The following is a 54,994-nucleotide window of genomic DNA, read 5'->3' as shown; positions in this document are numbered from 1 at the left end:
ACGCACACAGCGACAGAAGGACACGCACCACCAAGATCAACCTGACCAAGCACTACTAGCAGGGCAGCATGGAGATCTACGGCTCGGCTGTTTCAGCCTTGGCCGTCAATGCCGAGCGATGCCCGGTGATCGGCTGCGCTGAGCTGTGAAGGCGTCGGAGGCCCGGCGCGATACCGCACGCCGGGCCTCCGAAACATTCGCCGGCCTCCACGGGTCAGCTCAAGCAGTTGGCGACCTTGTCGGGTAGCTTTCCCCGGACCAGATACGTGTCGACGGCACGGTCGGTGCACGTGGACGGATTCTCCGAGGCGTACGCCCCGTGCCCCCGGCCCTTGCGTACGAGCAGCGAGCTGTTGTCCAACTGCCGGTGCACCGCCTGCGCGTTCGTGAGCGGAGTTCGCGGATCGTCGGTGTACGAGACCAGCAGCACCGGTGCGGCCCCGGATCCCTTGATCGGCCCGACCACACCGGTGGGGGCGAGCGGCCATGTCGAGCAGTCGATCATCTGCCAGGCGAAGGAGCGACCGAAGAGCGGCGATTGTCTGGCGAACGCGTCGGCGGTGTGGAGCATCTCCTTCGGGGACTTCGGCGCTGACGGGGAGTCCAGGCACAGCACCGCCGGCATGCTCAAGGACGTGTTCTTCTCGGCCTTCTCCTGCTGGGGTGTCGGCTTCTCGCCGCCAGTACCGGATTCAAAATGCTGGAAGGCGCTCACGTCCCCGTCCAGGGCGGCCACCAGCGCGTTGGTCAGTCGCTTCCAGCTCTCTTCATCATTCAGGGCCGTTCTCAGAAACCTGGACAAGGTGGCGTCGGTGAATTCCTCACCGTCGGCCGCTCGCAGCGGCTTCCGCTCCAGCTTCTTGGCGAACTGGGTGAGCCTCCGCACGACCTCCCCGGCCGTGTCTCCCAGCCGGTCATCGCCGCCCGCGACGAGGTTTCGGGCGTATCGACCCAACGCGTTTTCGGAAGTCTTGACGTCGATCAGGGTGACCTGCTGCATATCGGCGGCGGGATTGACCACGCCGTCCAGCACCATCCGGCCCACCTTCTCGGGAAACAGCTTCATGTACTGCTGGCCGAGGAAGGTGCCGTAGGAAACGCCGGTGTAGTTCAACTTGGCGTCGCCGAGGACCGTACGCAGCACGTCCAGGTCGCGCGCCACGCTCACGCTGTCCATGTGCGCGAAAACGGCACCGCTCGCCCGTTGGCAAGCTCGGGCCCGCTGGGTCGCGTCGGCGAACGCCTTCTCGGCCTCCGCTTCGGTACGCGGCGGATTCTCGGGCTCCTCCGGCGCACCGTCGGGGCAGCTGATCTGCCCGGAACCGGCTATGCCTCGCGGATCGAAGCCGACCAGATCGTAGCGGGCCCGAGCCTCTTCACCGGCATGCCAGTTTCCATCGGCCACGAAGCCCGCACCGCCCTCGCCGGGGCCACCGGGGTTGAAGATCAACGACCCCAGCCGACGGCTGGGGTCTTTGGCCCGCACCCGCGACACCCGCAGTTTGATGGTCTTCCCGCCCGGGTCTGCGTAGTCGACCGGCACCTTCACCCAGCCGCACTCCGCACCGGGCACGGCCTTCGGGGTGACGTCCACTCCACAGGACGTCCACCGGACCTTCTGCTGCGCGAAGTGCGCGGGCAGCGCCGGGACGGAAGTGTTCCTGCCCTTGGCGTCGTCAGGCTGGGACGCTGCGGCGCCACCGACACCGCACGCCGTCACCACAAAGGTGGTGACGGCCAGCACACCGGCCGTCAAGGATTTGGACTGATGGGGAATGGGCATCGCCGTTCTCGCTCTCTCGCTGACTTCCGGGGAGCATGCTCACAGTCACGGCAAATGCGCTGTTTCCTCCGTCACAGTCCGATATGTGAACTACACAGCGTCGAGAGATGAATACGCAGTGCCATCATCTGGGAGGCGACACAGCCGGCGAAGAGCCAGACCGCTCCGCGCCGTGACCGACTGTGGTCACGGACCGGCGTGAGGGGGACGAGCAACGACACGATCAGGGTGACCAGTGCTCGGCGAGGCAGTCGCAGGACGCGAGCAGCGGGTATCGAAGTCGTCTGACCTTGCCGCCTGCTCGACGCACCCCTCGTCTCCGGCGATCTGGATCTCGGACCACGCAGCCTTCGCACCCGGCTACGAGACCTCCGCGGGGTGGGGTGCCGAAGACCTGAGCGCGGGGACGAGGTCTCTGCCGTCCGTCGGCGTAACGGATGCGCGATCCGAGATCCATTACGCCGGCGCCGGGGTGCGCAGATCGGCCTGGAACCTCGCCTGCGCCGCCACCTCCGCCCCGCCGGCCGCGCTCGGCGCCGCCGGCGCTCCCTGGTGGGCCCTGGTGATCGCATCACTGCCCGGCACCGCCGTCCTCATCCTGCAGGCCCTCCTGCCGCAGAACTCCAGGGACCGGCTGGAGTGGTGGCGCGACCGCCGCCGCCACCGCGAGCACCTCGCCCAGTCCCGCGCCCGCCGCCCGCCGCCCGCCGGCAGCAGTGCCCGCTCAAGGGGCCGACGAGCAGGCCGGCCGCGGTACTGGGCACGGACCCAGCAGCACGAGTCGGGCAGGGCCTGGTCAGTCGAGCCGGACGATGTCCAGGACGGACAGGTGCCGGAGGGGCCGGTTGATGAAGTAGATGACGCTGAGCTGTCCGATGGAGGCGGCTCGGACGTCGTCGCCCTCAGGATCGCCAGAGTTCCCTTGCGGCCAGCTTCATGGGGTGCGGGAAGCGATGTCGAGAACGTCCCGGACCGTCCCTGCTTGTGCAGGATGCCTGGGGACCAGGGCGGAGAGAGCTGGTGGAGTCGGAGCACCGGCTTCGTGCACGGCAAGGAGCTGCGCTTCGAGAGCAGTTCGGGCGGCACCACAATCGCCGGCACTTCTCGAATGTGGTCTATCCCGGGAGGCGGCGCAGACTCCGGGGAGCAGCCGTCGGAGGCCCCGTGTCTGCGGCGAGCTGAGGAAAGAGCGCTGGCCGCTGAGGCCGCCGGACCGAGGTGACTCCCGGAGTCGCGTCGAAGTGACGATGCGACTCGCGTACACCACCATTGTGCTCGAACGGAGGCTCTGCTCCCCACGGACGCGGGGAGCAGACGTACCTGTTGAGCCGTGGCATCCGTCCACGGTACGTGCCCGCAGCCGCCCCGACCTACGCCACGCCCTGGCGCGATACGCCGCCGAGCAGTACACCGGTCTGCGCCGACGGTATCTGGGCGGCGGGTCAGGACGCGTAGCCGCGTAGGAGCACGAGTGTGTCCTGGGAGCTGGGGTTCTCCTGTGCGGTGACAAGGACCAGAGACTGTTCGGGGCAACGGGCGGGTACGAGGATCTGCTGGGTGACAGTGAGTTCGCCGACCAGTGGATGACGCAGTCGGTACGCATCCGCTTCGCACGGCCGCACCCGGTGGTCGCTCCACAGTGCCGCGAACTCGGTTGATGCCATGGGCAGTTCCCCGACCAGCGACGCCAGGAGTGCGTCCTCGGGGTGGCGTCCGGGGATCTGCCGCAGGCTGCCCACGAAAGCCGCCGATCGTCCGCCGGGGCACCGAGAACGGCTCCGGACTCGGTGCCCAACTCCGGGTCGTGGAACGCGCGTTCGCCCGCCTGCACTGGTTCCGTCGTCTGCGCATCCGCTGGGAGATACGTGGCGACATCCACGACGCCTTCCTCACCCTCGGATGCGCACTGATCTGTTGGAGAAGGTCTGAACTCATTCCGACAGGAGTTCTAAGCGCGGCCAACTAACAGCGCCGGGACGCCTCAGGGTTGCCGGTGTCGGCGGCCCGGAGAACTCCCGTCATCACAGGTCACACGGTACGTCTTCGTCGTCAAGGCACCTGGAGGCGGTGACCGTTCGGTGGATCCAGCTTCAAAGCTTGGGCACAAGTTGCACACATTCCCCTCTTCAGGAGGGCCCTGATGCTCTACATTGAGCCTGCTTCGGATGACACGAGGCGACAAATAGTGATCTATAGGTCCGTCGCTACGGGCTGCGAGCAGTCGCGTCCCCGGCGCCAGACGTGGGGGTGATCAATTCCTGGAGCCCGAGAGGGGGCCTTGGGTGTGGGGAGCACCCGAGGTTTCGACAGGCTCCCGCGCACCTCGAAAGACCGGCAGTAGACGGGCTCCCGCGCACCTCGAAAGACCGGCAGTACATGCGAGTCCGCTGCCGCCTGGGTGGGGTGTTCAAGCAGCGCTGCAATGGCCGGGACGTCATTCGCGGGGGGCGGGGGCTTCCCGGGGGAGGAACAGCGCGGCGCGGGGGGCGGGGGCCTCCCGAGGGGACGAACAGTGCGGGGGGCACGGGCCTCCCGGGGGGAGGAACCGTGTGGAGCGAACACGTCGAGCCCACTGACGACCTGGGGGGGTCTGTGCAGCAGGGGGAATGGGTCAGCCCGTTGCTGTCGGCGCGCGGGCGTCCGGTGAACGGGGCAATCAGCCAGCCCGCGATCGACTGGGAGCAGCGGTACCGCCGTACCGTGATCACCAGCGATACCGTGGCCACCGCCTTCGTGGTGGCGGCGATCGGCAACTTCTTCGGGGCCCGGGACGCGGCCAACTGGCACGAGAAGTGGGGAATTCTCGCATTCTGCACCGAGCTGCTGGTGCTGGGGGCGCTTGCGGTGAGCCGTTCGTGGGCTCCGGCCGTCCTCGGCCAGGGCGCCGAGGAATTCCGTCGGCTCGGACGCTCGCTGTTCACGGGGACCGTCGTACTGGCACTCGGCGGGATCGCCCTCGCCTCGCACAACATCAAGCTCTGGATCTTCGTCGCGATCCCCGCGATCGCGCTCGTCACCATGACCGCGCGGTATCTGCTGCGCCTCTGGCTGCACAAACAGCGGAAGGAAGGACGGTGCCTGCGACCGGTGCTCGCTGCCGGGAGCCTGGCCACCGTGCACGACCTGATCACCCGAACCCGCAAGTTCCCGCACCTCGGCTGGCGGGTGGATGCGGTGTGCACGACGGACGGTCTCGGGCTCGACGGCGACCAACTGGACGGAGTGCCGGTCGTCGGCCGACTGGCGGACGTCGCGGGCCACGTCCGCCGCGACGGCTACCGTGTCGTCGCGGTCACACCGGACCCGTACTGGTCACCGGACCGGCTCCAGCGGCTGGCCTGGAACCTCGAAGGCAGCGACGCCGAGATGGTCGTGGCCCCCGTGCTGATGGAGGTGGCCGGCCCAAGGCTGCACGTCGACGCGGTGCTCGGGATACCGCTGCTGCGGGTCAGCATGCCGACCTTCACCGGGGGCCGCCGGGCGGTCAAAGAGGTCGTCGATCGGATGGGCGCGGCGATCCTGCTGATGCTGTTCGCGCCACTGATGGTGTGCGTCGGGCTGCTCGTGCTGATGGACAGCCGGGGCGGGGCGTTCTACTGCCAGCGCAGGGTCGGCAAGGACGGCCGCGAGTTCACCATTCTCAAGTTCCGCACCATGGTCGCCGGGGCTGACGGGGCACGTGCCGAGCTGGCCGACCGCAACGAGGGCGCAGGGCTGCTGTTCAAGGTCCGCCGGGATCCGCGGGTGACCCGGGTGGGTACGGTGCTGCGCCGGTACTCGATCGACGAACTCCCGCAGCTTTTCAACGTGCTCACCGGGTCGATGTCGCTCGTCGGTCCGCGGCCTCCGCTACCGGAGGAGTCCGCCGCGTACGGCCCGGACATCCGGCGGCGGCTGCTGGTCAAGCCCGGACTCACCGGCCTGTGGCAGATAAGCGGACGCAGCGATCTGCCGTGGGAGGAGGCCGTCCGCCTTGACCTGCGGTACGTGGAGGACTGGTCGCTCGCCCTGGACACAGTGATCTTGTGGAAGACGCTGCGTGCGGTGCTCCAGGGGCAGGGGGCCTACTGATGATGCGCGGGAGTCGGCGTCCGGCCGGCGCACGGACCGCAGGCCGAAGGGGCCTGCCTGGGGGGAGGAACGGGTCATGAGGGTCAGCGTTTTCGGGCTCGGCTACGTGGGCTGCGTGTCGGCCGCGTGCTTGGCCAGCATGGGTCACGAGGTCATCGGGGTGGACGTGAACCCGGTGAAGGTCGACCTGGTCAACGACGGCAGGGCCCCGGTGGTCGAGGAGCGGATCGGCGAGCTCATCACCGAGGTCGTGCGGACCGGAGCGTTGCGCGCCACCGGCGACGTCTGCGAGGCGATCATGGGCAGCGAGGTGTCGCTGGTCTGCGTGGGCACGCCGTCGGAGCCCAACGGCAGCCTGTGCACCACGTACTTGGAGCGGGTCACCGAGCAGATCGGCGCCGCGCTGGCCGAGCGGGGTGGGCGGCACACCGTCGTGTTCCGCAGCACCATGCTCCCGGGCACCTGCCTGAACCTGCTGGTACCGATCCTGGAGAAGTACGTCGGCGGCACGGCCGGGGTGGACATCGGGGTCGCGGTCAACCCGGAGTTCCTGCGCGAGGGCACGAGCGTGCGGGACTTCTTCGACCCGCCCAAGACCGTCATCGGCGAGCTCGACCCGGTAAGCGGCGATGCGGTGTTGGCGCTGTACGACGGCTTGCCCGGCGAGGTGTTCCGGGTGCCGGTCCCGACGGCCGAGGCGATCAAATACGCGGACAACGCGTTCCACGGCCTCAAGATCGGCTTCGCGAACGAGCTGGGCGCGGTGTGCCAGGCGCTCGGGGTGGACTCGCACCAGGTGATGGACGTGTTCCTGGCCGACCGCAAGCTGAACATCAGCCCCGCCTACCTGCGGCCCGGCTTCGCCTTCGGTGGCTCCTGCCTGCCCAAGGACCTGCGCAGCCTGGTCCACGCGGCGCAGCGGGCCGACGTCTCGGTGCCCATCCTCTCCCACGTGCTGCCCTCCAACTCCGACCATCTGCAGCGCGCGGTGGAGCTGGTCGAGCGCACCGGCAAGCGCCGGGCGGGCCTGTTCGGGCTGTCCTTCAAACCCGGCACCGACGACCTCCGCGAGAGCCCGCTGGTCGAGCTCGCGGAGAGGCTCTTCGGCAAGGGTTACGACCTGCGGATCTACGACGCCAACGTGAGCCTCTCCCGGCTGCTCGGCGCGAACCGCGAGTACATCGAGAACCGGCTGCCGCACCTCGCGCAGCTGCTCGCGGATTCCGTCGACGAGGTGCTCGAGCACGCCGAGGTGTGCCTGGTCGGGACCAGGGATCCGGCCGTGCTGTCGGCGCTGCCCCATGGCGACGGCCCGGTGATCGTCGACCTCATCCGCCTTCCCGACGCCGAAGTGCGCCGGGCCGAACCGGGGTACATAGGCCTTGCTTGGTGACACATCGTTCGGTGACACGGTCAGCGGCGACCGGCCGGACCGGCGCGCGCTGATCCTGGTGGAGAACCTGTCGGTGCCGTTCGACCGGCGGGTGTGGCAGGAGTGCACGACGCTGCGCGACGACGGCTGGCAGGTGCACGTGGTCTGTCCCCGGGGGAGCAAGCGGGACACGGAGCCGGAGGCGGAGATCGACGGGGTGCGGATCCACCGCTACCCGTTGCGCGCGGCCACCGGAGGGCCGGCCGGCTACCTGCGGGAGTACGGATCGGCGTTGTGGCATACGGTCCGGCTGGCCCGGAAGGTCGGCCCGGTCGACGTGGTCCACGCCTGCAACCCGCCCGACATGCTGTTCCTGCCGGCGCTGTGGCTGAAGCGGCGCGGTGCGCGGTTCGTCTTCGACCAGCACGACCTGGTACCCGAGCTGTACCTCTCCCGGTTCGGCCGCGGCGAAGATCTGCTCTACCGCGCCGTGTGCGCGCTGGAACGGCGGACCTACCGGGCCGCGGACGTCGTGCTGGCCACGAACGAGAGCTACCGGGACGTCGCGCTGCGCCGTGGCGGCAAGCGGCCGGCGGACGTCTTCGTGGTGCGCAGCGCGCCTGCCGTCGACCGGTTCCAACCGGTGCCGCCCGAGCAGGAGTTGAAGCGCGGCAAGCCTCATCTGCTCTGCTATCTCGGCGTCATGGGCCCGCAGGACGGCGTCGACTACGCCTTGCGGGCCCTCGCGAAGCTGCGCGACGAGCTCGGGCGGACCGACTGGCATGCGGTGTTCGTCGGCGCCGGCGACGCCTTCGACGCGATGGTGGAACTGTCCCGGCGGCTCGGGCTCTCGGAGCAGGTGCAGTTCACCGGGCGCATTCCGGACGCCGACCTGGTGCGCTACCTGTCCACCGCGGACGTGTGCCTCTCCCCCGACCCGCGCAATCCGCTCAACGACGTGTCGACCATGAACAAGGTCCTGGAGTACATGGCGATGGGCCGGCCCATCGTCTCGTTCGACCTCCGGGAGGCGCGAGTCTCCGCCGGTGACGCCGCCGTCTACGCGCCCGCCAACGACGAGGCCGAGTTCGCCGAGCTCATCGCGCTGCTGCTGGACGATCCGGAGAAGCGGGCCCGGATGGGCAAGATCGGCCAGGAGCGGATCAGCGGGCCGCTCTCCTGGCGGAACTCGCAGGCGCAGTTGCTCGCCGCCTACGCCGCTGCCTGCCGTGACCACACTCCGGTGTCGGCGGGCGACCCGTACCGGGCAGGCGGGAGGTCCCGCCGTTGAGCGAGGACACGATACGCCTGGTCACGATCGGGCGGATACTCCGCCGGCGCTGGCGGCTTCTCGCCGTGCTCACCGTGGTGGGCGCGCTCGTCGGCTACGGCACCTCGGTGCTGTTTCCGCCGCGTTACACGGCGTCGGCATCGGTACTGCTGCCAGGGCAGTGGGAAGAGCGTGAGCTGCTGACCCAGGTGGACATCGCGACCAGTTCGTCAGTGGTCGACCGCGCGGCCGCCACGCTCGGCTGGAGGGGCGTCAGCGGCGGCGAGCTGCGGGATCGAGTGAGCGCCACGGCCGCCGACGGGAACATCATCACGATCTCGGGTACGGCCGAAACCCCGGAGCGCGCGCAGCAGCTCTCCGACCGGGTGGCCCAGCAATTCGTCAGATTCGCCGCGCAGATCGCAGGCGGCAGCACCGACGCCGGAGCGGCTACGGACCCCGAGGCGCTGCGGCAGAAGGTGGCGGAGACCAACCGCCGCATCACCGACCTGGCCAATGCTGCCGATCCGGGCCGGACCGTGGAGGGCGTGCAGGCCCGCACCACGCTCGAAAAGCTGCGCACCTCGCTGGAGGAGGCCATGCGGAAGCTGGACCAGGCCGACCCGGCGACCAACAAGGCCACCATGGTCGTCATGGGGCCGGCGGCCCGGCCGGCCGGCGAAGCACCGCCGACGAGAATGCAGTTCATCGTCGCCGGGGCCCTGCTGTTCTTCCTGCTCGCGGTCATCGGCCATCTCACCGCCGCCCGGACGAGTCGCCGACTGCGCACCGAACCGGAGATCGCCGCGGCGCTGCGCTCGGCGCTGCTGGGTACCGTCGACGTACCTGGCGAACGGCTCGCGCACCGGCCGGAGGGCCGTGGCCCGCGGGCCCGGATCCGCCGGCTGCTGGGCCTCGACATCCGGTGGGACACACCCACCCCGCAGACGTCCGGCGACGAGGCCGGCAGGCGGATCCGCTACCGGCGGGTGTGCGCCCGCCTCCGCGACCAACTGCCGGACCCCCGGCGGCTGCTGGTTGTCGTCCCGGACGGCGACGAGATCGCCCTCCGGGCCGCCGGGCAGCTCGTCGCCGAGGCCGAGAGCGATCCTTCCCCGAGCTCTTCGAGCACGGGATACCCCATGCTGCGGGTGGTGGGGGTCTCGGTGTCCCAGCCGATGGTGCCGGACCGCGACAACGAGTCCGGTGCCCTGGTCGTGCTCAGCGCCGGCAGTTGGACCGCAGGGGAGCTCGCCGGCATCGCCGAGGCGTGTGCGGACGCCGAGCACGAGGTCGTTGGCATCGTCCTCGCCGACACGGTCCGGGCCCGTCCGACGCGGTCCGCCGACCGTCCTCGGGATGCCGCCACGCCGGCGCTCGCGGTTGGCGCCGACGCGACGGGAGGTGCACGGTGACGACGCGTACGACGCCGGAGTCGTCGGCCGCCACTCCGCTGCTCGACCTTCAGGCGCTGGTGGTGGCGGTGCGGAGGCGGCGCCGCCTCTGGTGCTCCGTGGCGCTGCTGGGGCTGCTCGTCGGCGCGGCGGCGGCGGTCCTGCTGCCTCCGCCGCCGACCGCGGTGACCAAGGTGCTGGTCGCGCATAAGGAGGACCAGCCGAACGACCCCGGAACGCTGATCCGCACCGACGTCGCGCTGCTGCAAACCACACAGATCGCCGGTAAGGCCCTGCGGTCCCTCAAGTCCCCGGAAAAACCAGAGGACTTCATGCAGGACTACGGGGGTACCGGCTTGACCAACAACCTGCTCCAGATCAACGTGACCGGTGACAGCGACGCGGAGGCGGTGGCCCGCGCCAAGGCGCTGGCCGATGCGTTCGTCGCGGACCATGTGAGGCGGATACAGGAAGCCGCGAACGCCGAGTCCAAGACCCTGCTCGACCAGCGTGACCGAACGCGGGACGAACTCGCCCAGGTCAACAAGGCGATCGGAGACGGATCGCCGAAGAGCGGGCCGAAGGCGTCGGCGAACATGGAGTCGCTCTTCGCCCGCCGGGCCGAACTCACCTCGCGGATCACCGATTTCGGCCAGCGCGCCGCGGAGGCGAGCATCGGCACGCCCCACCTCATCGCGGGCACACAGATCGTGGACGCCCCGCACACGGTGCGGCACTCCCTGCCCAGGACCGCTGCCACCAACGCCGCGATCGGGCTCGTCCTCGGGCTCGTCCTCGGACTCGCGGTGGCCGCGGTCGGCACGGTGGTGGCGGACCGCCCCGTGCTGCGCCGGGAGATCGCGGCGAACCTCGGCGCCTCGGTCATCGCGGAGCTGCCCCGCCGGTCGGCCTGGCTGTGGCAGCGCCGACGGATCCGGGCGGCACGCGAACGGCTCACCGCGTCCCTGGCCCGCACCGTGCGCAGCTCCGCGGAACCGGTGTCGCTGCTGGAACTGGGCTGTGCGCGCAGCGCGAGCGTGATCGCCCTGGACCTCGCCGGGGCACTGGCGGCGGAGGGGCCGGTGGTCATCGTCGATGGTCTGCCCGGCCTGCCGCTCGCCCACCGCCGGCCGAAGCCGGGAGACCCGACCGTGGTCAGCGGCGAGCGTGGTGCGGCCGTGTCGCAACAGGAGCGCCGGCTCGGCGTCGGCTCGGTGGCGCCCGGCGCGGCGTGGACCGACCTCTCGTACCTGGGCACGCAGACCGTGCTCGTCGTGCGTGCCGGGCACGGCAGCGCCGCATGGCTGCACACCGTGGCGCGGCAGCTCGCGGACCAGCACATACCGGTGATCGGTGTGGTGCTGATCGACCCCGATCCGCGTGACCGGACCGACGGCACGCTGTGGGACGGGTTGCACACCGCGCTGCGCGGCCAGGACGAGCGGCTGGCCCGACAGAACCGGACGGGCCGCCGGCGGACGGAGCGGCTGCCGATGTGGGCGGCACGGGTCCCGGACAGCAACCAGGAGGCGCGGTAGGACATGTGTGGCATCGCAGGCACTTACCGATGGCCGGACGGGAAGGTCGTGACCGACCGGCTCACCGACACCCTCGCCCACCGAGGTCCGGACGGGGCGGGCCGGTACAGCCACCCCGCCGGTGACGGCGAAGTGCACCTCGGGCACCGCCGGCTGGCCATCATCGACCTGTCCGAGACCGGCGCCCAGCCGATGGTCTCGGGCGGCCTCGTCCTGACGTACAACGGCGAGCTGTACAACGCGCCCGACCTGCGTGCCGAGCTGGCAGCCGCCGGGGTGCGCTTCCGCGGTACCTCCGACACCGAGGTGCTGCTGGAGGCCTGGCGGCGCTGGGGCACGGACTGCCTGCCCCGGCTGCGCGGCATGTTCGCGTTCGGGATCTTCGACGAGCGAACCGGTGAACTGGTGCTCGCCCGGGACCAGTTGGGCATCAAGCCGCTGTTCCTGCTCCGGCGCGGCGAGGGTCTGGTGTTCGCCTCCGAGCTCAAGGCACTCGCCGCCGTGACCGGCGGGTCGCTGGAGGTGGACCAGGCGGCGCTGGTGGCCTCGCTGCTGTACTACTGGGTGCCGGACTCACGGTGCGCGTTCCGCGAGGCGGAGAAGCTGCCGCCGGGGAGCTGGCTGAGGTGCCGGCCCGACGGCCGGGTGGAGCGCGGCCGGTACTGGCACCTCCGGGACGTCGCCGCCGAGGCCCGGGAGCGGGCCCGGGGCGGCGAGCAGCCGGATGTCGCTGCCATCGTCGAGGAGTCGACTCGGCGCCACCTGCTCTCCGACGTACCCGTGGCGACCTTCCTCTCCGGCGGGCTGGACTCCAGCTACCTGACCGCGCTGGCGGCCCGCGACCGACCCGGGATCTCCGCTTACACGATCGGGTTCCGCGCCGAGGACGCCAAATTCGAGGCGATGCCGGACGACCTGCGCTATGCCCGGCAGGTGGCCGAGCGGTTCGGCGTCGATCTGCACGAGATCGAGATCGCTCCGAACGTGCTCGACCTGCTGCCGCAGATGACGTACCACCTGGACGAGCCGATCGGCGACCCCGCCGCGATCAACACGTTCCTGATCTGCTCGGCCGCCCGGGAGGCCGGGGTCAAGGTGATGCTCTCGGGGATGGGCGCCGACGAGCTGTTCGCCGGCTACCGCAAGCACCTGGCCAACCTGATCGCACTGCGCTACCAGCGCGTCCCGCGGCCCCTGCGGCGCGGCCTGTCCCGGGCCGTGGACCGGCTGCCGGTCGCCACGGCCCGCCGCGGGTACCGGTCGGTGCGCTTCGCGAAGCGGTTCCTCTCCTTCGCCGATCTGCCGGAGGAGACCGCGTTCCGGCGCAGCTACACCATGTACGACCAGGACGAGCTGCTCGCCCTGCTCGATCCGGACCTGGCCGGGACGGTCGAGGACGTGCTGACCGAGCACGCGGACATCTATCAGGACAACGACCTCGACGACTTCGTCAACCGGATGTGCCTGGGCGACGCCCGGATGTTCCTGCCGGGCCTGAACCTCACGTACACGGACCGGTCGAGCATGGCCGCGTCGACCGAGGTGCGGGTGCCGTACGTGGACGTCGAGGTGGTCAAGGCGGCGTTCGCCGTGCCCGGCGATCGCAAGATCGTCGGACGGCAGGGCAAGGCCGTCCTCAAGGAGGCGGCCACCTCGATCCTGCCCCGGGAGATCGTCTACCGGCCCAAGGGCCTGTTCAGCGCCCCGCTGCGCGCCTGGATGAGCCGGGATCTGGCACCGCTGGTGCGCGAGGTGGTGCACGACGGCGTGCTGGTCAATTCCGGGTTCCTGCGCCGCGACGCGCTGGCGCGGCTCGTCGCCGAGGACGCCGCCGGGCAGCGGGACTTCTCCAAGCATCTGTGGCATGTGCTGACCCTCGAGTACTGGTATCGCGGCGCGACCTCCGGGTCCGGCCGGAGCGCTCGCTCGACGGCGTAGAAGACGGCTGAGAAACAAGGGGACTTCGGGTGAAACAGGTTGTGCAGAACTACAAGAGCGGCGAGCTGACGGTGCTCGACGTGCCGGTGCCGGGGTGCAAGCCGGGCGGTGTGCTGGTCCGCAGCGCCTACTCGTTGATCTCCACCGGGACCGAGCTCATGAAGGTGTCCGAGGCCGGCATGTCGATGCTGGGCAAGGCCCGCTCCCGGCCGGACCAGGTGGCCAAGGTCGTGCAGAGCGTGGCCACCAACGGGGTGCCCGCCACCTACCGCAAGGTGATGGGCAAGCTGGACTCCTATACGCCGCTGGGCTACTCGCTGTGCGGGGTGGTCGAGCAGGTCGGTGCCGGGATCGACGAGGTGAAGGTCGGCGACCTCGTGGCCTGCGCCGGCAACGAGCACGCGTTGCATGCCGAGCTGAACTGGGTGCCGAAGAACCTCTACGCCCGGGTGCCGGACGGCCTCGCGCCGCGGCACGCGGCCTTCGGCACCGTCGGGTCGATCGCGTTGCAGGGTGTCCGCCGCGGCGAGCCACAGCTGGGCGATGTGGCGCTGGTCATCGGCCTCGGGCTGATCGGGCAGCTGGTGGTGCAGCTGCTGGGCGCCTCGGGAGTCCGCGTCGTCGGGGTCGACCCCGACCCGGTGCGCTGCGAGCTCGCGGAGCGCCTGGGCGCCGCGGCCTGCGGCGATCCCGCGTCCACGGCGGTGGAAGCTGCCGTCGCCGAACTCACCGGCGGTCACGGCGTGGACCACGTGTACCTGGCCGCCGGCGGCGGCAGCAACCAACCCGTCGAGCTGGCCGCCCGGCTCTGCCGGGACCGCGGCCGGGTCGTCGACATCGGCAAGTGCCGCCTGGACCTGCCGTGGAACGCGTACTACGAGAAGGAGCTCGACGTCCGGTTCTCCCGCAGTTACGGCCCCGGGCGCTACGACCCGGAGTACGAGCTCGAAGGGCGGGACTACCCGATCGGCTACGTGCGCTGGACCGAGCGCCGCAACCTGGCGTGCTTCCTCGATCTCGTCGCCCGCGGCAGCGTCGACGTGGAGCCCCTGGTCTCCCACATCGCCGACTTCGATGACGCCGTCGAGACGTACCAGCGCCTGAAGGACGGCGACCTGAAGGCCGTGGCCGTGCTGTTCCGGTACCCCGAACACGCGGGGGAAGCGGAGGCCCCGGCGGTGGCCGTGCCCGCGGTGAACAGGCGCAGCGGCACGGCGCCCACCCCGGCGCGGTCCGCCGAGGCGCCGGTGCGGCTGGCGTTCGTCGGCGCGGGCAACTACGCGACGTCGATGCTGCTGCCGCACCTGGCACAGCGCGACGGCGTCGCGTTGTCGACGGTCGTCACCACGACGGCGCTGTCCGCGGCCAATGCGCAGCGGAAGTTCGGCTTCGCCGAGGCGACCACCGATCTCGACGCCGTGCTCGGCGACCCGTTGATCGACGCGGTGTTCGTGGTCACCCGGCACAGCTCGCACGCCGAACTGACCCGGAGGGCGCTGCTGGCCGGCAAGGCGGTGTTCGTGGAGAAGCCGTTGGCGCTCGACGAGGACGAGCTGGCCGGCGTGCTCGCGGCGGTGGAGGAGTCCGGCAACGACCGGTTGCAGGTGGGCTTCAACCGCCGGTTCGCGCCGCTGCTGAATGAGGCCAGGAAGCGGTTCGGCGCCCGTTCCGGTCCGGCGAGCCTGCGCTACCTGGTCAACGCGGGCCGGCTGGAGCATGGCAGCTGGTACCTCCAACAGGGCACCGAGGGCTCGCGGTTCGCCGGCGAGGGCGGGCACTTCATCGACACGGCGAGCTGGCTGCTCAAGGCCGACCCGGTCTCGGTCTATGCGATCACCACGCCCGGCAACGAGGACCTACAGGTCGTGCTGCGCTACCCGGACGGATCCACCGCCACCGTCAGCTACGTCACCACCGGTTCGCCCGGCTTCCCCAAGGAGACGCTGGACCTGGTCGCGGACGGCAAGGTGCTGCGGCTCGACGACTTCGTCCGTGCCGCGGTGTACGACGGCCGCCGCAAGCGGTGGGTCAGTTCGCGGCTGCCCAAGGCCCGGGACAAGGGCCAGTCCGCCGAACTGGCCGCGTTCGTCAAGGCCGTGCGGACCGGCGGGCCGATGCCGGTGCCGCTGGAGTCGCTGGTCGCCACCACGGCGGCCACCCTCGCCGTGCAGGCCGGGCTGGCCGGCGGCGCGCCGGTGACGTTGGCGAGGGCGCGATGACTGTGAGCTCGGGGAGTGCGGGCTGGTACCTGCGGCGGCTGTCCCGGATGGGACCGCGGGAGGTCGGCGGCCGGGTGGGCGACGCGGTGCGCAGGCGGCTGTGGCGGTCGGCGCGGCCCCACTGCCCGAGCGTGACCGGCGCCCGGTTCACCGCGGTACTGCCCGCCGGGACGATCACCGCCATACCTCCGGACGCCGCGAAACGTCTCATCGCCGAGGCGGACCGGCTGATGTACGGGCACGCCGAGTACTTCGGGGTGGTCCGCGACGACCTGGCCGACCCGGACTGGTGGTGCGACCCGAAGACCGGGCGCCGGGCGCCGTGGGGCTACGCCTTCGACGTGCCGTACCGGAACGAGGAAGCGGTCGGGGACATCAAGCAGATCTGGGAGCTGTCCCGGCATCAGTACCTCACCGTGCTCGCCGCCGCCTACGCGATCACCGGGAACGAGCGGTACGCCGAGCGCGTGGCCGAGCACCTGCGGTCGTGGTGGGCGGCCAACGCGCCGCTGCGCGGCGTGCACTGGATCAGCGGCATCGAGCTGGGCATCCGGCTGCTGTCCTGGGTGTGGATCCGCCGGCTGCTCGACGGCTGGCCGGGCGCGGCCGGGCTGTTCGAGGGCAACCCGGTGGCGCTGAACCAGATCTGGCACCACCAACGCTGGCTGGCCGCCTTCCCCAGCCGGGGGTCTTCGGCGAACAACCACGTCATCGCCGAGGCCGCCGGGCAGTTCGCCGCGGCCTGCGCGTTCGGGTGGTTCCCCTCCTCGGCGCGTTGGCGGGCCGGCGCTCTGCGGTCGCTGGAGCGGCACCTGCGCAGCAACACCTTCGACTCCGGCCTCAACCGCGAGCTGGCGACGGAGTATCACGGACTCGTGCTGGAGCTCGGCCTGGCCGCGGTGGCCGAGGCGGATGCCGCAGGCAGGCCGGTCCCCGCGTCGATCCGGTTGGTGCTGCTGCGGATGACCGATGCGCTTGCGGCCGTCGTGGACAGCCGGTTACGGCCGCCGCGCCAGGGGGACGCGGACGACGGGCACGGTCTGGTCGTGGACGGCGCGGGCACCGACCGCTGGGCCTCGCTGCTGGCGACCGGGGACGCCGTGTTCGGTCGGCTCGCCTGGTGGCCGGCGGTGACCGGCACCGATGTGCGCACCCCGCTGCTGGCCGCGCTCATCCGGCCGTACTCGGACAAGGGATCCGCACCGGCCGTGACCCGCCCGGCGAGCCGACCGGCCCATTTCGCCGACGCGGGCATGACCATCCTGCGCGGTCCGGCAGAGATCTGGTGCCGCTGCGACGGTGGTCCGCACGGCTTCCTGTCCATCGCCGCGCATGCCCACGCGGACGCGCTGTCCGTGGAGGTCCGGCACGACGGGGTCGACGTGCTCGCCGACCCGGGGACGTTCTGCTACCACGGGCAGCCCGAGTGGCGGCAGTACTTTCGCTCGACCCTCGGCCACAACACCCTGCGGCTGGACGGCAGTGACCAGTCCGTCTCCGGCGGCCCGTTCCTGTGGACCCGGCATGCCAAGAGCCGCGTCCTGGCCGCGGACACCTCCGGCGCCTTCGACGGGGGGACGGCCCGCTGGTGCGCCGAGCACGACGGATACCAGCGCTCCGTGCACCGCCGGCGGGTGGAGCTGACGGCCGCGAGCCAGGAGCTGAGGGTGGTCGACGAGGTGCGCGGCCCGCACCGGGCCGAGGTGCACCTGGCGTTCCACCTCGGCCCCGCGATCGCCGCGGACCTGGCGGGCAACCGGGCAGTGCTCACCTGGGTCCGGGACGGCGAGGAGCGCTCCGCGGTGCTCGACCTGCCCGGGCAGCTGAACTGGCGGGCGCATCGCGGCGAGACCGACCCGCCGCTGGGCTGGTACTCCGCCGGCTTCGGGCGCAAGGAACCCGCGACCACGTTGGTCGGCACCGGCTTCGCCGACGGCGCGGAGGGGTTCACCACCGTGCTCAGGTTCCGCGGCTAGGGGGGCGCGTGGGGATCAAGAGGCGGCACTGGGCGTTGGCGGCGGCACCGCTGGCGCTGGCCCTACTGGCGGCGACCGGCTGTGAGAGCACGCTGGGCACCCGGGCAACGCCGACCGCTGCGCCGTTCACGTCCGGGGCGCTGTCCCCGTCCGTGGCTCGGGTGTGCGCCAAACCCTCGGCCGGGCCGACGAAGGCACCGGCGGGCGCCGTGACGGTCGACCCCGCGGTGGTCGGTGACCTGGCGGCGCAGACCAAGAGCAACCCCCCGAACACCACGTTCTGGCTTCGCCCGGGCATGCACAGGCTCGACCCGGACCGCTACGCCCAGGTCATCCCCAAGGAGGGGGACCGCTACCTCGGTGCGCCGGGCGCGGTGCTCGACGGCCGGAAGAAGAACCAGTACGCGTTCGGCGGTACCGCCGGCAACGTCACCATCCGCTACCTGACCGTGCAGGGTTTCGTCGCGCCGCAGAACGAGGGCGTGGTCAACCATGACTCGGCCGACGGGTGGGTGATCGAGCACGCGACGATCCAGGACAACTCCGGGGCCGGGCTGATGGCCGGTGCCCATCAGCGGGTCCGCGCCAACTGCCTGCGCGACAACGGACAGTACGGAATGAACGCGTACAAGAACGGCGGCCGGATCAGCGACCTGGTGGTCGAGGGCAACGAGATCGCGGGCAACAACACCGGCGACTGGGAACGGCGGCGGCCGGGCTGCGGCTGCACCGGAGGCGTGAAGTTCTGGGCCGTCGACGGCGCCGACGTGCGCGGCAACTGGGTGCACGACAACCGCGGATCCGGGTTGTGGGCGGACACCGACAACAACGACTTCCGCATCGAGGACAACGTGCTCGATGCCAACGACGGTGCCGCGCTGATCTACGAGGCCAGCTACAACGCGGTCATCCGGAGAAACACGATCCGGCGGAACAACTGGGTCGAGGGCCGCAGGTACGCGGACCGCGACGACAGCTTCCCGGTCGCGACCATCTACCTGTCCGAGTCCGGCGGCGAACCACGGATCCGAGCCCGCACGGACAAGATCGAGATCTACCGGAACGTGCTGGAGAACAACTGGAACGGGATCACCCTGTGGGAGAACGCCGACCGGTTCTGCAACAGCCCGGCCAACACCTCGTCCGATGACTGCACGTTGCTGGTGCGGCGCCCCGACCGCTGCGCGCGGCCGGCGATCGCCACCGCACCGCTCTACACCGACTGCCGGTGGAAGACCCAGCGGGTGGACATCCACGGCAACCGCTTCGTGCTGGACAAGTCCGTCGTCGACTGCACGGTGAAGTGCGACCGAATGGCGCTGCTGGCCAACTACGGCACCTATCCGGACTGGTCGCCCTACAAGGGCGACCAGGTGGCTGAGGCGATCACCCGCAGGCAGCACAACCGCTGGCACGACAACGTCTACCTCGGACCATGGAAGTTCGTCGCCCACGACCCGAGCCGGATACTCGACTCCGGGCAGTGGCAGGGGACGCCGTACCAGCAGGACGCGGGCAGCACCCTTGACCCACAGGCCGGTGGTTGAGATGGGCGGGCACCTGACGCGCGGTGGGCTGCCGGGCGGACCGGATACGGCGGGAACGCAGCCCGGCGCCGCACCGCGTCCTGCCGGCGCTCCGAGGATCGTCGGGATCGTCTGGGGGTTGCTGGTCCTCAACACGCTCGGCTCCGCCGGGGCGCAGACCATCATCCCGCTGCCCCGCTCCCTCATCCAGTTGGTCACCATGGGCGCGCTGGTCGCCGCGTTCGCGCTGGCGCTCGCTCTCAATCCCCGGCTGCGCATCCGACCCAGCGCCTTCTTGTCCCTGCTCACCCTGCTGCTGGTGTCGAGCGTGATCTCCAGTGCGCACCTGGAGTCCGGGTTCGGCGCGCTGTTCCGCTGCGCCCGGCTGGCTCTCTTCGTCGGCACGCTGTGGCTGCTCAGCCGGTGGTGGGACGGCGGCCTGACGTTCGTCCGGCACCACATCCGGATGTACTTCGCCGTGCTCGGGTCGGTGGCCGCCGGCCTGGTCGTCTCACCGGGTGCGGCCATGCCCGACCTCTACGGCGGGCGCCTTGTCGGCGCGCTGTGGCCGCTCACCCCGCCGCAGATCGGACAGTACGCCGCGGTGATCATCGGGCTCACCGTGCTGCTCGTACTGGGCCGCCGGACCGACCGGGCCGGCGCGGCGGTCGTCATCGTGCCCTCCCTCGTCCTGCTCGCGTTGACCCATACCCGGACGGCCACGCTCGGCCTGTTCATCGGGCTGGGGTTGGCGATCGGCTCGCTCATCCTGACCAGCGCCGCCGCCCGCCGGTTCTTCACCTGGGCGGTGCTGTGCGCCGCGGTGGCCGGGGTGGCGCTCGGCTCCGTGCTACAGGCGTGGTTCCTGCGCGGACAGAGCCAGGAGAACTTCTCCAGCCTCACCGGCCGGGCCAAGGTCTGGGACGCCCTGCTGGCGGCGCCCCGGACGACCACGGAGCAGGTGTTCGGCGTGGGCCTGGGCGACAAGTCGTTCGGCGGGCTGCCGATCGACAACAGCTGGCTGGCCGTCTACAACGAGCAGGGTCTGATCGGCGTCGCCCTCGTGGCGGCGATCATCATCGTGCTGGGCGGTGTCGCGTTGCTGCGGCCACCGTCGCTGGAGAGGGCCTGCGCGATCTTCCTCATCGGCTACTGCGCGATCGCGTCGTACACCGAGGCCGGGCTTGGCGACGCCTCGCCGTATCTGCTGCATCTGGCGGTCGCCGCCTCGCTGCTGGCGGCACCTGCCGCGGCCACGCCCGTCCCGACGCCCGAAGTTCCTCGACGCATCCCGCGCTGGGCCCCGAGTTCGGAGGTGACCTGACCATGCACGTCCTCGTGGTGCACAACCGCTACGCCTCGGCGCAGCCGAGCGGGGAGAACAAGGTCGTCGACCAGGAGGTGGCGCTGCTGCGCGCGGCCGGTCACCGGGTAGAGGTGTTCGAGCGGCGCAGCGACGACATCGCCGCCCGGTCCCTGCCTGGCAAGGCCGCGGTGCCGCTGCTGGTGCCGTGGAACCCGGCGGTCCGCGCGGAGCTGGCCGCCCGGCTGCGCACCGAGCGGCCGGACGTGGTGCACGTCCACAACGTCTTCCCGCTCCTGTCGCCCGCGGTGCTGGCCGCCTGCGCCGACGCCGGGGTGCCCGCCGTCGCCACGCTGCACAACTACACCCAGGTCTGCCCGCCCGGCACGCTGCAACGGGACGGCCGGCCGTGCACCGAGTGCGTCGGGGCGACGCCGCTGCCCGCCGTCCGGCACGGCTGCTACCGGGGCTCGCGCCTTGCGACGGTGCCGCTCGCGGTCAGCCTGTCGGTCAACCGGCGACGGTGGTGGTCCGGCGTGGAGCGGTTCTTCTGCATCTCCGCGGCGCAGCGCGACGTCCTGGTGCGGGCCGGCATGCCGGCCGAACGGCTGGCGGTGAAGCACAACTTCGTGCCCGACCCGGACGCCCGCCGATCGGGCGCCGGCGGGCATCTGCTCTATCTCGGCCGGCTCGCGGAGGCCAAGGGCGTGCGGCTGCTCATGGCCGCGTGGGACGAGATCGCAGCGAGCGGCGGTGTGGGCGTGCCGCTCGTGGTCGCCGGCACGGGGCCGCTGGAGCGAGAGGTGACCGCCTGGGCGGCGGGCCGGGACGACGTGCGGTATGTCGGCCTGTACGACACGGCTCAGTGCCGGCAGGCCGTCGCGCGGTCGGTCGCCGTGGTGGCTCCCTCGACGTGGCTGGAGGCGTTCGGCCTGGTGGTCGTCGAGGCGATGGCGGCGGGGGTCCCGGTCGTCGCCGCCGGTCACGGCGCCTTCGTCGAACTCGTCGAGGACGGGGTGACCGGGCTGCTGCACCGGCCGGGCGAGTCCGCCTCGCTGGTGTCCTGTATACGCCGGATCGCGGCCGAGCCGGCCCGCAACCGGGAGATGGGCCAGGCGGCCCGGCGCCGTTACGAGCAGGGTTTCAGCCCGGCCGTCGGCCTTGAGCGCCTGGTGGATGAGTACCGCACCGCAATCGCGGGTCGGTCAGCACTCGCTCGCGGCGGGGACACCCGCGCGAGCAGGGGGGATGGGGACAGTAGATGACACGATGCCGACTCTGCGGCTCGGAAGCGATGGCGAGCGTCGTCGATCTTGGGGCGACGCCACCATGTGAGAGCTTTCTCGCCGCGGACCAACTGGACCAGCCGGAGCCGGCGTTCCCGCTGCACCTGCGGGTCTGCACCGACTGCTGGCTGGCGCAGATCCCTCCGTTGATCACGCCGGAGGAGACGTTCACGCAGTACGCGTACTTCTCCTCCTACTCGACCTCCTGGGTGGAGCACGCGCGCACGTTCGTCGCCGACGCCGTGCACCGGGTGGGTCTCGGCCCCGACGGCTTCGTGGTCGAGGTCGCGAGCAACGACGGGTACCTGCTGAGGCACGTGGTGGACCGCGGGATCCGCTGCCTCGGCATCGAGCCGTCGGTGAACGTCGGCGCGGCGGCGCGGGACGCGGGTGTGCCCACGCTCACCGAGTTCCTGGCCCCGGACACCGGCTCGGCCGTCCGCGCCGAGCACGGCCCGGCGGACCTCGTCGTGGCCAACAACGTGTACGCACACATCCCCGACGTGGTCGGGTTCACCCAGGGGCTGCGCGCCCTGGTCGCCGATGACGGCTGGGTCTCCATCGAGGTGCAGCACCTGCTGACCCTGATCGAGGAGAACCAGTACGACACGATCTACCACGAGCACTTCCAGTACTACACGGTCGCGTCCGCGACCCGGGCGCTGGCGAGCGGCGGACTCGCGCTCGTGGACGTCGAGTTGCTGCCCACGCACGGCGGCTCCATCCGCCTGTGGGCCCGGCCGGTCGAGGTGGCCGGCGAGCCGACGCAGCGGGTGGCCGACGTGCTCGCCCGGGAGAAGGCCGCCGGGCTGCAAGAACTGTCGGGGTACACCGAGTTCTCCGCCCGGGTGGCCAAGGTGCGCCGGGACCTCCTGCGGTTCCTCATCGAGGCGGCCGAGCGCGGCGAGACGGTCGTCGGCTACGGCGCCCCGGGCAAGGGCAACACCCTGCTCAACCACTGCGGCATCCGCCCCGACCTGCTCCCGTACACGGTCGACCGCAACCCCTACAAGCACGGCAGGTTCACCCCGGGCACCCGCATCCCGATCCTGCCGCCCGAGCGGATAGCCGCCGACAAACCGGACTACGTCCTCGTCCTCCCGTGGAACCTGCGGGCCGAGCTGGTCGAGCAACTGTCCTTCGTGCACGAGTGGGGCGGCCGGCTGGTCTTCCCCATCCCGGAACTGAGCACTGTCGAGGTCACGTCATGAAGGTCGTTCTGTTCTGCGGCGGTTACGGGCTGCGTATGCGCAGCGGAGCCTCCGACGACATGCCCAAGCCGATGGCGATGGTCGGCCCGCGGCCACTGATCTGGCACGTCATGCGCTACTACGCGTACTTCGGGCACACGGAGTTCATCCTGTGTCTCGGGTACGGGGCCCACCACATCAAGAACTTCTTCCTCAACTACGAGGAGACGACGTCCAACGACTTCGTGCTGCGGGGCGGGCGGACCGAGCTGCTGTCCACCGACATCGCCGACTGGACGATCACGTTTGCGCAGACCGGTGTGGAGTCACCGATCGGGGAGCGGCTGCGCCGGGTGCGGCACCACCTGGACGGCGACGAGATGTTCCTCGCCAACTACGCCGATGTGCTCACCGATGCTCCCCTGCCGGAGATGATCGACTCCTTCGCCCGGCGCGACGCCGGTGCGTCGATGCTGGTGGTGCCGCCGCAGTCCTCGTTCCACTGCGTCGACCTGGGCGAGGAGGGTCTGGTGGGGGGCATCACCGCGGTGAGCGAACTGCCGCTGTGGGAGAACGGCGGCTACTTCGTGCTCCGCCAGGAGGTCTTCGACCACATACCGGAGAACGGGGACCTGGTCGCCGACGGATGCGCCCAACTGGCCAAGCGCGGACGGTTGGTGGCGCACCAGCACCGCGGCTTCTGGAAGCCGACCGACACCGTGAAGGAGCGGGCCGCGCTCGACGCCGCCTACGCCCGCGGCGACCGCCCGTGGGCCGTGTGGGAACAGGGCGGCGCGGGGGCGAACACCGGAGTGAGGACCGCATGATCCAGCTCAGCGCCGGGCGCCTGGACCGGATCGTCGCGGTGGGCGCGCACTGCGACGACATCGCCATCGGCGCCGGCGGCACGCTGCTGACGATGTGCCTCGCGCGGCCGGGCATCCGCATCGACGCGCTGGTGCTCTCCGGCGGTGGGAGCGAACGGGAGCAGGAGGAGCAGGCCGCGCTCGCCGCCTTCTGCCCGGGCGCCGAACTGCACCTGATCGTGCACAAGTTGCCGGACGGCCGACTGCCCATGCACTGGGACGAGGCCAAGGCCGCGGTCGAGGAGCTGCGCACGGCGACCGAGCCGGACCTCGTCCTTGCCCCGCGCACCGATGACGCGCACCAGGACCACCGCGGCCTGGCGCAGCTGGTACCCACCGCGTTCCGCGACCACCTCGTGCTCGGCTACGAGATCGTCAAGTGGGACGGCGACCTCGGCCGTCCGGCGGCGTACCAGCCGCTGTCGCCCGAGATCGCCGAACGGAAGGTGCGGCTGCTGCAGGAGCACTACCCCTCGCAGCGGCACCGGCCCTGGTACGACCGGGAGGCCTTCCTCGGTCTTGCACGCATCCGCGGAATCGAATGCCACGCGCGCTACGCCGAGGCGTTCGCCGTCACCAAACTCACTCTCGACCTGGGGGATTGAACCTTGCGCGTACTGCTCACCGGGCACCAGGGCTACCTGGGCACCGTCATGGCCCCGGTTCTCACGGCCGCCGGACACGAGGTCGTCGGCCTCGACGCCGGGCTGTTCGCCGACTGCGTCCTCGGCCCGACACCTGCGGACCCGTCCGGGCATCAGGTGGACCTGCGCGACGTCGCGGCCGAACACGTGGCCGGGGTGGACGCCGTGATCCACCTGGCCGCGCTGTCCAACGACCCGTTGGGATCGCTGGCGCCGGAGCTCACCTACGACATCAACCACCGCGCGTCCGTACGCCTCGCCCAACTGGCCCGCGACGCCGGAGTACGACGCTTCCTGTATGCGTCGACCTGCTCGGTCTACGGCGCCGCCGGCGGCGACGACCTGGTGTCCGAGGACGCCCCGCTCCGCCCGGTGACGCCGTACGCGGAGTCCAAGGTGCGGGTGGAGGACGACCTGCACGCGCTGGCCGACGGCGACTTCACCCCGGTGTACATGCGCAACGCCACCGCCTTCGGCTACTCCCCCCGGCTGCGCGCCGACATCGTGCTGAACAACCTGGTGGGCCACGCGCTCCTGTCCGGCGAGGTGTTGGTGCTCTCCGACGGCACCCCCTGGCGCCCCCTGGTGCACGCCGCCGATATCGCCCGGGCCTTCGCGGCGGCGCTGACCGCGCCGCGGGAAGCGGTGCACGACCGGGCGTTCAACATCGGCAGCGAGACCAACAACGTCACGGTCGCCGAGATCGCCGAGCAGGTCGCCGAGGCGGTGTCGGGCGCGAAGGTCAGGATCACCGGGGAGAACGGCGCCGATCCGCGCTCGTACCGGGTGGACTTCTCCCGGTTCCGTACCGCGATCCCCGGCTTCGACTGCGAGTGGACGGTGAAGCGGGGCGCTCTCGAACTTGCCGACGCCTACCGAAAGTTCGGCCTGAGCCGGGAGGACTTCGAGCGACGCTTCACCCGCCTCGCCGTGCTGCGCGCGGCGACCGACGCCGGCGCCGTCGACGACACCCTGCGGTGGCGCCGATGACCGAGGACGGCGAAGAGATGCACGCGCTGGTGGAGCGGCTGTACCCGCTGTGCCGGAGCATCACCGGCGACGGTGTGCGCGCCACCCTGGACATCGTCGGCGAGTACATCCCGCTCCAGGTGCACGAGGTGCCGACCGGGACCCAGGTGCTCGACTGGACGGTGCCGCAGGAGTGGAACATCCGGGACGCGTACATCGCCGACACCACGGGCAGGCGGGTCGTCGACTTCGCCAAGTCCAGCCTGCACGTGCTCGGTTACAGCGTGCCGGTGTCGGCGACCATGCCGCTGGCCGAGCTGCGCGAACACCTGCACACCCTGCCGGACCACCCGAGCTGGGTGCCGTACCGCACCAGCTACTACAAGCCGGAATGGGGGTTCTGCCTGGCCCAGGAGACCTTGGACGCACTGCCGGACGGCGAGTACGAGGTCCGCATCGACTCCACACTCGCAGACGGCCACCTCACCTATGCCGAGCACGTCGTCCCCGGGCAGGTCCCCGACGAGGTGATCGTCTCCTGCCACGTCTGCCACCCCTCGCTGGCCAACGACAACCTGGCCGGCATCGCGGTGGCGACGTTCCTGGCCCGCGCGCTCGCGCGGGAAACGCCCTACTACACCTATCGGTTCATCTACGCGCCCGGCACCATCGGGGCGATCACCTGGCTGGCCCGCAACGCGGAGCGGATCGACCGGGTCAAGCACGGACTGGTGCTGGCCTGCGCCGGTGACCGGGGCCAACTCACCTACAAGCGGAGCAGACGCGGCGACGCGGAGATCGACCGGGTGCTGCGGCACGTGCTGGCCACCTCCGAACGCCCGCACCATGTCGCCGAGTTCACTCCGTACGGCTACGACGAGCGGCAGTTCTGCTCGCCCGGGTTCGATCTCGGCGTGGGCTCGCTCAGCCGAACCCCGTACGCCCGCTACCCCGAGTACCACACCTCGGCGGACAACCCGGACTTCGTCTCCCCGGAGGCGATGGCGGACACGCTCGCCGTCTGCCGCGAGGCATTCACCGTCCTCGACCGCAACCGGCGGTACCTCAATCTCAGCCCCTACGGCGAACCGCAGCTGGGCCGGCGCGGGTTGTACGACTCGCTCGGGGGCCGCAGCGACGCGAAGCAGGCCGAGATGGCCATGCTCTGGGTGCTCAACCTCTCCGACGGCGAGCACAGTCTGCTGGACGTCGCCGAGCGGTCCGGGCTGCCGTTCGACACCGTCGCCGCCACGGCCGGCGCCCTGCACGGCGCCGGGCTGATCAAGGCATGACGCCGATGACCACCGAGAGGGAGAAGACGACGGCATCGGCGGGCTCGGCCAGTAACGCCCGGCGGACCGCCAAGCGGGCCGTCGTCGGCCGGCTGTCCTGGGGACTGGCCGACCAGGCGGCCTCCAGCGTGTCCAACTTCGCGGTGGGGATCTACGTGGCCCGCTCGCTCGGGCTGACCGCGTTCGGCGTGTTCAGCCTGGCCTGGGTGACCTACGGAGTGGTGCTCAGCGTCTCCCGCGGGCTGGCCACCGACCCGCTCGTGGTGCGCTTCAGCGGCGTGCCGGACGCATCCTGGCGCGGGGCGGTGGCCCGGTCGTCGGGCACCGCGCTCGGCGTCGGCGCCGCCATCGGCGCGGCGTGTCTGGTGGCCGGTCCTGCTCTCGGCGGCCGGGTGGGGCCCGCGTTCGCCTGCCTCGGCGTCATGCTGCCGGGGCTGCTGGTACAGGACGCCTGGCGGTACGCGTTCTTCGCCGCCGGCACCGGGCGGAAGGCGTTCGTCAACGACCTGGTGTGGGGCGTCGCGCTCGTCCCGGCCATGGTGCTGGCGGCCCGCGTGGGCAGCGTGGCCGCTTTCGTACTCGCCTGGGGCGGGTCCGCCGCGGTGGCCGCGGTGTACGGCTGCTTCCAGTCCGGGATCCGGCCCCGGACGACCGGAGCGCGCGAGTGGCTTCGCGAGCACCGCGACCTCGGCTACCGGTACCTGGCCGAGAACGTCGGCGTCAGCGGCGCGAGCCAGCTGCGGGCGTACGGGCTCGGCGCGATCGTCGGGGTCAGCGCGGTGGGTGTGGTCCGGGGCGCCGAGCTCCTGCTCGGCCCGTTCATGGCGGTGCTGATGGGTCTTTCGCTGGTCACCGTCGCGGAAGCGGCACGGGTGCTGCGGCGGGCCCCGCACCGCCTCGGCCCGTTCTGCCTCGTGCTGGGCGGCGGGCAGGCCGTCGCCGCGCTGCTCTGGGGCGGGGCGCTGCTGCTGATGCCGGACCGGGTCGGCGAGCTCGCGCTCGGCGACGTCTGGCACTCCGCCTCGCAGCTCATCGTGCCGGTCACGCTCGGCGTCGCGGGCGCCGGCCTCGGCACCGGCGCGGCGGCCGGGCTGCGCGCGCTCGCCGCGGCGCGGCGCAGCCTGCGCTGCCAGCTGTTCGCCTCCGCCTGCTACGTGATCGGCGGGCTCGGCGGGGCGGCCGTGGCCGGCACGGTCGGCTCGGCCCGGGGCGTCGCCGCCGCGACCTTCTGCGGCTCGGCCGTGTGGTGGCTGCAACTGCGGTCCGCCCTGCGCGAGCACCACCACAACCCCCTCCCCGAAGTGAGGACACCATGACCGCCCATCCCCGGTTGAGCATCGGCCTGCCCGTCTACAACGGCGAGGAGTACCTCGCCGAGTCGCTCGACGCCCTGCTCGGCCAGACCTACGAGGACTTCGAGCTGGTCATCTCCGACAACGCCTCGACCGACGGGACACAGGACATCTGCCGCAAGTACGCCGCACAGGACTCGCGCATCCGGTACCTCCGGCTGCCCCGGAACATCGGCGCCGCGCCGAACCACAACCATGTATTCACCGAGTGCCGCGGCGAGCTGTTCAAGTGGGCCTCGCACGACGACCTGTACGCCCGGGACCTGCTGCGGCGCTGCGTTCAGGCGCTGGACGAGCGGCCGGACGTGATCCTCGCGCACTCCGGCCAGGCGGTCATCGACGGCGACGGCCAGGTGAAGGTCCCGTACGAGTACGGGCTCGCCACCGACTCACCGCATGCGCCGGAGCGCTTCCGCAGCTTCCTGTTCGAGCCCGGTGGCGACGACTTCTACGGGGTGATGCGGGCCGACGTGCTGCGCCGGGTGAAGCCGCACGACAGCTACCACCACGCCGACCGCACCTTCGTCGCCGAGATCGTCCTGCACGGGCCCTTCCACCAGGTACCGGAGCTGCTGTACTTCCGCCGCGACCACCCCACCCGCGCCGAGCGGGCGAACCCTTCCAAGCGCTCCCGGTGCGTCAACCTGGACCCGCGCCGGGCGAGCCCGCTGCACCCGACGCCCCGGCTGCTCGCCGAGTACGTCTGGGGCTTCGTCTCGGCGGTCCGGCGGGCGCCGTTGTCCCCGGCCGACCGGCGCGCGTGCTTCCGCCACCTGGCCGCATGGATGACCAGCCGGGTCCGGCCGGGCGCCGGCGAGCGGGTCGAGGACCGCGCCCCGGTCGCCCCGGGCCGGCTCACCGTCTCCGTCGACGCCCTCGTCGCCGGCCGAGAGGGGAGGCAGGCATGACGTCCGCGGACGAAACTCCGGTGCGCGTCGGGGTGTTCGGCCTGCTCGGCTCCGGCAACCTCGGCAACGACGGGTCGCTCGACGCCGTGCTCGGGTACCTCAGCGCCGAGCACCCGGCGGCAGTCGTGGACGCGCTGTGCGGCGGGCCCGAGGTCGTCGCGACCCGGTACCGGATCCCCGCGACGCGGCTGCACTGGTACCGCGGGGAGTACCGCACCGCGTCGCGGGCGGGCGCGATCGCGGCGAAGGGGCTGGGCAAACTCGTCGACGCCGTCCGCACCGCTGCCTGGGTGCGGCGGCACGACGTGGTGATCGTGCCGGGCATGGGCGTCCTGGAGGCGACGCTGCCGCTGCGGCCGTGGGGCTTCCCGTACTCGCTGTTCCTGCTCTGCGCGACCGGCCGGTTGTTCGGCACCCGGGTCGCCCTGGTCGGCGTCGGCGCCGCCCCGATCGGCAACCGGCCGACCCGAGCCCTGGTGCGCTGGTCGGCGCGGCTGGCCACCTACCGTTCGTACCGGGACGCCCCATCCCGCGACGCGATACGGGAGATGGGCGTGGACACCGCGCGCGACGAGGTCTACCCGGACCTCGCCTTCGCCCTGCCGACGCCGCGGGCGAGCGGACCCGACAGGCCTTCCGTCCCGCCGGGCCCGGTCTGCGTCGGTGTCATGGACTTCCACGGCGGCAACGACGACCGCGCCCGGGCCGAGGAGATCCACCGGCGCTACCTCGACGGGACAACTCGCTTCGTCCGCGCGCTGGTCGAGGACGGCAGGCCGGTCCGGCTGCTCACCGGCGACGAGTGCGATGCGCCGGTGGTCGCCGCGCTCCTCGACGCGGTGGACTCGCCGCTGGTCACCGCCGCCGAGGCGGGCTCGCTGGCCGACCTGATGAAGGAGATGGCGGCTGCCGACACCGTGGTGGCGACCCGGTACCACAACCTGATCTGCGCGCTGAAGGTCGGCACGCCGACGCTCGCACTCAGCTACGCGGCGAAGAGCGACGCGCTCATGGCGCAGATGGGTCTTGGCGCGTACTGCCACCCGGCCCGCGAGGTCGACGCCGGCCGGCTGCTCCAGCAGTTCCGGGCGCTGGAGCAGCGATCGGCGGAGCTGCGGCGGACCCTCACCGAACGGAACCTGGTCGCCGCCCGGCAACTCAAGCACCAGTTCGCCGACTTGACCGCGGCCCTGTTCCCGGCGACCGACCACGTTCACGCCCACGCCCACGCCTTGCGGGAGGCTCCATGAATGCGACCGGAATGAAAGCCACCGAAGTCCCGGCGATAGCCGGCGCGTACCTGTTCGAACCGACGCCGTACGCCGACGAACGCGGCTTCTTCTGCCGCACCTTCGACGCGGACGTGGTCCGCTCGGTCGGCCTCGACCCGGACGCCTTCATCCAGGACAGCGTGTCCCGCTCTGTCCGGGGCGTGCTGCGCGGCCTGCACCTGCGCTCCGGCGCCGGCGAGGCCAAGCTGGTGCGGTGCTCGTACGGGAGGATCTTCGACGTCGTCGTGGACCTGCGGACGGACTCGCCGACCTACCGCAACCGGGCCTCCTTCGAGCTGTCCGGCGAGACGCAGGTGACCCTGTACATCCCGGCGGGGTGCGCGCACGGCTTCCAGGCGCTGACCGAAACCGCCGACACCTCGTACCGGATCGACCGCCCGCACGATCCGGCCGAGGACGTGACGATCGCCTTCGACGACCCGGAGCTCGCCATTCCCTGGCCGCTGCCGGTCACATCGATGTCCCAGCGGGACCGGGAGGCGCCGAGCCTCGCCAAGGTCCTTCAGCACAGAGAGAGTTGAGGTCGGCGTGGCCACCGAAGACACCGAAGAGCTCAGCCTGCCCCGGTCGCGGCAGGCGAACGAGCGGCTGCACGCCCTGGTCCCCGGGGGCGCGCACACCTACGCCAAGGGCGACGACCAGTACCCCGAGAACCTCGCCCCGGTCATCAGCCACGGCCGCGGTGCCCATGTATGGGACATCGACGGCAACCGCTACATCGAGTACGGCTCCGGCCTGCGGTCGGTCAGCCTCGGCCACGCCCACCCGCGCGTGATCGAGGCGGTGCGGCGGGAACTCGACCGCGGCAGCAACTTCGTCCGGCCGTCCATCGTGGAGGTCGAGGCCGCGGAACGCTTCCTGGCCACCGTGCCCACCGCCGAGATGGTGAAGTTCACGAAGAACGGCTCCGACGCCACCACCGCCGCGGTGCGCCTCGCCCGCGCCGTCACCGGGCGCCCGCGGGTGGCCGTCTGCGGCGACCATCCGTTCTTCTCCGTCGACGACTGGTTCATCGGCACCACTCCGATGTCCGCCGGCATTCCGGCGTCGACCACCGAGCTCACCGTGGCGTTCCCTTACGGGGACCTGGCCGCCACACAGGAGCTGCTCACCCGGTACCAGGACGAGATCGCCTGCCTGATCCTCGAACCTGCCGGCCACACCGAACCGGCGCCCGGGTACCTCGCCGCCCTGCGCGAGCTGGCCGACCGGCACGGCTGCGTACTGATCTTCGACGAGATGATCACCGGTTTCCGCTGGTCCGAGGCGGGCGCCCAGGGCCTGTACGGCGTCGTCCCCGACCTCTCCACGTTCGGCAAGGCGCTGGGCAACGGGTTCGCCGTCTCCGCGCTGGCCGGGCGCCGCGACCTGATGGAGCGGGGCGGGCTGCGTCACTCCCGCGACCGGGTGTTCCTGCTGTCCACCACGCACGGTGCGGAAACGCACTCCCTGGCAGCCGCGATGGCCGTGCAGACCATCTACACCGAGGAGGGGATCACCGCGCGGCTGCACGCCCTCGGCGAGCGGTTGGCCGCCGGTGTGCGCGACGCCGCGGCGAGCATGGGCGTCGGCGACCACTTCGTCGTCCGGGGTCGGGCCAGCAACCTGGTCTTCGCCACCCTCGACGAGAACCGGCAGCCGTCGCAGCAGTACCGCACCCTGTTCCTGCGCCGGCTCCTCGCGGGCGGGGTGCTGGCCCCGTCGTTCGTGGTGAGCAGCGCGCTCGGCGACGCCGACATCGACCGCACCGTCGATGTGGTGGCCCAGGCATGTGCGGTGTACCGGAAGGCACTGGACGCCGCTGACCCCACCCCCTGGCTGGCCGGGCGGCCGGTGAAGCCCGTATTCCGCCGCTTGGCGTGACGTGACGTGACGTCAGCGACGCTCCTACCGACCGGCGTCGGCCATCCGGTCGGCCAGCCAGTCGGCTGTCCGGTCGACCAGCCACGCGGTCGCCGGCATCACCGCCAGCGCGGTGCACCAGCCGCCGAGGACGTCGGTCGGGTAGTGCGCGCCCAGGGCGACCTGCGCCCATCCCATGGCGGCTCCGGCAACCAGCGCCGCGGCGAGCACGAGCAGTGTGCCGGCCGCCCTGCCGAGGCCGAGCCGGCCGGTCGCGAGCAGCGCCACCACGAGGCAGAGCGCGGTGAAGAAGGCGGTGTGGCCGCTCGGGTAGGACAGATTGTCGCCGTGGATGGTGCGTCCCACCAGGGACTTGAGCAGCGTCACCGCCCCCACGGTCATGCCGGCCCCGGCCACCACGAACACCGCTGCGCGAGGACGCCGAAGCAGCAGGCAGCCCGTCACGGTGGCCACGACCAACGTCGCCGCTCCTACGGGCTCCCCCAAGAAATCCATCGCCAGGGCGACATACCGCCATGACGGCCCCACACCGTCCACCGCCGCCCAGATCCACGCATCCACCATGCCGGGCTTGCCGTCGTCGGCATACAGGACCCCGAGCACGACGACCACCAGCGCGGCGAGGGCCGCAACCAGCCCGAGCCACGCGCGCAGCGAGGGGGACAGCACCGCGGGCGCCGGCCGGCCGGTCACACGCCCACCGCGTCCGGTCGCCCTGCGGTGCTGACCTTCTTGTCTGCCGTGCGCAGCGTCGGGCGTTGCGGGATCGCGTCGCCGCCCCGCTGGCGCCGCGGAACCGCGACAACAAGCCGACCGCGTCGGCGGAGCCGGTGACCGCGCCCCACGACGGCGGGGCGTTGTCTTCGGACGGCTCCGGTGCCCGCGAGTCCGGGCTCACCACGGCCTAGGTGTCCCGTCAGTACCCCGGCTCCCGCGGGCAGCTCGGAAACGGCATCGCCACGGCCACCACCGCCCGGGCCCGCGCCAAGGGCATCGCGATTCGGGCGCCGGTCGCCGACTGCTTCTACGGCCCCAACGAAAGCCCGCACTTCATTGCCGAACCCGACCGCGCCGCAACGCCTTACGTGGCGACGGTCGAGCCCCGCAAGAACTGCCCGCTGCCGCCCGCCGACATGGCCGGGGTCGTCAGCCTGTACGGGCTGCGCGGCCGGACCGAGCGAGATGACGAACCCGTCAAGCACGAACTGGGCTGGGCCAACTACCAGGTCCGCTCCGGCCAGGCGATCCAACGCGAGCCCCCCGTCGTGTCCGACCCACCCTCCAGCGACCATGACCGCCCCGCGGACACCCGCTCCCGGCCTGTACGACGCCGCGGGAGCCGTCAGCTGTGCAGCCCCGAACTCGCAAGCCTGGCCGTCGTCTTGGCCAAGGCATCGGGATCAGCCGCTGGTTGTCAGCCTAACCAACAATCCGGCTCGCCGCCCCCCTGCGACCTCCTGCCCCGCCCGGAAGCGTTGGGGATCGGCACCGGGTGGGGCGCCGGGTCAACGGAGAGGCTCGCCTTGAACGTCAGCGGGGTACTTCCACCGACGCTGAAGTCAATACCGCTGTACTTCAACCAGTTCCCGGAATCCGGATTGCCCACCACGGTGCCCGTTCTTCCGCTGATCCTCGTGGTACCGGTCTGGCGAGTGGACGTTGCAGCCTCGATTCCCTCTCTTACAGAATTCCAGCCCGCAGTCCAGCTCTGAGGGTACTCGTACGCTCCCAGGTCGGGCGCCGATCCCACATATCCATCAGTGATCGGCGGATCAACCTTTCCCGCGTTGATCGCTGCTGCCGTCGGCAGCAACTGATAGTTCCCGTTTGCGGAGACCACAAACGTGGCGGACGAGTTCACGGACAAGTTGTTCAAGTCGGTGTTGTGAGAGGTCGAGGAGCCGTGAAGATAACCGTTCGGGAGCTCTGTATTGCTCACGACTTGGTCCCCGGTTCCGCCGTTGACGCCTGCACCATGGCCGCCAGATATGTTCCAGATGGCATTATGAGGCGAGCTTCCCTCTTGTACTGAACTTGATCGGGTGTTCTCTGGGTCGTTGCCTGGCAGCGGGCTGTCAGCGCGGGTGGCGCCGATGCGTGAGCTACGCGCGGGGCGGCGGGCCGACCGACGCCGAGAGAGTCGCGCGGGAGCGGTGACGACTCCAGGCTGTGGAACGTTTCGAGGGCGGGCAGAAGAAGGGGGAAACGCTGCTGCCTTGCGGGTCGGCGTGCGGTCGGTGGGACGGGGATGAGCTGCCCGAACGAGGTGGCCTCGGCAGAGGGCTGGTCCAGCAGGGGCGACGGGACGGGTACGCCCATTCGTCCGCCGCCGCCGTTGCCCCTTCGGGCCTGTGAGGCCGGCCATGGACAGCATTGACCCTCGTCGCGGAAGATCTTGCCCACGGCCGATCGAAGTGCCGTATGCAGTAAGCCTGTTCATCCATGGACCGGAGGCCAGACCATGACCGCTGCCACCCGCGATCTGTTCGAGCGCTACCACGCGTGCTGGGAGTCCCTCGACCCTGACCGGATCGCCGGACTCCACACAGCCGACTCCGTGTTCCATCTGCACTCGGGCCAGGACCCCGTGCGGGGGCCGGCTGCCATCCGTGAGGCGGCGGCCGGACTGTTCAAGCTCGTCCCCGACCTGGCGTTCGACCTCGTCTCGCTCCGCGTCGGGGAGGACTTCTGGGTCGTCCAGTGGAAGCTGAGCGGGACGTCCGCGGCCGGGGTCGCGGTCGACATCGACCTCGCGGACTTCGTCCTGGTCGAGAACGGGGCGGTGAAGGAGAAGCACTCCTATGTCGACGGAGTGGCCATGCAGGCCGCGTTGGCGCCCGCCGGGGCGGCCTCGTAAGACCGACATGGCCGTTGCTGGAGTCAACACCACACGTAGGCGAGCTCCAGCTCCCGGTCCGTGACCGGCGCCGCGGGAGCGAGGTCACCCGGTTCACGGATCTCGTCTTGCCGGAGCAGAGTGTGGACGACCAGCACCCCGTTGCGTGGCCCCAGCAGGGCCGATCGCTCGCGGCTCCTCCGCTGAACCAGGCAGTGTCCGACGGATCGTACGGACGGCCTGATGGTCCTGGCGCGAATCGCGCGGCTGCCAGGAAAGCTCCAGGTGAGCTCGTGACGAGCGTAGCCCTGGTCAGCGAGCGATCTCGTCCAGCAGCGATGCCAGTTCGATCGGACGGGAGAACATCGGCCAGTGCCCGGTTGGCAGGTGGCGCAGGTCCATTCCGGCCATCGGCTCGAAGACTGCGTTGCCGCTGGCGGCCAGCATGCGCACCTGTTCGGGAGTGAACGTTGACGCGATCACCGAGCAGTGCACGTCCGGCAGCACCGTGGGCCGGTTCAGGGGGCGAGTGGCGGTCGCGAACGGCTGAGGTGTGGCCAACTTGACTATGCGCGCGAGTTGTTCGCTGGTGAGATCTGCCAGGTTGTCCGGATCCGCTGCCGGGTCGAACGGCGGTACCGGCAGCTGCCAGCCGTCCCCCTTTTCCGCGACCTGCTTGCGCCACTCCTCCTGCGTCTGGGGCTTGTTGAAGTCGATCAGAGCCATGCCGCCGGGCAACGGTCCGGCGTCCACATACACGATGCGTGCGATCCGCTCCGGGATCCGGTCTGCGGCGCCGGTGACCGGCAGGTTTGCTCCGCTGTGCCCTACCAACACCACATCCCGCAGACCGTTGTCTTCGATGAGGCGGACGATGTCATCTCTATGTGTGTAGACATCCACATCGGGCGTGGCCTCGGCTGCCCGGTCGGCCAGGCCGGTCAGCGTGAGCGGGTGGACCTCGTGTCCCGCCGCCCTCAGCTCCGGTGTCACTTCTTCCCATGCCCACGCCCCGAGCCAGAACCCGGGAACCAGAACGATCTCCGCCATGGCCACTCTCATTTCGTGCGTGCCCTGCTGTGTTGGACGCCAGGCTAGGCGCGATGGCGGACACCGGCTGTCCTAGATTCCGGGGGGCGACGGCCTCTTTCTGAGTGGTTCGAAACGCCGCCACGGGAGACTTCGTCGACGATGTGCGGTGAGGTGGCGGCTCGGTCCGCACTCAAGAGTTGCAAGGACCCCTTGCAACTACCCTTTGCAACTCATAGCCTTCCGGCATGGCCGAACAACCGCCTGCCCAAGAGATCACCGATGTCGAGGCGCTGCGCGCCTTCGCGCACCCGATGCGGCAGAAGATCGAGCAATGCCTGCGCCGGGGACCGGCCAACTCTGCTGCGCTCGCACGCGAGTTGGGCGAGAGCACGGGGCTGGTCAGCTACCACCTGCGGCAGCTGGCCAAGCACGGCTTCGTCGAGGAGGTCCCGGAGCTGGCGAAGGGGCGGGAGCGGTGGTGGCGGGCGGTGCGGGGGGACCGGCGGTTCCCGCCGTACAGTCGACAGACGCCGGAGATGCGTGAGGCACTGACCGAGATGCATCGGCTCAACCTCGCCGAACTGATCGACTCCGCCCGGCGGTTCGAGGAGGCGCGCGACTCGCTGGGGCCCTGGGCCGACGCGGCGCTCTTCTCGCGCGCCACGCTCCGGGTCGACCCCGACCAACTCCGCGCGTTCTTCGAGGAGTACATCGCGCTCCTCTACCGGTACTCGGCCCCGGAACGAGGGAATGCGCCCGAGGCGCGGACCGTGCTCGTCCGGCTGCTCGGAATTCCCGAGACCGACTGACCGCGCGGCCCGACCGACAACGAAGGGGGATGCACGCCGTGCTGCTCTCGGCTCCGTCCGCATCACTGATACGCGCCGTACTGGCCGTCTTGTCCGGGGTGTTGGCCGGCACCCTCCTCCTGCTGGCCGCGCCAATGGCGTACGCCCGCGGGGACGGGCCGGTCCGCCAGGAGGTCACCTTCCGGGGCGGCGGTGGGCTCGTCCTGCACGGCGCCGTCCTCAGCAAGGACGGAGCACCCGGCGCGGAACCTGGCATCGTACTCGTCGGCGGCTCGGGCTCCGGGCCCCGGGACGAGTACCGGCAGGAGGCCGAGGCGTTCGCCCGGGCCGGGATCACCACGCTCGTCTACGACAAGCGGACCGTCGGCTACTCCCGGCTCCATCGAGACTTCGGCCTACTGGCCGACGACGCGCTTGCCGGAGTGCGGTTGTTGCAGTCCAGGAACGGGGTGAACCCACGCCAGGTCGGGCTGTGGGGGTTCAGCGAGGGGGGCTGGGTGGCGCCGCTGGCCGCGTCGCGCTCGACCGACGTCGCATTCGTCGTCACCATCGGCGGGTCCGGCTACGACACGCTGCGCAGCCAGGCATGGAACCTCATCACGCACCTGCACCACCAGGGGGTGGGCGGACCGTTCCGCCGCACCGTGGCCGGCCCGGCCGCCCAACTCATGGGCTCGACCGGTCTGTTCCCCGCGGCCGGCTACGACCCCTTGCCGGTGCTGGAGCGGCTCCACCGAACGCCGGTGCTGGCGCTGTGGGGCGAGCACGACATGCAGGTACCGCCCCGGGAGAGCGCGCGGATCTTCCGCGAGGCCCTGGCCCGGGCGGGCAACCGGCACGCCGTCATCGGCTTCGTCGCCGGCGGTGCGCACAACGGGCACCGCACGTCGGACGGGTTCGACCGGATCGGCGGCCCGCTCTTCCACGGTAAGAGGCTTGGGGAGTTGGCCCCGCGCTATGCGCAGACCATGACCTCATGGGTGCAGGCCGTGGCCGCCGGCCGCCCGCCGGCGTCGAGCGCCGCCCTCGCACCCGAGCAGGCACTCGCCACCACACCCGTTCCGGGCCACGCCTGGTACGTCTGGCTGGCCCCGGCGCTGCTGCTCCTCGGCTTCGCCGCCTATCCGGTGAGTGCCCTCCTGCGCCGGGGCCCAGTCCTGCGCCCGGTGCGGTGGTTGGCCGGACTCGGCCTGCTGGCCGTCGTGGCGACGGTGGCCTGTCCGCTCGCCGTCTTCGTGGCGGGGAACGGTGCGGCGGCACCCGTGGTGTGGGGCCGTCCGGCTTTGTGGCTGGTGGTGCAGGGGCTCGCCGTCGCCGTGGTGGTGTCCGCCTGTGTCTCGGCCGCCGCACTCCGGCGCCGACGGCCGGCGCCGAGCTGGGCGGTCTGGCTGCGTCTGGCCCCGGTCGGACTGGCCGCGGTCGGGTTCGTACCGTGGGCGGTGTGGTGGGGTGTCGCTGCGTGACGGCCCTCGTCCCCGCTACGACTCCAGCAGCCTCCTGAACGCCCATCGATCACGACTGGAGACAGACCCTGGCAGGGACTGTCCAGGAGGGCAGGCGCGATGCCGGTGGGCAGTGATGCTGGACCTGCCGAAGTATTTTCCCAACTCAGGTCACCAAGCGGGTGTTCCGCGCGGCCCACACATCAGCCACCTTCTTTCCCACAAGGAAAGAAGGTGGTACTTTCCCCACGGGAGAACACCCGGACGGCCACTCGGCCAGGGACGCTCATGACCTCCTACGATGCGCAGGCCGCACTCGACGCACGTACACCAACGCCGGGAACGGTCCCGTGCCGAGAACGTGCGCCACGCCTCCTCCGGCGCCTACGGTCTCATCGCGGCACTTGTCGTGTTCGCCGTGGGATCGTCCAACGATCTGCCGAGCCCCTGGAGCCTTGTCGCCAGGCTGGTGGGCGGCGGCCTGATCGTGGGCGGGCTGGTCGTGCAGTGCCGCCAGGCACGCGTGCACAAGAAGACCTCCGTCGCGGGGGCGCTGTTCAGCCTGTCGGTGGCGGCAGTTGTCATCGCGGTCCTCGTCGCGTCACTGATCGTCGCCTGCCTGGTCCACCTGCCGATTCCTTCCGTGCCCGCCGCAGCTGTCGCCGCCGTGGCGACATGGGTGGCCACGTACGCGACCCGCCCCGTCGTCGAGCGGGTCGCCAGGAGGGACGACCAGGGCTGCTGGACCGGACGTCGATGAATTCCTGTACGTGCAGGCCCGGTTGCCGGTCGTCGCGCTGCCGGCTCCGGCCGACTGGGTGGAGTTCGGCTTCGTGCGCGATGCCGTCGGCACTAACGACTCGACCCTGTCCAAACAGGTCGCGACGCTGGCAGACGCCGGCTATGTGGAAGTACGCAAAACACGGAACCACACCGGACGCCACACCCACCTTCAGCTCACCGCACAGGGGCGGCAGGCACTTCAGCGGCACGCCTCGGCCCTGGAGAGGATCGTGGCAGCAGCGGGCCTGCACACGACTGGACACCGCCATGCCCGTTGAGGAGTCGGCTTGTTACGTCTTGAAGCAGTGAGTAAGCGCTACGGCAGGGGGAACTGGATCCTCACAGACGTCGATGTGGAGGCTCCTGAGGGCGAGGTCGTGGCGTTCACCGGCGGGAACGGTTCGGGAAGTCGACACTGCTGCGGATAGCGGTCGGCCTGTCCAAGCCGACTCGCGGCGCGGTAACCGATCGGCCGCCGGTCGTCGGATACGTCCCCGACCGCTTCTCTCCCGACGAACGCATGTCGGCACTGGCGTACCTGACGCACATGGGGCGCGTCCGCGGGCTGACGACCTCGGCCGCCGTGTCACGGGCCCATCGACTGCTGGACCGGCTGACCCTGGTGGGTGGCAAGAGCGCGCCGCCTCGCAGCCTGTCGAAGGGCAACGCCCAGAAGGTCGCACTCGCCCAAGCCCTCTTGGTGGAGCCGGGGTTGCTCGTGCTGGACGAGCCGTGGTCGGGGTTGGACGCCGATGCCCACGGAGTCCTGGCCGAGATCATGACCGAGGTGGCGGACGCCGGAGGCACGGTGATCTTCACCGACCACCGGGAGTCGGTCACCCGGGCCCGCGCCTCCCGGACCTACACCGTCGCAAAGGGGAGGATCGCGCTGTCCGAGCCGGAGACGGTGGCGACCGCGCACCGGCCCTCCGTGGACGTCACCTTCACGGTGCCTGACAGCGGTGCCGCGCCCCGTGACCTCGCCTGGGAGGGGCTGCCCGGCGTCCTGGCGGTAGGCCGCGCGGCGACGGCCGTCACGGTGCAAGTGGAGCGCGAAGCGACCGACGCCCTGCTGTTCACCGCCCTGCGGCACGGTTGGTCCGTCATGCAGGTGTTGGGCAGATCGGTGCAGGACCACCACCTGTCCAAGGCCACCATGAAGGGAAGCATCCGGTGATCGCGCTCATTCGCTACACGTTCGCCACCGCGCTGCACACCCAGCGGTACCTCGCACCGGTGCTTGTGTTCACGGCGCTGATGGGCGTGCTGACCGTCAACGGCAGTGGCCCCTTGCCCCCCGCCTACGCCTCGTCCGCCGGCGCCCTGTTCGTCGGCTCGACGTGGCTGACCATCGCGCTGATGAGCTTGGACGATGCGCCGCAGCGGGCCATCGTCGTCGTCAGTTCAGGCCGTTCCCTCAAGGTGCTGCTCGCGGCAATCGGCACGGCACTCACGAGCTGTCTGGTCCTCATGGTCTTCGGCCTGTTCTTCCCGCTGTGGGTGGGGGACTACGAAGTCGTCACCGCAGTTGACCTCCTCCTGGGCCTGGAAGCTCAGCTCACCTGCGCACTGGTGGGCATCGCCATCGGAGTACTCTGCTCGCGGCTGGTCTTCAGGCGACAGGGGTACGCGCTGGTGGCCGCCCTCGCACTGGTGATGGTCACGCTCTTCGTCAAGGGCATGCCGCCGGTCAACCGGCTCTTCAACCTGATGGCGACGACACCCGACTCGGCGAAGCTGCTGGCTCCCACCGGCGGCATGCTCGCGATCGCCGCCGTGATCCTGGCCGGGTTCACGGCTGTCACGCAGTACATCGTCTCCCACAAGGAATGAAGCTCTCGGCGGGCTGCCCGGGGCAGCCGGAACCGGTACCACAGAGACCTGACCAGTCATGTGCAAAGCCAGAGGCGGAGGGCTGCGACGAGCACGGTGCCGTGAAAGACGTACGCCCTCCTCGCGAAGCGCGTGGCCAGCGCCCGGCTGATCTTCAACTGGTTGATCAGCCGCTCGACTTCGTTCCGGCGGGCATAGCGTGCCGGGTCGAAGCCGGTGGGCCCGCCGCCGCTGCCACGGCGTTGGCGGTGTGCCTGCTTCTCACGGCGTTCCGGGCTGGTGCGCTTGACCTGCCGACGTCGCAGGCAACGGCGGTTGCGGCGTGATGAGTACGCTTTGTCGCGACGCACATGGTCCGGCCGGGCGCGCGGTGGCCACGGTTCAGACGGACCCACCTCGATGTGCTCACAGCTGCTCGATTCCGTCGCGGTCGGCAGGATGTCGACGAGAGCAGCCAACGTCGCTCTCAGCGGGTCGCTGAAGGGCCCTGCGCCGCCAGTCCGGGCCTTCTCTCGTAGTGGTTGAGCACCGAGCGGATCGTTGTGTGGACGTGCTCGGTGTGGGTGAGCCGCTGGATCCAGAGAGGGCGCGAGTGGCCGTCTGGCAGCGGGGAGCACGGGTGGTGAGGGGATGGAGTTGTCGCTATCCGTTTACGGACTCCGCTCGGCGGCCTCAGCCATGGCCTGTCACGACGCCGTGACCGTCGCAGCTCTTCGCCTCCGGCCTCGTGTGTGACCAGGCAGCCAAAACCCGGTTTCCCCACCCGGCACGGCACTCCCCCACTGCCCTCGGCCAGGACGGCAACCGCCGCCTCGGCTGCCTGCGCGCAGGCGGAGGGAGACGATGCGTCGTGCTTGCCGACCGCGGCTACGACCACGACAAGTACCGCCGTCTGGTCCGGGGCCTCGGTGTGAAGCCGCTGATCGCCCGCCGTGGCACGGGGCACGGCTCCGGCCTGGGCACCCAACGCCGGGTCGCGGAACGTGCGTTCGCCCATGTGAGCTGGTTCCGCCGCCTGCGGATCCGCTGGGAGATACGCGACGACATTCACGAAGCGTTCCTCACCCTCGGATGCGCACTCATCGGCTGGCGATGCCTGAACTCGTCGCAGGAGGAGTTCTCACAGTTCGGCGTCGCCCCACTCGTGGACGACCACCTCATCGCCAACAGACAGCTTCCCCGGCCGCACCACGGAGAACTTCGCGCCGAACACCACGCCGCCACTCGCCGCTCGCCGATAGCTTGCGAGCGTACGCAGCGGTTCCCGCCCCTGCCGTACCCCGGCCTCCTGATCGACCAGGGTGACCGCGCAGCGCACCGCGAGCTTGGCATAGCCCAGTTCGGCTCCGCCGATGCCGATGCGGCGTGCGCGGTCCTCGGTGTGCGGTACGGCCGCCCAGTCTCCGCCGTCACTGCCATGGTCTTGGCCGGAGCCGCTGTCGACGACGATGTTCGGTCGGAAGCGATTCATGGGCAGGGGCGGGGTGCCTCGCTCGGCGATCCGCCGGTTGAGGAGGGTGAGGGACGAGCGGGACAGCAGGTGTATGGCGCTGCTGTCGGCGTAGCCGGAGGGACCGGGGGTCAAGCCGTCAGCGATCCTGTCGTGCTCCGGCGGCACGCGGACCAGGCGGCTGGGGGTGCCGAGGAACTCCGAGAGCCAGGCGGCGACTTCGTCACCCTGGTCGATTCCCTGAAAGGTGGCGCCGAACAGGTCGACGTCGCGTCGTGGCGAGGACGTCGTGACATCGAGGCACACCTTGCCGTAACCGCTCGTGGTGTCGGCCGAGTCGAGCGTGAGCCAGCTGCCATCGGCACTGACGGTGGGCCGGACCAGGGCGAGGCGGGGGTGGCGGCGCTGGGTGCGGTAGACACCGTCCTCACTGATGACCATGAAGCTGCGGTCGTGCTTGAGGCCCGCTGGCGTGAGAAGCGCATCACCCATGGACGTGCCCGCGCACCCCTTGATGGGATAACAGATCAGGTCTACGACATCGGCCATCTGCCGCCTCCTTCAGCCGACGACCAGACTAGAACATCCGTCCTGGTGGCGTGATGTCATCAACCTCGAAGCGACCCAACTACCTTGAAGGTCACTTCGTCAGGAGTTCTCAGGAAGGGGCCGAAAGGTCATGTGACTGGGCGGCGTCTGTGTCGTTCCGATCCATGTGGGGCGAGGTGATCTCTCGGACGCGGAGTCGGCTCCGCTGGAGCCGCACCTGCCGAGGAACATCGGGCGGGGATACTCGCCTGGCGCCTGGGTCTCCTCCCCCTGAGCATGTGTCAGCCCGGCTCCCGGCTACGAGGCGATCTTCGCGTCTGGGCGGGGAGTCGCACGATCACGGCATCGACTGTCGCACAGCCCGGATCTTGGACGAAGTGCGCAGCGGGTACGGCATGCCGTTGGCCTGAACCTTGATTCGCCAGACACGCCCTGGTCGCAGACACCCTCGGCTGCCCAGACAAGCCCATCACCCGACTCCTCGACGAAACCGGCGGGGCATGGAGCCGCTAGGCCCGTGGCGATCCCACACGGTCATCAGGTTGGACTCCACGAGGAACAGGCGAGGGTCGGTTAGGTGAACCCGCCGGTATCGACGGGGCGGCGCTGCTGCGGGGGATTGGGTGTGTTGCCGGTGCGGTGCCACGGCTTGTCGTAACGGCAGCCGCAGGCGCGGCACTCGGCACGGAATAGCGCGGTGGCGGGGCCTGCCTGCTCACTCGGCTCGGCCGGGTACTCCGCGTTGTGGATCTTCGCGACCAGCTGCGGAGTGGTGCAGGCGCACGAGCGGGTGCCGGCGGCCCCGTCAGCCGACGATTCGATGAAGTCAGTGCGGTATCCGTCGATGGGCCGATGCTTCTTCTTGATGTTCGCCGCATTCTCGAAGCGGCGCTGGTCGGTCTTGCTGGGGAAGATCAGCAGCAGCCCGGCCAACAGCAGGAACGCCTCCCCGCGTACCCGCCCGGGGACCGGGTCGAAGACCGCGACCGGGACGCCGTGCTCGTCGACGAGGGGGACGCCACCGGCGTAGCGGGGGTCGCCGGTGCTGAGGCCCACGGTCGCGGTGATGCCGTGTTCGTCGGCGAGCTTCGCAAGGGACTGCGCGACGCCATAGCGAAAGACGCGGGCCACCCGCCAGAGTCTGCTGGGCGGCTGGGTGTGGGCGGCCTGCTCGGCGGCGGTCGCCTCGGCCAGAGCCTTGGCCCGAGTGACGGCGTTCCTGGCGCGAATCCTCTCCCGCTTCTTCTCCCTCTCCTGTTCCCTCGCGGCCAGCCAGGCTTCCCTGCTACGCCGTCGCCGCTCCTCTTCCTCCAGGCGAGCGGTCTCGGCCCTGATGTAGTGCGGCGCCGTCCATGCCGTGGCCAGGGCACGCTGCGGGTACCGCAGTGGGGTCCGCGGGGTGTGCGGGACGATGCGGTGGGCGAATGCCCAGGCGAGGAAGTCGGTGAGGGAAGCCGGGACCGGCTCCCAGCCGCGGTCTTCGAACTTCACCAGGCCCTCGGCGACGGACAGGTACCCAGCACCGTCGGGCCGCTCCAGGCGTATGGAGGGGACAGAGCCCAGCCAGGGCGGGCGGGGCCGGTCGCTGAACCAGATCGAGGTGACGCCGTCGGCCTGCATCTTCTCGGTGCGGGCGGTGATGTCGGCGTCGGTGATCGGCGCGAGCTGAGCTTCCAGAGCCACCTTCCAGGCCCCGGTGGGGTCGCTGGCCAGCACGTCCGCCCGCCATGTGCCGTCGGGTCCGCGGGCTTCGAGTTCGGCGTAGGCGCCCGCGTCGCGGGCGGCGTTGGCCAGTTCGAGCTTCAGCAGGTGGTGGGCGATGGACTCCAGGCCCAGTGCGCAGGTAGGGGCGCCCGGGGCATGGGCGAAGAAGCGTAAGCCGTTGCGGGAGGTCTTGGCGTGCATTCCGTGACCGCATTCGTCGCAGGCCAGCGGCGCCGGTGGCCGTGTCTTCCACACCTGCGCCCAGCTACGTCCGCAGCCGAGATCGGGCAGGTGCGCGAAGACAGTTCCCCACTGTGCGTGCATGGCCCGGAACGCCATTGGCTCTCCTGTTTCCTCGCTGAGGAGACCAGTGTGGCAAGGGGCACTGACATTGCATCAGACCAGGAATCAGCCTGAAGCGATCAAGGGCGGCGGGGGAAGCAGCAGGCCGTGTTGAATCGGGCGATCCTCGACTCCGCGACCGGTGAACTGCGCGGGCAGCCCCCGTCCGAATCAGGCCCCGCTACCCCGCAATTCGCTCCTCCGCCAAAGCCGTCATCCTCCACGACGGCCACGTCCTCCTCATACGTGCCGTCTGGGACGAACGACAGTGCTACTTCCCGCCAGGCCGACATGGTCCGCGCCGATGCGTACTTCGACCGCATCCGCTACGGCGACACCTACGCCAAACTCCGGTGACTACCGCGTCCGCCAGGCCATGGGGCGCTGCGGCGTCGGCGTCGGCGGTCCGCACGCCGAGCTCTCGTTCCCGGGGCCGCAGGGCCTACAGCATCGCCGTCTGGGGTTGCGTGGGCACCACGATGACTGTCGTGGTGCCGGCGGTCAGAGCCGACCTGAACTCCCGCTCCAGGTCCTGAGTGGTTTCCACGTCGACCGCGCGGCATCCGAAGCCGCGGGGACACGGAGGCGATGTCGATCCCGGGCAGGTCGAGTCCCGGAACACCCGGAGTCTCCTCCAACACGGCGAACGACTTCAGGATGGAGTACTCGTGGTTGCGCATGACCACGTAGACGATCGGGAGGTTGTGCTGGGCCGCGGTCCAGATGGCCTGCACCGAGTACTGGAAGGAGCCGTCGCCGATCAGGCCGACCACCGGCCGCTCAACTCCCCGGTCCCGGTCGCCGAGTGCGACTCCGACCGCTGCCGGGGTGCCCCAGCCGATCCCTCCGCTGGCCGTGGCGAAGAACGATCCGGTCCGGACCGTGGGAAGCCACTCGGCCTGCTGCGCCATGGATCCTGTGCGACACGGTCGTCAGCGTCGCGACATGCGATCCGTTCGGTGGTGACACGTCTGGCGGCTGTCACCCCCAGTGCCGCGCTGTGCACTTGGCAGTACCGATCCGCCGACGGCCTGCACCATCCCTCGTCCGATCAGCCGCAGCGCCCCGCCCTGCTCAGGGAACGGATCGATGGACCGGGCAGGTTCCGGCGGTGGTCACCAGCCGTTCCTTCTCATTGCTTCCTATGGAGACCTGGGGGAAATTCAGGGTGCCGAGTGCAATGCGGGTGTGGGTGTGTGTCTGGGTGTGGGTGTGGGTGTGGCTGTGAAGGCTGTCCACGGCGCGCGTTCGACGACCAGGCGGCGCAGCGTGCGTGTTTGGCGCGGGCTGTTCCAGCCGAGCACGCCGACCACGATCCCGTGGTGGCCGTAGGCGGCGGTGAAGTGGCCGTCCGACGGGGCTCCGTCGACGATCAGCGGGTCCGCACCGGGCGGAAAGATGCCGTACGCCTGGATCTTGACGTCGTATTGGTCGGTCCAGAAGTAGGGCACGGGAGCGAACGGGGTGGCGTCGCCGAGCAGATTGCCGGCCGCGGCCATGGCCTGCTCGGTGGCGTTCATCCGGTGCTCCAGTCGCATCCGGGTGCCGAAGTGCGGGTTGTGCCAGGACGCGACGTCGCCGGCGGCGTAGATGCCGGGGGCGGCCTCGCACCGCGCGTCACACACCACCCCGTTCCCCAGGTTCAATCCCGAGTCCGTCAGCCAGTCGGTGGCGGGCGTGGAGCCGAGGGCCAGGACGACGACGTCGGCCGGCAGTGTCGTGCCGTCGCCGAGGTCCACCCCGGTCACCCGCCCGCCCGCGCGCCGGAGTTGCCGCACCGGCACCCCGCAGCGCAGGCGCGCCCCATGGTCGCGGTGCAGTGCGGCGACGAGCGCGCGATGCGGTCGCCGAACGGGCGGCGCACCGGGACGGGTTCCGGCTCGACCAGGTTCACCTCCAGGCCCATGGTGCGGGCCGCCGCGGCGACCTCGGTGCCGAGGAATCCGGCGCCGACCACGACCACTCGCGGCCCGGCGAGCAGCGCGGCGCGCAGGGCCAGCGCGTCGTCGAGCGTGCGCAGGACGTGGACCCCGTCCAGATCGCTGTCGGGAAGGCGCCGCGGGACCACACCGGTGGCGATGATCAGAGCGTCGAAGTCCATGCCTTCGCCGCCGCTCAGCCGCACCCGACGGCCCGCCACGTCAAGTGCGACGGCGCGCCGTCCGAGCCACAGACCGGCCTCCAGCCGCGCCAGGTCCTGCGGGGAGCGCAGCGCGGCCCGCTCGGGGCCCCACGCGCCGGTCAGGATCTGCTTGGACAGCGGTGGCCGGTCGTACGGCGGACGGGACTCATCGCCGATCAGGGCGAGTTCACCGTCCCAGCCGCGGCGGCGGAGGGTCTCGGCCGCGGTCAGGCCCGCGGCCGAGGCTCCCACGATGACGATCCGCTTCCCTCCTTTCGCCTTCACTCCTTGTCCTCCTGCTTCTCCTCTTTCGCCTGTTCTTCCAGCCAGATCGCCTGAGCCGGGCACAGGACGACGGCCTGCCGGACGTCCTCCACCAGGTGCTCGGGCGGGTTCTCGGCGAGCAGGACGACGATGCCGTCCTCCTCTCGCTGGTCGAACACGTCCGGCGCGCTCAGCACGCACTGGCCGGCGGCGACACATTTGCTCTGATCGACGATCACCTTCATCACAATCCTCCTCTTCCCTACGGCACTTGGGCCGCGTCACCAGGTGACGGGCAGCTCGTAGACGCCGTAGACGTTCCCGTCGTGCTTGAACGGGATCTCGTCGAGGTCCACCGCCAACCGGAGGGTGGGGATGCGGCGGTAGAGGGTGCTGTAGACGACCTGCAGCTCCACCCGGGCCAGTGGTTGGCCCAGGCACTGGTGGACACCGAAACCGAAGGCCACGTGGTGGCGAGGGTTGCGGTCGACGTCCAGTTGGTCAGGGGCGGGGAAGGCGTCGGGATCGCGGTTGGCGACATCGTTGGCGAGCACGACGCCCTCGCCGGCGCGGATGGTCACGCCGCCGACCTCGATGTCCTCCAGGGCCACCCGGCGCCGGCCGCTGTGCACGATGCTCAGGTAGCGCAGGAGTTCCTCGACCGCCGAGGCGACCACCTTCGGGTCGTCGCTCTCGCGCAGCCGGGTCAGTTGGGCCGGGTGTTGCAGCAGGGCCAGGGTGCCCAGCGCGATCATGTTCGCGGTCGTCTCGTGCCCGGCGATCAGCAGCAGCATTCCCATGTCGGCTGCCTCGCTCCGGGAGAGCTCACGGGCGCTGATCCGCTCCGTCAGTGTGGAGAGCAGGTCGTCGGCCGGGTGGGCCAGCTTGTCGCCGATCAGCCGGTCCAGGTAGTCCAGCAGCTGTTGTGTGGCCACCCGCGCCTGATCCGCGCTGGTGGTGCGCTTGATCAGGACCCTGCTGTTGGCCTGGAAGAAGTCGTGGTCGGCATAGGGGACGCCGAGCAGCTCGCAGATCACCAGCGACGGCACCGGCAACGCGAATGCCTGGACCAGGTCGACCGGCTTGGGCCCGGCGAGCATGGCGTCGATCAGGCCGTCGACGATCTTCTGAATGGCCGGCCGCAGCGCGTCCACCCGCTTGATGGAAAAGGCTGCGGTGACCATCCGGCGAAGCCGGGCGTGCTCCGGATCGTCCATGTTGATGAAGGTCCACGACTGTCGCCGGCGCTCCTTCATGGCCGGGCTCATGTGGGGGTAGTGCGGATGGGTGCTCTCCGCGCTGATTCGCGGATCGGCCAGCAGCGCCCGCACGTCCTCGTAGCGAGTGACCAGCCACGGGGTGCCGCCGTCCCACAGCCGCACCCGGCTGATCGGAGTCTGGCCCTGCACGGTTTGCAGGGCCGGCGGCGGGTCGAAGGGGCAGCCGGCCGCACGGGGCATGGGGTAGTCCGGTGCCTCGGCCGGTGGCGCATCGGTGCCAGGTGCCCAGAACGTGCTCATGGTTCTCCACCCTTTCCGGAAGTCCGTTACGGGGCGGGTGCCAGGACCGGGGCCCGGCGCGCGGGGGGCGCGACGGAACGGCGGAGCGGGGCCCGCCGGTTGGAGGAGACACCGAAGAACGCGGCCAGGAGGATCAGGAAGCCGAACCGCCACTGGTGGGGTGGGGCCCCGCTGCCCGCAGCATGCGCCGGACGATGGGCAGTGCCGTGCGCATGGCCTTGCCCAGAGCCCGTACGTCCCGCTCGGGCAACGCGGCCAGCATGTCGGCCACCCGGGCACTCTGCGCGCGCCGGCGCTCGGCCATCAGCTCTCGCCCGGCATCCGTGATGGCCACGAGGCGGACCCGCCCGTCCTCGGGATGGCTCACTCGTGACGCCAGCCCCTGGGCTTCCAGCCGATGGACCAACACGGTCATCGACGGTTGGGCCATGCCCTCCGCCGCTGCCAGCACGGTCAGCCGGATCGGACCTTCCTGCTCCAGCCGGCTGAGCGCCGCGACGGTGGTCAGGCTCATGCTCTGCCGGTCCGACAGGAGATGCCTGACCATCCCGGTGGCCAGCTCGTTCAGCACCGCCGCCACTTCCTGGAGACCCTCTTCAGACGTCTCATCCATACCCCATTTATATCACTCCTCTATATAGAAAATCTATATAGAGGAGTGATATAAATGGGGTAGACCGTCAGAGGCTCTGGTCACAACCGAGGCGCCACGGCGGCGCCGGAAGAAGGTGATGGCCGTGACCTGCACCTACGCCCCAGATATCCCCCTGCGGCAGATCACTGCCCGCCGTCCGCGGGCATCAGTGGGCACATGGCCCCTGGCTCACCGCCCGGAAGCCGCCGGAGAAGCCCGCAAGATCACCAAAGAGGTCCTCACTCGGTGGAGCGTCGCCGAGGAGGTGGCCGATTCGGTGCTGCTGACCGTGTCCGAACTCGTCACCAATGCCGTGGAGCATGCCCGGCCCCCGCTGAACTTCGGACTGAGCCGCGACCCGGGCACCCGGCGGATGCACATCGAGGTGTCCGACGGAGGCCCCGCCACCACGCACGGCGACTGGGCAGCCAGCTGCACCCCCGACGAGCACGGCCGCGGGCTGGAGATCATCGATCAGCTCACCGCCGCGCACGGAGACCGCGAGGAGCCCGGACACGCGATCCACTGGGCCGACGTCACCACCGTGCCCTGACTCGACCGTGCGGCAGCAGGCTGCGCAGTCCCGCAAGGAATCCGTCGAAGGCCAAGCGTCCGCCCGCGAACGCGATCGACACGGTGGACGAACCGAGGCTGTCGACGACGACATGGCCGCCTACGCCCGCACCCTGCGGGCCAACGGCGTGCCCGTTCCGCGGATCGCCCAAAGGTTCGTCATCACCTCGGGCAAGCGCCGGGGCAAGTGCCCCTCAGCCGCCACGATCCACCGCATCCTCGCCGAGGGTGAGACGGTCGAGACCACGGCCCGACTCGGTCCGGGGCTTACGAGCCCTGCTCCGCGAGTGTGACCTTCCGGCCGGCGCACGCCGCCTCTCGGATCCGCTCCAGCATGCGGTGCCGCCGGACGGCGTGCCGGAAATCGGGAACGCCGTCGGTGTCCGGCGCCAGGCTCCCGGTGATCTGGTCGCGTAGAAGCGCGTACTCGTGGGCGACGTTGCAGGCGGGTTCGGCGGATCGCTCGGTCCATTGTGTCAGCGACCGCTGGTAGCGGGCGGGAACCGGAAGTTCGGTCAGGGCGCCGTCCTCGCCCCGGGCGCCGTACAGCCGAAGCCGCCCCTGGAACCACAGAGCCTGGTCGGCCTTGACGACGAGATCGCCCTCCGTGCCGTTGATCTCCCAATGAAACGCGGTGGCGCGGGACGTCCCACCGCGGAGGTGCATCGCGGCCACGGCCTCCGACTCCAGCACACCAGTGACGGCGATCTGGTCCTCTGCGGTCTTGGCCGTGACCGCTCCGCTCGTGACGTGGGTGACCTCCGAGCGCAGGTTCTCGATGTGGGCCGACACCTCGCGGAACTCCCCGAGCACCATGGTCAGCGCGTCGACCGAGTGCCCGAAGGGGATCGACAGGAGCGTGGCGCCGCTCGTGACGTCCAGCACGTACGCATAGTTGTCGTCGTAGGTGGCGCCGCCGATCCAGCCCGAGCCGAGCATGCTGGTCGACAGCACCCGCCCCGCGTAGCCGTCGGCGACCAGGTCCCGCAGATACCGAAGTGGTGGAGCCGACCGGGCCTGTAGGCCGACAGCCGTCAGCAATCCCCTGCGGTGCGCGAGGTCGGCCAGTTCCTCGGCCTGCGCGAGGTCGGCACCGAGCGGCCATTCACTGAACACCATCTTTCCCGCTTCCAGCGCGGGTCTGATGAGTTCCAGGTGGTGCGGAACCTTCACCGTCACCACCACGAGATCGACTTCCTCACTGCGGGCCAGCTCCTGTGCGCTGCCGAAGGTCAGCGGCACCGCGTACTTCTCGCCGGCGGCACGCGCCGACTCGGCGCTGCTGGCGCTCAGCGCCCGCAACTCGTATCCGTCGAGCCCGGCCAGCGCCGGCACATGGGCGGTGGCCGCCCACCCGCCACTCGCGCTCAGTCCTACGACACCGACGCGGATCGGCTGCTGATGAGGGGAAGTGGACGTCATGTGCACCCCAGCGTTCGCGGTCGCCTGTTCTCTCACCTCAAAACGGCCCATGGCCATGGAGGACACGGTCTGAGCATCACGTTCAGTGCCTCGCCCACAGCGGTCCACCCACCCGCTGTGGTTGCGGTGTGATGGAGCACGCGACCCGTGAACTCCAGGTACCGGTCACGCATGCGAGCGGACTGGCCGGGCTCCAGCCCTGATCGCCTCCACGGCGACGTCCTGTACGTCGGGGATGCGTGACCTGCCCGGCTGATGCCCCCCTCAACGCGCGCGAGCCGGCCCGTACCGCTCGGTGGCCTGCACTGTCGCCGCGTCCGGATCACCGCACGTCTCGGGACTGGCCGGACAGAACTCCGTTCCATATTTGGGGATCCGGCCATCGCGGCAGGGCGGTGGTGCAGTCGCGGGCCGCCGCACCCCCCGGGCCGGCCGAAGCCGACCGAAGATCTCAACGGACAGGTCGGGCGGAGCCAGACCAGGCGGGGCGCGTCGTAGCCGGGGTCCAGGATGACGAAGAGCTGTCAGTCCCAAGGGCGGCCGGTGTAGCAGTCCGGATGGTGCTGGGTGTGGTAGGTCCTCGGGTCGGCCACCTTCGTTCCCTGGCCTGACCCGTACCAGGGCGTGAACTCCTCCACGCACGGTGCTTCCCGCGGCACGTACCGGGTGTCTTGCAACGGAGCCGCCGCGGATCGACAGGCCGACACCGGCCACGACCACGGCAACGAATGCCAGTCGTGTTGGCGACCCCCCTTCGTCCAGACGCTGAGCTGGTGCCCGACGACGGAGACTGCGGCCCCGACTGCCCCGGCCCAGCCCGCTCCGTGACCACTGGGGAGACCCGTGCCCGTCCTTTTCACCCCGGGAAGCGGTGGCGCCGCCGCCTACCGGTCGTCCAAGGCCGCCCTCAACGCCCTCACCGTCCTCTACGCCCAGACGCTGGCCGAGGACGGCTTCAAGGTCAACGCGCTCGCCCCCGGTTTGCGGGCCACCGATCTCAACCCCCGGGCCGCCGCTGCCGGCGGCGACCCGGCCGAGGCCGCCCAGGGTGCCCTCCGCCTGGCTCTGCTGCCGGACGACGGCCCCACCGGCGGCTTCTTCTCCTGGGACGGAACGCCCGTGCCCTGGTGAACGCGATGGCATCCGGAAGCGCTCTGCGGGGCGCTTTCACCGCGCGCGGCGTAGCCACCGTCGACCGGATCGATGCGCTCAAGGAAAGCCGCTCGCCTCCGGCGACTCGTCAACTCCTGGCAGAGGCAGCCGACTACGGGCCGCTGCATCTCGCGTACCACAAGTTGTCCTGGCCCTTCGGGTGTCCCCGCCACCGCGATCGTGTCCGCCCAGACTCCCTTCCCCGCGCCCGTCGACGCCCAGGAGACGCAGCACCCCGAGGGCCGGTTGCACCACCAGGTGACCCGACTCCCGGAGCGCCGGCGCATCTGCGGGACGGTCCCGCCGGCCACGCGCGGGGGCGGGGCCACCGACAACGCTACGAGCGCGGCTGCGGACGGTAGTCCCGGATCGCTTGGTGCCGTGCTTGTTCCGGCTCAAGCAACCCTCGCGAGCGTGGGGCGGTCTTGCCGGATGCCGAGGTCGGGGCAGAGCCCGTGCCGGCCGCCGGCATACGGGCAGAAGACGATGTGCCGAGTGCCTGAGTGAGGGTGGAGATGACGAATCCGAACACCGTGGTGACGTGGGTTGACGCACGCGAGAGGCTGCCTCGGAGCGGTACACCGGTGGCAGCGGCGATCACGGGCCGGTATCCGGCTGACAGCGCCACCGAGTCCGAGGCCGATACGGCGTTGGGGGAGGAATTTTGGCTGGTGAGGCCGATGGTCTTCACGACTCTGCACTGGAGCGAGGACGGAGCGGAGCACCGGGACTGCTTCGTCGACTCCGACGGGGTTGTCCGTTTGCCGTACGGCCTTACCAGTGAGGAGACCGTGACTCACTGGGCTGAGCTGCCCACCCTGCCAGGCGGGATGACGCACGGCATTCTTGGGGAAGACGTGCAGTCAGCTCTCCAGAACGCGTGGGGCACTCGCCCCCCCACCTGACCCACAGCCTGCTCGGACCTTTACGCAAGTGCCTCGCTCTCCTGATGGGCCCGGGCCGTGGCCATCAGGTCGTCCAACGCGGCCCGGGTCCGCACGAGTTCGTCGATCTGCTCGGAGAGCCGGTTGCGCTCCTGCGTCACCGCTCAGGAGCGCAACCGGAGTTGCCCTCGCTGGGCGTGTCGACGCAGGGCAGCGGCTCGGAGACCGTCCGACTGGACGCGCTCGCCGCAACGGCGAGCGGACCCGCCCCCGGACACGCCTGCGACACCCAACCGCCCGCCTTCTTGCCCGTCGACGACCAGCTGAGCGCCGCATCGAACAGCCCAGCGACAAGGTGCAGTCGGTCAGCCGCGTGCGAATTCGAGGAGGTCGGCGTTGAACCGCTCCGCGAACTCGGGCACCATCGACAGACCGTGCGGAGCACCCGCATAGATCCTGAAGATCGCGTCCTTGACGAGCTTCGACGACTTCTCACCCGAGGCCACGATGGGAACGATCTGGTCGTCATCGCCGTGAACGATCAGCGTGGGAACGTCGATCTTCTTGAGGTCCTCGGTGAGGTCGGTCTCGGAGAACGCCCTGATGCAGTCGTAGGCACCCTTGATGCCCACTGTCATGCTCCAGAGCCAGAACTCGTCGCGGGTTCCCTGAGAGACGGTGGAGCCTTCACGATTGGCACCGTAGAACGGGGCGCTGAGGTCCTTGTAGTACTGGGAGCGGTCCGTCAGCACGCCGTGCCGGATCTCGTCGAAAACGTCGATCGGCAGCCCCTCCGGGTTCGCCTCCGTCTTGAGCATCAACGGGGGGATCGCGCCGAGCAGAACCACCTTGCCGATACGACTTGAGCCATGCCGGCCGATGTAGCGCGTGACCTCCCCGCCACCCGTCGAGTGACCCACCAGGATGGCATCCTGAAGATCAAGGGTCTCCATGACCGATGCCAGGTCGTCGGCGTACGTATCCAGGTCGTTCCCCGTCCACGGCTGGCCGGAGCGTCCGCCCCCGCGTCGGTCGTGCGCCACGGCCCGGAAGCCGTTGTCCGCCATCAGCTTCAGCTGCGGGTCCCACGCGTCCGCGATCAGTGGCCAACCGTGAGAGAAGACCACCGGTTGACCCGACCCCCAGTCCTTGAAGTAGATCTGTGTGCCGTCATGGGCGGTGGCAAAGGCCATGATTGCCTCTCTAGCGCTTGTCCGGAACTCCGCACTTCATGGGAATTCACTTCCCGAGCCGCACGGGGAATGAGCCGCACGGGGAATGTCACGCCACGACCAACAGCGGACTCACATGGGAGGCGACGGAGAGGCCGGCAACGGAGGCCGGCCGATGAGCACGTCGTGTGTCCCACTTTACTCGGGAAGCCCCGCTTCAGCTCGCCGGGCAGGCAACGGCGACCACCCCGCTCGTAGTGCGCATCGAGCGGGAGAAGGAGTGTCTGAGTGCGTGAGAACGCCGACGCACGGTGGCGGACGACCGCGCGCGGCTGCTGACCAACACAGCAGGTGAGAGGCATGGCCTCACGGCCGACCACCCGCTTGATGTGCGCAGGGATTGCCCCGAGTTCGCGGAA

Annotated in this window: 46 protein-coding genes and 5 pseudogenes; 35 read left to right on the top strand and 16 right to left on the bottom strand. The window is 70.4% G+C overall.

Annotated elements, in window-relative coordinates:
- Positions 1-214: 214 nt before the first annotated feature.
- The 3 genes from IEZ17_RS27020 to IEZ17_RS27010 form a co-directional block, all read right to left on the bottom strand.
- Positions 215-1,783 (bottom strand): alpha/beta hydrolase, encoded by a 1,569-nt coding sequence (locus IEZ17_RS27020; RefSeq protein ID WP_189304483.1) that lies wholly within the window; start codon positions 1,781-1,783, stop codon positions 215-217.
- Positions 1,784-2,239: 456 nt separating this feature from the next.
- Positions 2,240-2,380 carry a hypothetical protein gene (locus tag IEZ17_RS27015; protein ID WP_189304481.1) on the bottom strand — a complete coding sequence of 47 codons (141 nt, stop codon included), beginning with the start codon at positions 2,378-2,380 and terminating at the stop codon, positions 2,240-2,242.
- Between the two features lie 845 nt (positions 2,381-3,225).
- Positions 3,226-3,522, bottom strand: coding sequence for an MmyB family transcriptional regulator (locus IEZ17_RS27010; RefSeq protein WP_189304479.1), 297 nt, complete (start codon positions 3,520-3,522; stop codon positions 3,226-3,228).
- An 853-nt stretch (positions 3,523-4,375) separates the two neighbouring features.
- Here IEZ17_RS27010 and IEZ17_RS27005 point away from each other — a divergent pair.
- The 21 genes from IEZ17_RS27005 (at position 4,376) to IEZ17_RS26905 (ending at position 32,052) form a co-directional block, all read left to right on the top strand.
- Positions 4,376-5,854 carry a sugar transferase gene (locus IEZ17_RS27005; RefSeq protein ID WP_189304498.1) on the top strand — a complete coding sequence of 493 codons (1,479 nt, stop codon included), beginning with the start codon at positions 4,376-4,378 and terminating at the stop codon, positions 5,852-5,854.
- Between the two features lie 76 nt (positions 5,855-5,930).
- Positions 5,931-7,247, top strand: a complete 1,317-nt coding sequence (locus IEZ17_RS27000; RefSeq protein WP_189304477.1) for a nucleotide sugar dehydrogenase — start codon at positions 5,931-5,933, stop codon at positions 7,245-7,247.
- Positions 7,237-8,517 carry a glycosyltransferase family 4 protein gene (locus IEZ17_RS26995; RefSeq protein ID WP_189304467.1) on the top strand — a complete coding sequence of 427 codons (1,281 nt, stop codon included), beginning with the start codon at positions 7,237-7,239 and terminating at the stop codon, positions 8,515-8,517. The genes IEZ17_RS27000 and IEZ17_RS26995 overlap by 11 nt, the downstream gene beginning before the upstream one ends.
- Positions 8,514-9,911 carry a Wzz/FepE/Etk N-terminal domain-containing protein gene (locus tag IEZ17_RS26990; protein ID WP_189304465.1) on the top strand — a complete coding sequence of 466 codons (1,398 nt, stop codon included), beginning with the start codon at positions 8,514-8,516 and terminating at the stop codon, positions 9,909-9,911. Before IEZ17_RS26995 ends, IEZ17_RS26990 begins: the two co-directional genes overlap by 4 nt.
- Positions 9,908-11,428 (top strand): Wzz/FepE/Etk N-terminal domain-containing protein, encoded by a 1,521-nt coding sequence (locus IEZ17_RS26985; protein WP_189304463.1) that lies wholly within the window; start codon positions 9,908-9,910, stop codon positions 11,426-11,428. Before IEZ17_RS26990 ends, IEZ17_RS26985 begins: the two co-directional genes overlap by 4 nt.
- Before the next feature lie 3 nt (positions 11,429-11,431).
- A complete protein-coding gene (gene asnB / locus IEZ17_RS26980; RefSeq protein ID WP_189304461.1) occupies positions 11,432-13,366 on the top strand; it encodes an asparagine synthase (glutamine-hydrolyzing) in 1,935 nt (644 codons plus the stop codon).
- A 29-nt stretch (positions 13,367-13,395) separates the two neighbouring features.
- Positions 13,396-15,585 carry a bi-domain-containing oxidoreductase gene (locus IEZ17_RS26975; RefSeq protein ID WP_189304459.1) on the top strand — a complete coding sequence of 730 codons (2,190 nt, stop codon included), beginning with the start codon at positions 13,396-13,398 and terminating at the stop codon, positions 15,583-15,585.
- Positions 15,582-17,561 (top strand): heparinase II/III family protein, encoded by a 1,980-nt coding sequence (locus tag IEZ17_RS26970; protein ID WP_189304457.1) that lies wholly within the window; start codon positions 15,582-15,584, stop codon positions 17,559-17,561. The genes IEZ17_RS26975 and IEZ17_RS26970 overlap by 4 nt, the downstream gene beginning before the upstream one ends.
- Before the next feature lie 8 nt (positions 17,562-17,569).
- Positions 17,570-19,108: a right-handed parallel beta-helix repeat-containing protein gene (locus IEZ17_RS26965; RefSeq protein ID WP_189304455.1), complete on the top strand. Its 1,539-nt coding sequence runs from the start codon at positions 17,570-17,572 to the stop codon at positions 19,106-19,108.
- Between the two features lies 1 nt (position 19,109).
- Positions 19,110-20,411 carry an O-antigen ligase family protein gene (locus tag IEZ17_RS26960; protein ID WP_189304454.1) on the top strand — a complete coding sequence of 434 codons (1,302 nt, stop codon included), beginning with the start codon at positions 19,110-19,112 and terminating at the stop codon, positions 20,409-20,411.
- Positions 20,412-20,413: 2 nt separating this feature from the next.
- Positions 20,414-21,655, top strand: coding sequence for a glycosyltransferase (locus IEZ17_RS26955; protein WP_189304452.1), 1,242 nt, complete (start codon positions 20,414-20,416; stop codon positions 21,653-21,655).
- A complete protein-coding gene (locus tag IEZ17_RS26950) occupies positions 21,652-22,887 on the top strand; it encodes a class I SAM-dependent methyltransferase (protein ID WP_189304449.1) in 1,236 nt (411 codons plus the stop codon). The genes IEZ17_RS26955 and IEZ17_RS26950 overlap by 4 nt, the downstream gene beginning before the upstream one ends.
- Positions 22,884-23,693, top strand: a complete 810-nt coding sequence (locus IEZ17_RS26945; RefSeq protein WP_189304447.1) for a glycosyltransferase family protein — start codon at positions 22,884-22,886, stop codon at positions 23,691-23,693. Before IEZ17_RS26950 ends, IEZ17_RS26945 begins: the two co-directional genes overlap by 4 nt.
- Complete coding sequence (locus tag IEZ17_RS26940; RefSeq protein WP_189304445.1) at positions 23,690-24,337, top strand: PIG-L deacetylase family protein; 648 nt, start codon at positions 23,690-23,692, stop codon at positions 24,335-24,337. The genes IEZ17_RS26945 and IEZ17_RS26940 overlap by 4 nt, the downstream gene beginning before the upstream one ends.
- 3 nt (positions 24,338-24,340) lie before the next feature.
- Complete coding sequence (locus tag IEZ17_RS26935) at positions 24,341-25,366, top strand: NAD-dependent epimerase/dehydratase family protein (protein ID WP_189304443.1); 1,026 nt, start codon at positions 24,341-24,343, stop codon at positions 25,364-25,366.
- Complete coding sequence (locus IEZ17_RS26930) at positions 25,354-26,637, top strand: DUF4910 domain-containing protein (RefSeq protein ID WP_189304441.1); 1,284 nt, start codon at positions 25,354-25,356, stop codon at positions 26,635-26,637. The genes IEZ17_RS26935 and IEZ17_RS26930 overlap by 13 nt, the downstream gene beginning before the upstream one ends.
- 5 nt (positions 26,638-26,642) lie before the next feature.
- Positions 26,643-27,953: an MATE family efflux transporter gene (locus IEZ17_RS26925; protein ID WP_373299947.1), complete on the top strand. Its 1,311-nt coding sequence runs from the start codon at positions 26,643-26,645 to the stop codon at positions 27,951-27,953.
- Positions 27,950-28,897, top strand: coding sequence for a glycosyltransferase family 2 protein (locus tag IEZ17_RS26920; RefSeq protein ID WP_189304437.1), 948 nt, complete (start codon positions 27,950-27,952; stop codon positions 28,895-28,897). The genes IEZ17_RS26925 and IEZ17_RS26920 overlap by 4 nt, the downstream gene beginning before the upstream one ends.
- Positions 28,894-30,147 carry a polysaccharide pyruvyl transferase family protein gene (locus IEZ17_RS26915; protein ID WP_189304435.1) on the top strand — a complete coding sequence of 418 codons (1,254 nt, stop codon included), beginning with the start codon at positions 28,894-28,896 and terminating at the stop codon, positions 30,145-30,147. Before IEZ17_RS26920 ends, IEZ17_RS26915 begins: the two co-directional genes overlap by 4 nt.
- An 11-nt stretch (positions 30,148-30,158) precedes the next feature.
- Entirely contained in the window at positions 30,159-30,710 is a 552-nt protein-coding gene (gene rfbC, locus IEZ17_RS26910) for a dTDP-4-dehydrorhamnose 3,5-epimerase (protein ID WP_189304496.1), read from the top strand.
- A 7-nt stretch (positions 30,711-30,717) separates the two neighbouring features.
- The gene (locus tag IEZ17_RS26905; RefSeq protein WP_189304434.1) at positions 30,718-32,052 is read left to right on the top strand and encodes a glutamate-1-semialdehyde 2,1-aminomutase; all 1,335 of its coding nucleotides are present in this window, start codon (positions 30,718-30,720) and stop codon (positions 32,050-32,052) included.
- Between the two features lie 24 nt (positions 32,053-32,076).
- Here IEZ17_RS26905 and IEZ17_RS26900 read toward each other — a convergent pair whose 3' ends face one another.
- A complete protein-coding gene (locus IEZ17_RS26900) occupies positions 32,077-32,745 on the bottom strand; it encodes a phosphatase PAP2 family protein (protein ID WP_189304432.1) in 669 nt (222 codons plus the stop codon).
- A 65-nt stretch (positions 32,746-32,810) separates the two neighbouring features.
- On the opposite strand from IEZ17_RS26900, the gene IEZ17_RS26895 reads away from it, so the two are divergent.
- From IEZ17_RS26895 to IEZ17_RS26885, 3 genes are all read left to right on the top strand, one after another.
- Positions 32,811-32,960 (top strand): hypothetical protein, encoded by a 150-nt coding sequence (locus IEZ17_RS26895; RefSeq protein ID WP_189304430.1) that lies wholly within the window; start codon positions 32,811-32,813, stop codon positions 32,958-32,960.
- Positions 32,961-33,764 (top strand): hypothetical protein, encoded by an 804-nt coding sequence (locus IEZ17_RS26890; RefSeq protein WP_189304428.1) that lies wholly within the window; start codon positions 32,961-32,963, stop codon positions 33,762-33,764.
- A 749-nt stretch (positions 33,765-34,513) separates the two neighbouring features.
- Entirely contained in the window at positions 34,514-34,909 is a 396-nt protein-coding gene (locus IEZ17_RS26885; protein WP_189304427.1) for a nuclear transport factor 2 family protein, read from the top strand.
- A 291-nt stretch (positions 34,910-35,200) separates the two neighbouring features.
- Here the strand turns inward: IEZ17_RS26885 and IEZ17_RS26880 are convergent, their stop codons facing one another.
- Positions 35,201-35,938, bottom strand: coding sequence for an alpha/beta fold hydrolase (locus IEZ17_RS26880; RefSeq protein ID WP_189304425.1), 738 nt, complete (start codon positions 35,936-35,938; stop codon positions 35,201-35,203).
- Positions 35,939-36,165: 227 nt separating this feature from the next.
- Between IEZ17_RS26880 and IEZ17_RS26875 the strand changes: the two genes are divergently transcribed.
- The 6 genes from IEZ17_RS26875 to IEZ17_RS26850 all read left to right on the top strand — a co-directional run bounded on the left by IEZ17_RS26875 (position 36,166) and on the right by IEZ17_RS26850 (position 40,787).
- On the top strand, positions 36,166-36,729 hold the full coding sequence (locus IEZ17_RS26875) for a helix-turn-helix domain-containing protein (protein ID WP_189304423.1): 564 nt from the start codon (positions 36,166-36,168) through the stop codon (positions 36,727-36,729).
- A gap of 38 nt (positions 36,730-36,767) precedes the next feature.
- Positions 36,768-38,192 (top strand): alpha/beta hydrolase family protein, encoded by a 1,425-nt coding sequence (locus IEZ17_RS26870; RefSeq protein WP_189304421.1) that lies wholly within the window; start codon positions 36,768-36,770, stop codon positions 38,190-38,192.
- A gap of 280 nt (positions 38,193-38,472) precedes the next feature.
- The gene (locus IEZ17_RS26865; RefSeq protein WP_189304419.1) at positions 38,473-38,931 is read left to right on the top strand and encodes a hypothetical protein; all 459 of its coding nucleotides are present in this window, start codon (positions 38,473-38,475) and stop codon (positions 38,929-38,931) included.
- Between the two features lie 10 nt (positions 38,932-38,941).
- On the top strand, positions 38,942-39,232 hold the full coding sequence (locus IEZ17_RS26860) for a transcriptional regulator (protein WP_229852679.1): 291 nt from the start codon (positions 38,942-38,944) through the stop codon (positions 39,230-39,232).
- Between the two features lie 137 nt (positions 39,233-39,369).
- Entirely contained in the window at positions 39,370-40,131 is a 762-nt protein-coding gene (locus IEZ17_RS26855; RefSeq protein ID WP_308427706.1) for an ATP-binding cassette domain-containing protein, read from the top strand.
- Positions 40,128-40,787, top strand: a complete 660-nt coding sequence (locus IEZ17_RS26850; RefSeq protein WP_189304417.1) for a hypothetical protein — start codon at positions 40,128-40,130, stop codon at positions 40,785-40,787. The genes IEZ17_RS26855 and IEZ17_RS26850 overlap by 4 nt, the downstream gene beginning before the upstream one ends.
- A gap of 56 nt (positions 40,788-40,843) precedes the next feature.
- Here IEZ17_RS26850 and IEZ17_RS26845 read toward each other — a convergent pair.
- Positions 40,844-41,158 (bottom strand): annotated as a pseudogene (locus tag IEZ17_RS26845) (transposase family protein); the annotation flags it as partial.
- Between the two features lie 485 nt (positions 41,159-41,643).
- Here IEZ17_RS26845 and IEZ17_RS42880 point away from each other — a divergent pair.
- A pseudogene (locus tag IEZ17_RS42880) lies at positions 41,644-41,856 on the top strand (IS5/IS1182 family transposase); the annotation flags it as partial.
- 51 nt (positions 41,857-41,907) lie between these two features.
- Here IEZ17_RS42880 and IEZ17_RS26840 read toward each other — a convergent pair.
- From IEZ17_RS26840 to IEZ17_RS26810, 8 genes and pseudogenes are all read right to left on the bottom strand, one after another.
- A complete protein-coding gene (locus tag IEZ17_RS26840) occupies positions 41,908-42,786 on the bottom strand; it encodes an MOSC domain-containing protein (protein ID WP_189304415.1) in 879 nt (292 codons plus the stop codon).
- Between the two features lie 573 nt (positions 42,787-43,359).
- A complete protein-coding gene (locus IEZ17_RS26835) occupies positions 43,360-44,829 on the bottom strand; it encodes a competence protein CoiA family protein (RefSeq protein WP_229852678.1) in 1,470 nt (489 codons plus the stop codon).
- A 713-nt stretch (positions 44,830-45,542) separates the two neighbouring features.
- Positions 45,543-45,743: pseudogene (locus IEZ17_RS42875) on the bottom strand (thiamine pyrophosphate-dependent enzyme); the annotation flags it as partial.
- A 252-nt stretch (positions 45,744-45,995) separates the two neighbouring features.
- Positions 45,996-46,331 (bottom strand): oxidoreductase C-terminal domain-containing protein, encoded by a 336-nt coding sequence (locus IEZ17_RS42870; protein ID WP_229852683.1) that lies wholly within the window; start codon positions 46,329-46,331, stop codon positions 45,996-45,998.
- Between the two features lie 60 nt (positions 46,332-46,391).
- A pseudogene (locus IEZ17_RS26825) lies at positions 46,392-47,206 on the bottom strand (NAD(P)/FAD-dependent oxidoreductase); the annotation flags it as partial.
- 29 nt (positions 47,207-47,235) lie between these two features.
- Positions 47,236-47,463 (bottom strand): ferredoxin, encoded by a 228-nt coding sequence (locus IEZ17_RS26820; protein WP_189304413.1) that lies wholly within the window; start codon positions 47,461-47,463, stop codon positions 47,236-47,238.
- Positions 47,464-47,499: 36 nt separating this feature from the next.
- On the bottom strand, positions 47,500-48,738 hold the full coding sequence (locus IEZ17_RS26815; RefSeq protein WP_189304411.1) for a cytochrome P450: 1,239 nt from the start codon (positions 48,736-48,738) through the stop codon (positions 47,500-47,502).
- A gap of 133 nt (positions 48,739-48,871) precedes the next feature.
- Positions 48,872-49,351, bottom strand: a complete 480-nt coding sequence (locus IEZ17_RS26810; RefSeq protein ID WP_189304409.1) for a MarR family winged helix-turn-helix transcriptional regulator — start codon at positions 49,349-49,351, stop codon at positions 48,872-48,874.
- 124 nt (positions 49,352-49,475) lie between these two features.
- Here IEZ17_RS26810 and IEZ17_RS26805 point away from each other — a divergent pair, with 124 nt between their 5' ends.
- The gene (locus IEZ17_RS26805) at positions 49,476-49,925 is read left to right on the top strand and encodes an ATP-binding protein (RefSeq protein ID WP_229852677.1); all 450 of its coding nucleotides are present in this window, start codon (positions 49,476-49,478) and stop codon (positions 49,923-49,925) included.
- A gap of 7 nt (positions 49,926-49,932) precedes the next feature.
- The gene (locus tag IEZ17_RS26800) at positions 49,933-50,238 is read left to right on the top strand and encodes a hypothetical protein (RefSeq protein WP_189304405.1); all 306 of its coding nucleotides are present in this window, start codon (positions 49,933-49,935) and stop codon (positions 50,236-50,238) included.
- Here the strand turns inward: IEZ17_RS26800 and IEZ17_RS26795 are convergent.
- A complete protein-coding gene (locus IEZ17_RS26795) occupies positions 50,213-51,367 on the bottom strand; it encodes a Gfo/Idh/MocA family protein (RefSeq protein WP_189304403.1) in 1,155 nt (384 codons plus the stop codon). The two genes, IEZ17_RS26800 and IEZ17_RS26795, sit on opposite strands and share 26 nt — an antisense overlap.
- Positions 51,368-52,222: 855 nt before the next feature.
- Between IEZ17_RS26795 and IEZ17_RS26790 the strand changes: the two are divergent.
- A pseudogene (locus IEZ17_RS26790) lies at positions 52,223-52,498 on the top strand (SDR family NAD(P)-dependent oxidoreductase); the annotation flags it as partial.
- Positions 52,499-53,034: 536 nt separating this feature from the next.
- Positions 53,035-53,424, top strand: coding sequence for an AQJ64_40280 family protein (locus IEZ17_RS42865; protein WP_229852676.1), 390 nt, complete (start codon positions 53,035-53,037; stop codon positions 53,422-53,424).
- A 344-nt stretch (positions 53,425-53,768) separates the two neighbouring features.
- Here the strand turns inward: IEZ17_RS42865 and IEZ17_RS26785 are convergent, their stop codons facing one another.
- Positions 53,769-54,596, bottom strand: coding sequence for an alpha/beta fold hydrolase (locus IEZ17_RS26785; protein ID WP_189304401.1), 828 nt, complete (start codon positions 54,594-54,596; stop codon positions 53,769-53,771).
- Positions 54,597-54,994 lie beyond the last annotated feature (398 nt).

The organism is Streptomyces albospinus, from assembly GCF_014648695.1.
Lineage (GTDB): Bacteria > Actinomycetota > Actinomycetes > Streptomycetales > Streptomycetaceae > Streptomyces > Streptomyces albospinus.
Note: the sequence above shows the minus strand (reverse complement) of the source record. Positions and strands in the feature narration are given on the sequence as shown.

Coding starts and splice junctions, on each gene's coding strand:
- IEZ17_RS27020 (WP_189304483.1), bottom strand. CDS start 1,783: ATGCCCATTCCCCATCAGTCCAAATCCTTGACGGCCGGTGTGCTGGCC.
- IEZ17_RS27015 (WP_189304481.1), bottom strand. CDS start 2,380: ATGAGGACGGCGGTGCCGGGCAGTGATGCGATCACCAGGGCCCACCAG.
- IEZ17_RS27000 (WP_189304477.1), top strand. CDS start 5,931: ATGAGGGTCAGCGTTTTCGGGCTCGGCTACGTGGGCTGCGTGTCGGCC.
- asnB (WP_189304461.1), top strand. CDS start 11,432: ATGTGTGGCATCGCAGGCACTTACCGATGGCCGGACGGGAAGGTCGTG.
- IEZ17_RS26970 (WP_189304457.1), top strand. CDS start 15,582: ATGACTGTGAGCTCGGGGAGTGCGGGCTGGTACCTGCGGCGGCTGTCC.
- IEZ17_RS26960 (WP_189304454.1), top strand. CDS start 19,110: ATGGGCGGGCACCTGACGCGCGGTGGGCTGCCGGGCGGACCGGATACG.
- IEZ17_RS26955 (WP_189304452.1), top strand. CDS start 20,414: ATGCACGTCCTCGTGGTGCACAACCGCTACGCCTCGGCGCAGCCGAGC.
- IEZ17_RS26950 (WP_189304449.1), top strand. CDS start 21,652: ATGACACGATGCCGACTCTGCGGCTCGGAAGCGATGGCGAGCGTCGTC.
- IEZ17_RS26945 (WP_189304447.1), top strand. CDS start 22,884: ATGAAGGTCGTTCTGTTCTGCGGCGGTTACGGGCTGCGTATGCGCAGC.
- IEZ17_RS26940 (WP_189304445.1), top strand. CDS start 23,690: ATGATCCAGCTCAGCGCCGGGCGCCTGGACCGGATCGTCGCGGTGGGC.
- IEZ17_RS26925 (WP_373299947.1), top strand. CDS start 26,643: ATGACCACCGAGAGGGAGAAGACGACGGCATCGGCGGGCTCGGCCAGT.
- IEZ17_RS26920 (WP_189304437.1), top strand. CDS start 27,950: ATGACCGCCCATCCCCGGTTGAGCATCGGCCTGCCCGTCTACAACGGC.
- IEZ17_RS26915 (WP_189304435.1), top strand. CDS start 28,894: ATGACGTCCGCGGACGAAACTCCGGTGCGCGTCGGGGTGTTCGGCCTG.
- rfbC (WP_189304496.1), top strand. CDS start 30,159: ATGAAAGCCACCGAAGTCCCGGCGATAGCCGGCGCGTACCTGTTCGAA.
- IEZ17_RS26885 (WP_189304427.1), top strand. CDS start 34,514: ATGACCGCTGCCACCCGCGATCTGTTCGAGCGCTACCACGCGTGCTGG.
- IEZ17_RS26880 (WP_189304425.1), bottom strand. CDS start 35,938: ATGGCGGAGATCGTTCTGGTTCCCGGGTTCTGGCTCGGGGCGTGGGCA.
- IEZ17_RS26875 (WP_189304423.1), top strand. CDS start 36,166: ATGGCCGAACAACCGCCTGCCCAAGAGATCACCGATGTCGAGGCGCTG.
- IEZ17_RS26865 (WP_189304419.1), top strand. CDS start 38,473: ATGCGCAGGCCGCACTCGACGCACGTACACCAACGCCGGGAACGGTCC.
- IEZ17_RS26840 (WP_189304415.1), bottom strand. CDS start 42,786: ATGGCCGATGTCGTAGACCTGATCTGTTATCCCATCAAGGGGTGCGCG.
- IEZ17_RS26835 (WP_229852678.1), bottom strand. CDS start 44,829: ATGGCGTTCCGGGCCATGCACGCACAGTGGGGAACTGTCTTCGCGCAC.
- IEZ17_RS42870 (WP_229852683.1), bottom strand. CDS start 46,331: ATGGCCGCGGCCGGCAATCTGCTCGGCGACGCCACCCCGTTCGCTCCC.
- IEZ17_RS26820 (WP_189304413.1), bottom strand. CDS start 47,463: ATGAAGGTGATCGTCGATCAGAGCAAATGTGTCGCCGCCGGCCAGTGC.
- IEZ17_RS26815 (WP_189304411.1), bottom strand. CDS start 48,738: ATGAGCACGTTCTGGGCACCTGGCACCGATGCGCCACCGGCCGAGGCA.
- IEZ17_RS26810 (WP_189304409.1), bottom strand. CDS start 49,351: ATGGATGAGACGTCTGAAGAGGGTCTCCAGGAAGTGGCGGCGGTGCTG.
- IEZ17_RS26795 (WP_189304403.1), bottom strand. CDS start 51,367: ATGACGTCCACTTCCCCTCATCAGCAGCCGATCCGCGTCGGTGTCGTA.
- IEZ17_RS42865 (WP_229852676.1), top strand. CDS start 53,035: ATGACGAATCCGAACACCGTGGTGACGTGGGTTGACGCACGCGAGAGG.
- IEZ17_RS26785 (WP_189304401.1), bottom strand. CDS start 54,596: ATGGCCTTTGCCACCGCCCATGACGGCACACAGATCTACTTCAAGGAC.